Genomic DNA, 57671 nt, shown 5'->3' with positions numbered 1-57671 from the left:
CGCGGTTATCTCCGTGCGGTTCAGGGTGGTGGTACGGAAATCCTGTCATCGACCGGGATCGACATGGACACGGCGATGACCGATCTGGTGCGCGATTCGATCAACAATCTGCGCGATCTGCAGGAAATCCGCTGTACGCTTGAAACATGGGCTGCCCGCCGTGCTGCCATCAATGCCAGTGATGAAGATATCAAATTGCTGCGTCTGGCCTTCCGACAGGCGCATGATCCGCGGCGTGCCGCCAAATACCGTGCAGATGACGATCATCGCCTGCATATGATGATTGGCCGCGCCACCGGATCGATCATTTATTATCATGTGATGAAGATGCTTCACGACGTGCTGCAAGCAGCACTGACTGAAATCCGGTTTAACTCCATGAGCGGCCCGTCCTTCGACCGCATGGTACAGGATCACCACCGCGACATTATCGAAGCAATTGCAGCCCGCGACCCGGATGCGGCGGAAAAGGCAATGTCCAACCACCTTCAGGCGGTACTTGATTTCTTTAAAACGGCCTCGGACAAGCAATCAACCTGATCGCAAAAAACAACAGGGCCGATAACAAAACAAATCCATTCAGGGGAAAACCGACATGACGACCTCGCGCGAGAAACTTCTGGCTTTGATGGATGCCGCACTCAAGGCAGCTGATCCGGGCGTTCAGATCCCGCTCAACATGCCATCACCGCCAAAGGGGAAAACCATTGTCATCGGTGCCGGCAAGGCATCAGCGAACATGGCGCGCGCGTTTGAACAGGCATCGAAAGGTGATCTCGAAGGGCTGGTCGTGACCCGTTATGGCCATGCTGTTCCATGCGAGAAAATTGAAATTGTCGAGGCATCCCATCCGGTACCGGATGCCGCAGGCGAAGAAGCCGCAAAACGCATCCTCGAAATTGTCAAATCCGCTGGCCCGGATGATTTGGTTGTCTGCATGATTTCGGGCGGTGGATCGGCATTGCTTGCCCTGCCCGGCCCCGGACTGACACTGGATGACAAGCAATCCATCAACAAGGCATTGCTGCGCAGTGGCGCAACCATTTCGGAAATGAACTGCGTGCGCAAACACCTTTCGGCGATCAAGGGCGGACGTCTAGCCAAGGTGGCGGCACCGGCACGCATGGTGACATATCTGGTGTCAGATGTTCCCGGTGATGACCCGGCGATTATTGCATCCGGCCCGACCGTTGCAGACCCGACCACGGGTCAGGACGCGCTTGATATCATTCGCCACTATCAGATCGACATTCCCGAAACCGCCGAAGCGCTTCTTCGCAGTGCTGCTGATGAAACCGTCAAACCCGATGATCGGTGCTTTGACGGGCATGAGACAATCATGCTGTCGCGCCCGCAAGACAGTCTTGAGGCCGCCGCATCGGTTGCCCGCGACATGGGGCTGAACCCGGTGATCCTTGGCGATGCCATCGAAGGGGAATCTCGCGAAGTCGCCATCATGCATGCCGGTATCGCCCATCAGGTTTCCAATCACGGACAACCCGCCGCGAAACCCTGTGTTCTGCTTTCTGGTGGAGAAACCACCGTGACAGTCCGAAGCAAAGGCGGCCGTGGCGGCCGCAACAGCGAGTTTTTGCTGTCACTTCTGATTCAGCTGCGCGATCAGCCGGGGTTCAGCGCCATTGCCATTGACACAGATGGCATTGATGGCAGCGAAGACAATGCCGGTGCGATCATGGATGGGACTAGCTGGAAAAAGGCACAAGAGCTTGGCATCGACCTTCGTGAATATCTTGCCAATAATGATGCCTATAGCGCCTTTGCCCGGATCGATGATCTGATCATTACCGGCCCGACCCTGACCAATGTGAATGACTTTCGCGCCATTCTGATCGAATAGGCTCAGGCATCAGGCTTTGGCATCCATGGCCGGACCCAGCCAAGCCCGTCTTCGGTTCTGCCATGCGGTTTGTATTCACAGCCGATCCAGCCGTCATAGCCAATGCGATCAAGCATATAAAACAGGAATGGATAGTTCAGCTCGCCACTGTCGGGTTCATGACGCCCCGGTGCCCCGGCCACCTGAATATGGGCAATTTGGTCAAGATGCTTGTCCAGACGGGCGGCAATATTCCCGCCAACAATCTGTGCATGATAAATATCAAACTGAAGCTTAAGCCGCGGATGGGCAAGCTGCTCTAGGATAACCGCTGCCTGCTCGACCGAGTTTAAAAGATAACCCGGCATATCAAGCGGATTGATCGGCTCGATCAGGATATCTATTCCCGCCTGATCGGCAAGATCGGCAGCATAGAGCAGATTGTCACAATAAAGACGGGCCAGCTCGCCGGAATTCTCGTTCTGTCCCATCACACCGGCCATACAATGAAGCATCTTGCAGTCGGTTGCCGCCGCGTAATCAAGCGCCTTGATCACGGAATCCCGAAATTCGTCCTCGCGCCCCGGTCGACAGGCAAGACCCCGGTCACCGGCCTCCCAGTTACCAGCCGGAAGATTAAACAGCACCTGTTCCAGCCCGTTATCCTTTAGAAGCGATTTGACCGTTGAGAGCGGCATGTCATAGGCACCGATATATTCGACACCGACAAACCCCGCCTCAGCCGCAGCAGCAAACCGTTTCTCGAATGGAAGATCGGCAAACAGAAATGAAAGATTGGCGGCAAAGCGTGGCATATCGCACCTGACGGGTGAGTGAAAATTATCCGGTATGGTTTCCCATGCGCCACACAAGGTCAATCATCAATCAGTGAATTCTCAAGATGCAGTTGTGATTTTTTGACTTCGTCCAAAAGCCAGTCCCCGAACATCTCGACCTCCCCCCGGTTATTGCCGCGCCCGGTATGGACGAAGTGATAATTGTGACCTTCAAGATACAGATCAAAGGGCATGGTCAACAGACCGGCATTGATCTCCTCGCGGGCCATGGCGGGACTGGCAAGAACCACACCCTGCCCGGCAATAGCGGCCTGAATGGCATGCGTATCATCAGAAAAGCTGATCCCGCCCGATGTTCCAAGCCCCTTCACCCCGTTGACCTCAGCCCAGCGTTCCCAGGTCGGGGTAACGTCATCAGGATTTAACCAGTCAAGATGCAGCAAGGTTGCCTTGGACAGATCATCAAAGCCCTGAATACCCAACGCCGGACTGCAAAGCGGTGCGAAGGTTTCGCGAAACATCGTTTGAACCACAAGCCCGTGATGCGGGCCACGGCCATACCGGATCGCTGCGTCAACCGTCCCGCTTGCAAGGTCAACCACCTCTGCCGAGGTATGAAGATGCAGGTGAATGTCAGGATGACGTTTTTGAAAATCCGGCAAACGGCGCAACAGCCATTTGGCGGCAAAGGACGGAAGAACCGAGACGGTCAAACCGCGCGATGTCTTGCGGCGACGAACACGATCAATTGCATTTGCAAAGGACACAAACCCGTCGCGAAGCACCGGGTAAAGTTCCTGTCCGGCCTGGGTCAACACCACCTGTCTTGGTTTGCGATCAAACAGGCGCACACCAAGAGTTTCCTCAAGAAGGCGCACCTGATGACTGATTGCTGTTGGTGTCACGGCAATTTCGGCCGCTGCTTTTTTAAAGCTTTGATGGCGGGCGGCGGCTTCGAACGCACGCAAGGCAGCAAGGGGCGGCAAAGACATATGGATGAATTTAACTCATCTGATACGTGAAGAATTCGATTTTGCACTAACCTGAAAAACAAGACAAGTCTTGGTCATCACCCAATCAAAGATGAATTAGAATCATCAGATGGAGCCCCAAAATGACCAAAATTCTTCACATCGACAGCAGCGCCCGTCCCGGTCGTTCCGATCAGAAACCTCACGGATCCCACAGCCGCCGCCTGTCGGCCAAATTCATCGAACACTGGCGCGCCCTTCGCCCGGATGATGAGATTATCTATCGTGATGTCGGTGCCAATCCGCCAGCACCCGTCACCGGTGACTGGGTCCATGCTGCATTTACCAAACCCGATGATCGCGAAGACTGGATGCATGACGTCCTTCGTGAAAGTGATCTTCTGGTTGATGAACTTTTGTCGGCTGATGTCATTGTCACCGGTGTCCCGATGTATAATTTCGGCATGCCCGCCCAGATGAAGGCATGGGTCGACAACATTGTCCGCGTCGGGAAAACATTCGGCTTTGACCGCTCACGCGATGGTGTTCCCTATTGGCCGATGATAACCGATGACAAATCAGTTGTCGTTTTGTCTTCTCGCGGGGACTACGGCTATGACCCCGGCGGACGGGTCGCACATTTGAACTTTGTCGAAGGCAGCCTTTTTGCACCGCTTGAATATCTCGGCATTACGGACAGCTATGGGGCAGCAATTGAATATGATGAATTCGGCGATGATCGCACCGAACGATCAATTGCCATGGCAGAGGCAGAAACAATCGAAATTGCAAACAAGCTGATCAGGAAACACAGCACAAGAAACGCTGCATGAAATCATACGACCGGGCAAGGATTCTGTCCCGGCCCGGTCGTGTCCCTGATCAGATGCCACCAACCGGACATGCTGATAAATTCGGTTTTCTCATGATATCGGCCAGACCTTTGCTTGCGATCTTCGAATGCGCACGCAACCCAAGACAAGCCCGCACCTTGTCGCTATAACAACGGTCTATTGTGATCATGATAGAGGCCCCAAGCATGAACAACGCCTTTGCCCTTCATCCCCAACTTGCCGCTGACACGACCCTTGTGACCGATGGTCCGTTGTCGCATGTTCTGCTGATGAATGATGCGCGTTATCCCTGGCTGATCCTTGTGCCCAAACGTCCCGATCTTGTTGATTATGATGACCTGAGCACCGAGGATCGCATCACCCTTGGCAACGAGGTCGCGGCAGTTTCGAAAGTGATCAAGCGCCGTTTTGAAGCCTACAAAACCAATGTTGCCATGCTGGGCAATATGGTTCCGCAGCTTCATTGCCATGTCGTTGGCCGTTTCAAGAACGATCCGGCATGGCCCGGCCCGATCTGGGGCGTTGGAACGGCTCAGCCATATGCAGAAGATGCCGGTCGTGATCGTCTTGCCACCCTGCGGGCCGATCTGATTTCCGCTTTCAAGCATCTCTAGATATTCAGGCAACCCTGCTTGACGCACATCAAGGCACCCCAGATTGGAATAATGCAAAAGACGGATAGAACGAATTAACCGGGATATCCGTCATGCAGCTTGCACTTTACGAAAAATACGATCTGCGACTGCCACGTTATACCAGCTATCCGACCGCCCCCCATTTCCATGCTGGCGTAAATGGTGACGTATTTGAAGGATGGCTTGGTGACCTTGATCCCGACCAGCCGCTTTCCCTTTATCTGCATGTCCCCTATTGTCAGGAAATGTGCTGGTTTTGCGGCTGCAACACCAAGATCACAAAACACTACAAGCCGGTCGCCGGGTATGTCGACGCACTGGTTGGCGAAATCCAAAGCACGCTGAGCAAGCTTCCCGAAGGCAAGAAATTCAGCGTTTCACATATCCATTTTGGCGGTGGCAGCCCAACCATCATGAAAGCCGATGATTTGCGTGCAATCATGACAACCATTCGGGCCCGGCTTGATATTCTTGACGATGCCGAAATTGCTGTTGAGATGGACCCGCGGACAGCCAAAATCGATTTCATGGATGCCATGATCGAGTTCGGCTTCAACCGCGCAAGCATCGGTATTCAGGACTTTAATGAAACTGTGCAACGGGCCGTCAACCGCATCCAGAGCATGGAACTGGTCAGCGATGTGATTACCAATCTGCGCGATCGCGGCATTACCGGTATCAATGTCGATCTGATGTACGGCTTGCCGTTTCAGACTCTTGAAACATTGCGCGAAACGGTTGATCAAACCGTCTCATTGCGCCCTGACCGCTTGTCTGTATTTGGCTATGCCCATGTTCCCTGGATGAAAAAACATCAGCAACTGATCCCGACAGAAGCCCTGCCAAACACGCAGGAACGCTGGGCCCAGTATGAGGAAATCCAGAACCGCCTTGCCATGCACGGATATGTTGCCATCGGGCTTGATCACTTTTCCCATGAAGCCGACAGCATGGCGATTGCCCTGAAAAACGGGAAACTTCACCGCAACTTTCAGGGTTACACCACCGATCGCGCAGAAGCGCTTATCGGCTTTGGCCCTTCGGCGATTTCATCCCTGCCGCAAGGATATGCGCAAAATGATCCGGCCCTTGCGCGCTGGCAACGCAATGTCGAAGACGGCAAATGCGCCATCGAAAAAGGTGTCGCCCTTTCAGCCAGCGACAAGCTGCGCCGCGAAATCATTAATGAATTGATGTGCAACCTGACCGTTGATCTTGATGTCGTCTGCGCACAGTTTGGCACATCGGCGGACCGGTTTGCGCCCGAACTTGAACGCATCAGCGCCATGAGCGCCGATAACATCGTCGAAGTTAACGGCAATAACATATCCCTGACCGAAACGGGACGTCCTTTGGTACGTGCTGTCTGTGCAGCGTTTGATACTTACCTTGATCCCGCACATGGTCGACACTCCCAGGCAGTTTGATCCTTTGAATAATCCAACAAAAGGGGCCAATTGGCCCCTTTTTTCATTGATCGAACGGAGTTGAAAAGATCAGTCCCACTGCGGCGCCAGCCCATCGGGACTGACGATGCGGCCATTTGCATCAGCAAGATCGTGAATGACCGTCATTTGCGCGCTCGACAGTTCAAAGTCAAAGATATCGAAGTTTTCCTTCAACCGGTGCTCGTTAACAGTTTTGGACAGGGCAACCACACTGTTTTGCTGGATCAACCAGCGGAGAACTATCTGCGCAACCGATTTTCCGTGATCGGCGGCTAATTCTTTCAGAGTGTCATTTTCGAATACCTTACCATCGGCCATGGCAAAGTAACTGGTCAGAGACATCCCGAACCTGTTTGCCGCATCCATCACAACGGATTGGTCAAGGAACGGATGATATTCGACCTGATTGGTTACAATCGGAGCATCTGAAAGCGATACCGTCTCGGCCATCAGAGCGGTACTGAAGTTGCTCACCCCGATATGGCGGACCTTCCCGGCCTTGTGAACGGCATTAAGTGCGCCGATCTGTTCAGCCAGCGGCACATCATTGTTCGGCCAGTGCAAAAGCAAAAGGTCAACATAGTCTGTACGCAACTTGCCAAGACTTTCGTCAACAGACGCAATGAAATCATCATGACGGTAATTGCTGACCCATACCTTGGTGGTCAGGAATATGTCTTTGCGCGGGATACCTGACATTTCGATGGCTTCGCCCACTGCGGCCTCATTCTCATAAATCTGCGCGGTATCGATATGACGAAATCCGGTTTTCAGAGCCTGCGGGACGATGCGTTTCACATCATCTTCGGCGATGCGAAACGTCCCAAATCCAAGCGCAGGAATGCGCGCGCCATTTGCGGTTACATCAAACATTTTCAATCCTCGTTTTATTGCGTTTTGATGGCAAACATCCATTTGATGTTTGCGTTTCAAACTGTGGAATATTTCGTAGGCGGGAATGCGTTTACCGGGCAGGCTGAAGACTGATCTCGTGACGTCGATCAAGCGATCCACTCAACACAGTCAAACCAAGTGCAACAACAACCAGAATGGCACCAATCCAGGGCGTCGCGACCAATCCCAGACTTGATGCGACAATCTGCCCACCAATCCAGGCGCCAAGAGCAATGCCAAGATTGAACGCCGCGATATTGAGTGCAGAAGCGACATCCACACCATTCGGGCGATGTTGTTTGGCCAGTTTCACGACATAAAGCTGCAGTCCCGGCACATTAGCAAATTGCAGGAACCCAAGCGCCCCCAAGGTCGCAATCGTCGCAATCGGCGAAATGACAGCAAAGCTGAACAGAACAAGGACTGCCGCCTGCAAGATAAACAATCCAGTCAGGGCACGAATGGGATTGCGGTTGGCAAGCTTCCCACCCGCAAGATTACCAATGGCAATCGCGACACCGTAAAAGATCAGGATCAGACTGACCGATGATTCGGTAAAGCCGGTGATTTCCTGCAAGATCGCTGACAAATAGGTAAAGGCAACGAATGTCCCGCCATAGCCGAGTGCCGTCATGCCATAGACAATCAACAAACGCCCACTGCCCAGAACACGGAGCTGATCGCCAAGCCCTGCCGCTTCGCCACGCTTGAGATTCGCGGGCAGCAATGCCGCAATCCCGGCAAAGGAAACAACCCCCAGAAGGGCAACTCCCCAGAATGTCGCGCGCCAGCCGAACATCTGACCAATGAATGTTCCCAACGGAACACCGGTGACAATTGCAACCGTCAGCCCCATGAACATCATGGCAATGGCCGATGCCCGACGATCTTCCGGAACAAGGTCCGCTGCAATCGTCGCCCCGACCGAGAAAAACACACCATGTGCAAAGGCGGAAATCACCCTTGCGACCAACAGCAGCTCGTAACTCGGACTTAGTGCTGCAATCGCATTCCCGATAATGAACAACCCCATCAATCCCAACATCAGGGATTTGCGGTTCATCCCACCGGTAAGCGCGGTCAGGATCGGTGCACCAAAAGTAACACCAAGAGCATAGACACTGACGATCAGGCCCGCCATCGGCAAGGTCACGGCAAGATCCGTTGCAACCGTCGGCAACAGGCCGACGATCACAAATTCTGTTGTCCCGATCGCATAGGCTGCGATGGTCAACGCAAACAAGGCAAGTGGCATCCAAATTCTCCTTCCGCAGATGATGCGGATAATTGTGTTTCATCGGGATTTCCCGGAATTTGGTGTGACTATGCCAAGCAAAACCTTGCGCGATAATCTGGATTGCGCGACAACCATATATGAATTCAATTCAAAGATGAGGCACAATTGGACAATCGCGCAGGTGAAATGGAGACCTTTGTCAGAGTCATCGAGCATGGTAGCTTTTCCCAGGCAGCACGGGATTTGCACATGTCTCCGTCCGCCGTCAGCAAACTGGTCACGCGCATTGAGGACCGCCTTGGCACAAGATTGCTTGTCCGATCCACCCGCCAGCTGCAACTGACACCTGAAGGCGAAATGTATTTGCGCCGTGCCCGGACCATTCTTGATCAGATTGATGAAACCGACCGATTGATCGGCGGCGGCGGTCAGGTTGCACCACGTGGCAAGCTTAGCGTTAATGCATCTGTCGCCTTTGCACAGGTTTTCATTGTGCCCAACCTGCCGCGTTTTCTGCGTCAATATCCCGACATCGAGCTTGAACTGACCCAGACCGATGGCATTGTTGATTTACTGGAAGAACGTGCTGATATCGCCATTCGTTCAGGCTTGTTACCGGACTCCAACCTGATGGCGCGCAAGCTTCTTGAAACGAAGCGCAAAATCGTCGCATCCCCGGACTATTTGGCAGACCATGGCATCCCGCAAACACCGGCCGACCTCGCCCATCATAAATGCCTGCGCTTCAGTTTCATCAAGGGTCGGAATTTCTGGCCATTTACCGATCCACAAACCAATCGACGCTTTGAACAAACCATCAATGGTGATTTTCTGGGAAACAACGGCCCGCTGGTCAAGTCTATGTGTCTGGCAGGTATCGGCATAGCCCGGATTGGCAATTTTCATGTTCAGGATGCAATCGACCGTGGTGAGCTGATCGAAATTCTTAAAGACTGGACTGCGGATGACGTGGAAACGGTGCATGCTGTCTGGGCGGGTCACGATCATCTTGCCACCCGTGTTCGCGCCTTTATCGACTTTGTCGCAAACTGCGTCAAAGAAGCCTGAAATCAAGGCCCCGGACTATGCAGACTTGCGCAAAGTCAGAATGACAATGCCACTGACAACAATCAGGCCGCCAACCATCTGGATAGGGCTGATCATCTGGTCAAGCACCACCCAGCCAAACAGCAGGGTCGCAATCGGCTCGACATTCATCACCGGCGCATTGCGCGCCATATCCAGTCGCGGCACGGTGATGAACAGAACGGAAAACGCACTGCCATAAAGCGTGACCAGAACGGCAAGTCCGATCCAGCCCGGCAAGGCTTGCGGTGTTGCCATGCCACCGGGCAGTACATCACCGATTCCGGCCATGATCATGGCGATAAAGACTACTACCATCGTAAACATGGACCGAACAGAACCATTCAAAGCAGCAAGCTTGTGATCGGTCACCCAGAACGCCACCGACAGGGCGGTTGCGGCCATCAGGGCAAAGACAATGCCAAGCCACCATTCATCAGTTACAGCAATACCGCCCCCCAGGATCCCCGGCAGATCAAGCGCCAGGACAAGCCCCGAAAGAATGAACAGCATCAGAGCAGCTGATTTCAGTGTCGGGCGCGCACCACCCAGCCCCCATGTCAAAAGGGCCAGAATGATCGGAAACGTATTGGCCGTCAGCAAGGCCAGCGCCACAGGTACACGCGCGACCGCAGAATAGAGGCACAGGCTCTGGATCGTGATCATCAGACCAAGTAGTAATTGCCACCGTCCCAATCGCCTGGGAAGGCGAATGGAATGACGCTGCATGGTGATGATCGAAATCAGGATCAGCAACGCCACACCTGATCGGCACAGAACCGCCAGCAGCAACCCGGTGCCATTTTCAAATGCAAGCCGTGCGGCGACATGGTTGCCCGCAAAGCTGCAGGCGACAAGCGCCAAAGTCATCACAGCAATCTGGCGGGGAAACAGTGCGGGGGCAGCATTCGGGTTTACCGGGGACGGATCGTGACGGGCGGCGGACATTCAGTTTAATCCTGACTGGTTGGGGCGCACCGAATAGACCTTATACCCCTTGAACAATCAAGGCGTTATATGGAGTCCTGAAGTTCCGCAGCACTTAGAAGTTCAAGACATCTCTGTGCAACCAGACGTGCGGGCTGCAAAGACGGATGATGAAACGGCACAAGCTCGGTCCCGGTTTGCATCGGCCGGGCATAGCCCCCTTCATAGAGCGACTGTTGAAACCGTCGGTGACGTTCCGAGGACAATCCATCGGGCGCATAGATATAAACCCCACCGGACGCGGCCGCTGCTTCACAACACATCGAAACGGAATCACCGGTTACAATCACCACATCGGCAAGTGCGAGATATCCGAAATAGGGATTTTCGTTCTGCGATGTCCAGTCGTGATAGTGATAGGCAAGCCCCGATGCTTCCAGACGACTTGCGATCAGGGCTTCATTCTCAGATCCCGTGCGTCGGCTTGTCGTGACCATCAGGCTGCCATCGACAGCCTGGGCGGCCTCGATTGCCTTTGAGATCAGCTCGTCGGCCATCACACTTGTAAATGTTGTCTTCTTGGTATTGCCCCCGACAATGACGGCAAAACGCGGTGACGGCAGCCCCTTGAAAACAGGGCGCCATTGATCGGCCTCGATCAAAAGACGCGTCTCGGTGACCCGATGCGGGGCACCAGGAATTTCGACAATATTTTCGCGGATCGTGATCTGGTCATGCGCAGGAACCGCAATCAGATCAAACGCACCTTCGCCACCATCCGGACGCATGATCTGGCAGATGCGGCTGTGACCCCGGCTTTGCTTTTTGATCCATCTGGCGATCGGCGCAGTCCTGCGACCGGCAGAAATCACAAGGTCTGGCCAAGGTGCGGTCAATCTGGTGCGCGAAGACATATCAACACCGATCAAACTTGATCCACGGATGAAGTTTGGCAGACGCGCCCATTTGGTATAACCGATATCGATACGCTTGAAGGGTTGCGCCAATGCCTCGGCGACACCGATTGCCTGATTGACATTTCCGGCCCGATCATCGGCCAGAACCCATATCAGATGCGTGTCTTGCTCGGTCATTCAGGGAAACTTTCCTGATTTGATTATTGTTTTTCGACGATGGCACAAAACAGATTATCGTTTTTGCCTGTCCGGGTCGATGGATGCTGATCTGATAGGTACAGTCAGATTATGGGTTTATCAAGCATCCACGCAAAGTCATGAAATTGGCGCTGGGCAATGAAACATTTTTGTAATTTAATCATTCGCCCCTACCTATTCTTTAGGATGGGAAACTTATTACTCAGGCGCAGGCAGAATGCTCGGCTCATCGGTATCGGTCAAAAGAACTTCAAGAACTGTCCTGTGCATCCTGCTTGCCTTGCTGCCGGTCACTGTATGGATGGTGACCGAATTCTGGCGCGAAACCAAACTTGTCGACATCAGCGAGGATGGCCGGAACAAGCTTGAACTTTATCGCTCCAACCTGCAGGGCGCGATCAAGGAACATGAATATCTTCCGATCACGCTGGCCTCGGACAAACGCATCATTGATCTCGCTCTCGGGGCCGATCCGGCGACCGCAGCGGCGGTTAATGTCTATCTTGAACGGCTTACGGCAGACAGTGGCGCATCTGATATCTATTTCATGGATGAGAGTGGTGCGACTATTGCCGCTAGCAACTGGAACAGCCAGGCATCCTTTATCGGGCGCAACTTTTCATTCCGCCCCTATTTCCAGCAAGCCCGCATGGGCATGACCGGTCATTATTTTGCGTTTGGTATCACATCGAATGTTCCGGGTTACTATATCTCCCATCCGGTCCGCCCGGACGGCACGACCTTTCAGGGGGCTATGGTGGTCAAAACCCATCTTGAGGCCCTTGTGCAACGCTGGGCAAGGGGCAGTGAAAGCGTTCTTGTCACCGACGAAAACGGTATCGTCATTATTGCGTCTCATCCTGAATGGCGGTTCCGCGATCTTGACGGATTGCCGACAAAGGAGCGACCGCGGATCATTGCTTCACGCAAATATGGTGACCATTCACTTGATCCGATGCCATTGATTTCCGGTGACTGGCCAAAAGGCAATGACCTTGGGACCCTTACACTTGGCGGAACACCACGCAATGCGGGCGATCAAGACATCTCCCCCGCGCCCGAAACCGGTCAGCTCCGCACCGAAAAAGCCAAACCCGAACTGGCGAAAACCACCTATCTTGTGACGGGCAGCACCCTGCCAACACAAGGGTGGCGGATGTATTTGCTGACCGACAAATCATCACTGGATCGTTCGATCATCAGTGCCGGTTTGATGGGCGGTGCTGCGCATATCATTTTCACCGGTCTGGTGTTTATCATCTTGCAGCGCCGACGCGCGATGCTTGAACAACTTGAAATTCGTGACTGGTCACAGCGCGAGCTCGAACGTCAGGTTCGCCTTCGTACCGCCGATCTGATGAGCACCAACCTGCGTCTTGCCCAGGAAATCAATGAACGGTCCCGTACCGAAGATGCCTTGCGATCAGCACAGGCAGAACTGGTCCAGACCAGCAAACTCGCAGCCCTTGGTCAGATGTCAGCGGGCATTGCCCACGAAATCAACCAGCCGCTAACCGCCATTCGAAGCTATGCCGAAAACGCCCTTAAATTCATTGCGCGCGGCAATGAAGAAACGGCAAGCCGCAATCTGCAACGCATCTCGGAACTGACCGACCGAATGGGGCGGATCACGAACAACCTCAAGACATTTTCGCGCCGTCCCGAACAGGACAATCACCCGGTTGACGTCCCCAAACAGATGCAAACGGCGATTGATCTTGTTCATGAAACCGGTCGTGCCGGCATGGCCGAGATTGTTATGACCCACGATGAAAATATTCGCCCCGTCATCGCAGAGGCCAACCAGCTGACACAGGTCTTTACCAATCTGATCAGCAATGCCGCAGATGCCTGCAACAGTATCGAAAACGCCAAAATCGAGATTTCGATTATCGAGCGTGAAGACCGTGTCCTTGTTAAGGTCAAGGATAACGGGCATGGCATCCTGCCCGAAAACCTGCCGAAACTTTTCGACCCGTTCTTTACCACCAAACCCTTTGGCGACGGTTTGGGACTGGGTCTTTCAATCTGTTATGGCATCATTCGAAGCTTTGGCGGCACCATCCGTGCGGAAAACCGCCCAACTGGCGGATCATCCTTTATCATCGAGCTTCGCCATGATGGTGTTGGCGAGGAGAGCCGGGAAAACAGTGTCTCGACGGGAAATGCAGGGCCTGATAAAAACCAGAATCAAATCGCATCTGCTCTTGATGTGCATGGGGATCAGGCCTGACCGCAAACCGGCTTTCTGATCCGGTATCAGGATCAAAGGATACGCCAGTGCCCGCCACCGCCGAATGTGTTCTGTTTGTTGATGACGACGCCGATGTGCGTGAAGCCGCACAACAAACACTTGAGCTCGCAGACATCCCGGTCGAACTTTTTGCCGATGCCACATCCGCCCTTGCCCGCCTGCGCAAAGGATGGCCCGGTGTGGTCGTCTCTGACATTCGCATGCCGAAAATGGACGGGCTGGAATTCCTGACCGAGGTCAAAAAAATCGACCCCGACATGCCGGTGATTATGGTTACCGGGCATGGCGACGTCGCAACCGCGGTAAAGGCCATGCAAAACGGGGCATTCGATTTTATCGAAAAACCCTATGCCCCGGACATGTTCGTGGATGCGACCAGGCGAGCAATGGCACATCGCAGCCTGATCCTTGAAAACAGAACACTGCGCATCGAGCTCGCCAAACATACGAAAAATGCGTCTGACTTCATCGGCCGCAATCCGGCAATGGAAAAATTGCGCACCCTGATTGCCAATATTGCCAGCACCAATGCCCATGTCCTGATCAATGGTGAAACCGGATCAGGCAAGGAAGTCATTGCGCGCAATTTGCATGAAATGTCGGGGCGTAGCGGCCCGTTCGTTGCGGTCAATTGCGGCGGCATGCCAGAAAACCTGATTGAATCCGAACTGTTTGGTCATGAGGCCGGTGCATTCACCGGTGCCGATCACAAACGCATCGGTAAATTCGAGTTTGCCGACAAGGGTACGATCTTCCTTGATGAGATCGAAAGCATGCCGCTTTCCCTGCAAATCAAGCTGTTGCGTGTCTTGCAGGAACGCGCCCTTGAACGGCTTGGGTCAAACCGGGTGCAACCGATTGATCTGCGTGTGGTTGCCGCCACCAAAACCGATCTTCGGGCAGCATCATCACGCGGGGAATTCCGCGAAGATCTGTATTACCGGCTAAATGTCGTGCAGCTTCACATCCCGCCGCTGCGCGACCGCAAGGATGACATCCCGCTTCTGTTCGAACATTTCACCCGGGATGCGGCCAAACGGTTCGACCGCTCGGTAAAACTGGTAACACCTGCTGAAATGGCGCAATTCACGGCCTATGACTGGCCGGGAAATGTCCGCGAATTACGCAACGCTGCCGAACGTCGTGTTCTTGGTCTTGATCCTTTGGCAAGCGACAATGACGCGGCACCGCAAAGCGGATTGACGCTGCCCCAGCAGGTCGAGGCCTTTGAAAAAAGCCTGATCACCGAGGCCCTTCGCGAGCATCGCGGTAACGTGACCACAACCGTCAGCGCGTTGGGCGTCCCGCGCAAGACATTCTATGACAAGCTGACCAAATACGACATCACCCCCTCCGAATTCAGAAAAACCCGCAGCAACAGCAATGAAGAGCCCGCCAGCTAGGCGGGCTTTTTGCTTGAGACGATGCCGCATCCAACTTGTGTGGATATCCACACAAACAGCAAGTAATCATGTGCGAGATAACTCACAAATCAACAAAATATACCGCACCGCAATAGCATCAGATTCAGCTTAATAAGCTGATTTAAAATAATAATTTTTAATACCCCCAAACTGGCCCGTCCCTTGCTGATTACGGCGCAGCGCCAAAAGGCGTTCCAAAACGACGCCACAAAAGGCGCGCTAACGGGAAAACGCATAAGCCAGTCAAAGGGAGACAATCGAATGCGTCCTATCACCAAACATATCCTCGCAGCAGGCGTTGCCGCCGCAGCACTCATGGGTGTCAATGCAGCCTCCGCACAGGAAGTTATCAAGTTTGCGCACGTTGTTGCGCCGAACACCCCGAAAGGTCAGGGTGCGGAATTTTTCAAAAAGCGCGCAGAAGAAATTCTGGGTGACAAAGTAAAAATCGAAATCTATCCGAACTCCCAGCTTTTTGACGACGACAAGGTTCTGCCGGCCATCCTGCGTGGTGACGTACAGTTCGGTGCACCGTCACTGGCGAAATTCGGCAAATGGACCAAAAAACTGCAGGTCTATGATCTTCCGTTCCTGTTCAAGGACATGGATGCCGTTTCCTGCTTCCAGAATGGCGAAAAAGGTCAGGAACTCCTGAACTCCATGTCGGGCAAGGGCCTGACCGGTGTTGGCTACTGGCATAACGGCCTGAAACAGCTTTCGGCCAACAAGCCGCTGCGCGCACCCGAAGATGCCGCAGGCCTGAAATTCCGTATCCAGTCATCTGACGTGATTGCTGCACAATTCGAAGCAATCGATGCAGTTCCGCAGAAAATGGCATTCTCCGAGACCTACTCTGCCCTTCAGACCGGCGTTGTTGATGGTCAGGAAAACACCTGGTCGAACATCTATTCGAAGAAATTCTTCGAAGTTCAGGATTACATCACTGAATCCAACCATGGTCTTCTCGACTATATGGTCGTCACCTCGACCAAGTGGTGGGACGGTCTGGATCCGGAAATCCGCGCGGGCCTGACCCAGGCAATGAACGAAGCATCCGATTACGCAAACGGCCTGTCGGCCAATCTGACCGCTGAACAGCGTCAGGCAGTGATCGATTCCGGCGAAACCGAAATCCTTTCCGTTTCAGCAGATGACTTTGCCAAATGGCAGACAGCAATGAAGCCGGTTTGGGATGAGTTCTCTGGCGATATCGGTCAGGACATCATCGACGCCGCTGCTGCGTGTAACTGATCCTAGCTTTTTCCCCACTTTATCGGAAAAGGGCCGTTTACGATGATCTCGACGGTCGTTACCCGGCTGGAGGAGGGCATTATTGCCCTCCTGCTTGCCGCCATGACATCGCTTACCTTTGTAAACGTCGTCATGCGTTACGTTTTCAACTCCGGTCTCACCTGGGCCTTGGAAATCACCGAATTCCTGTTTGCCTGGCTGATCCTGTTTGGCATGTCCTATGGGGTCAAGGTCGGTTCCCACATTGGTGTGGACGCACTTGTCCGTCTGTTCCCGGATCGGGTACAGCGCGTGATTGGCCTGATCGTTGTCGCAACAGGCATCCTGTATTCGAGCTGGTTGATCATTGGTGGCTGGGAACTGGTCAGCTTCAACCACATGCTTGAAATGGAAGCGGAAGACAGCCCGCTGATGCTGTGGTTCGTTTATCTGATCATGCCCGTTGGTGCAGCTTTGCTGGCATTCCGTCTGGCACAGGTTGGCTGGCGCATCATCACCGGCAAACAGGTTGGCTTTAATCTGGCAGACGAAGCACGCGAAGCGATTGATCAGCTTAATCATGCTGGCAATTCAGCTGCAAACGGCGACAAGTCCGCCGACGCATCAAAGCCAAATGCGTAAGCCGCGCGGGGGACATTTTTCATGACAATTGCATTTCTGTTTATCCTGCTGTTCGGCTTGATGGCCATGGGCGCACCGATCGCCATTTCGCTTGGCGTATCTTCGCTTGCGACCATTTTGATGTTTGGTGATGACAGCCTTGCCACGCTGGCCGAAAAGCTGTTTGGCGGGATGGAACATTACACCCTTCTTGCCATCCCGTATTTCATTCTGGCCTCGGCATTTCTTTCGACCGGTGGTGTTGCCCGCCGTCTGATCCGCTTTGCCATTGACACTGTGGGCTGGTTCCCCGGCGGTCTTGCCATGGCATCGGTTCTGGCTTGCATGCTGTTTGCGGCCGTATCCGGATCAAGCCCGGCCACGGTCGTCGCCATCGGCTCCATCGTGATTGCCGGTATGGTCCGCGCGGGTTACCCGCAAAGCTTTGCGGCCGGTGTGATCTGTAATGCCGGGACGCTTGGCATTCTGATCCCGCCATCCATCGTCATGGTGGTTTATGCAGCCGCGACCGAGGTTTCGGTTGGCCGCATGTTCCTTGGCGGGGTCATCCCGGGTATCATGGTTGGCCTGCTTTTGATGATTGCCATCTATATCGTTGCACGCATCAAGAAACTGCCTAGCCAGCCACGTCCAAGCATCGGAGAATGGGGCGGAGCACTGTTTTCAGCATCCGGTGGCCTGTTGCTGGTTCTCCTGATCATGGGCGGCATTTATGGCGGTGTCTTTACCCCGACCGAAGCCGCCGCAGTAGCAGCCTTCTATGCCATGTTTGTTGCTGTGCTATTTTACCGTGACATGGGCCCGATCAAGAACCTTTCATGGGTTCCGGAAAACGGCAATACCGGCTTTGGCAGCCTGATTGCCCATAATATTCCGAAGATGGGCAAGGCTTTGGCACTGCTACCGTTTGACAAGGAAGTGCGTCACGTTCTGCTGGATGCGGGCAAAGTCACCATCATGCTGATGTTCATCATCGCCAATGCGATGCTGTTTGCCCATGTTCTGACATCCGAACGCATTCCGCATACCATTGCCGAAACCATCATCGGCTGGGGACTTCCGGCATGGGGCTTCCTGATTGTGGTCAATATCGTTCTGTTGATCGCCGGAAACTTCATGGAGCCAAGCGCGATCCTTCTGATCATGGCACCGATCCTGTTCCCGATTGCCATGCAGCTGGGCATTGATCCGATCCATCTTGGCATCATCATGGTGGTCAATATGGAGATCGGCATGATCACACCGCCGGTGGGGCTCAACCTGTTTGTGACTTCGGGAATCACGGGGATGCCGCTTCTCAAGGTCGTCAAGGCAGCCCTGCCCTGGTTGATGATCCTTCTGGGCTTCCTTGTGCTCATCACCTATGTCCCGGCCATCTCAACATGGCTTCCGACAACCCTGATGGGACCGGAACGGATCATGACCCACTAGACGGCTCTGATTTTCCGGAAACAAACCTGAAAAGGGCGGTGTTCGACGTGACACCGCCCTTTTCATTTGGCCGCATAGCAGCCATTCCAGCGGATCGGATTGAGGGACTTGGAAAAAACAGCGATCTTGTGGATAATGGGATTTCTTCAATTGTTTCAGGTTTCTGTCCCTGAAGGTGTGGCATGTGTCGCACAAGCGCGGACGCAGAATTGACGCCACCCCGTTTGCCTTATCCCGTTAAAACCGCGTTCGATATCGTGCGCGGATTTACGCCCCGACTTGGCAAATAATTGTCAGCATGCCCGGAACGCTGAAGAATTTAACCCCACTTGCCACTGCATGAAACGGAAAGCAGACCAAATGGCACAAAGCACGCCCGATACAAGGCCCGATCCCAAACGTCTGGCTTTGCTGCTTGCAGCCCTGATTGCAACGGCCCCCTTTGCAATCGACACCTACCTGCCAGCGATCCCGGCGATGGCCGCCGACTTTGGTACTGCAACCCACGCGGTTGAAATTTCGATCAGTACATTTCTGATCGGATTTGCCCTTGGGCAACTGATTGGCGGCCCGTTATCTGATCGTATCGGGCGGCGTCCGGTCGCGTTGACCGGGCTGGTTATCTATATCATCACCAGCGCGCTTATCACGGGCGTTGAAAGTGCTGCGGCACTAAATGTCATGCGCTTTATTCAGGCAATTGGTGGCGGCTTTGCACTGGTTGTTGTCGGCGCGTCCGTTCGTGATCTTTATGAAGGCAAGGAAGCGGCAAAGATGTTTGCGCTGATTGCCGTGATCATGATGATCGCGCCACTGGTGGCACCAACAGTGGGATCAGCACTTCTGGTCTGGTTTGACTGGCAGGCGATCTTTGTTCTTCTGATCATCTATGGCAGCCTGATGCTGTGTGTCGTCTGGTTCAGGATGCCCGAAACCACCAAATACCGTCCGCATTATGCCGGACCAACCCGGCGTGTCTGGTGGACCTATCTTGAGGTCCTGCGCACGCGCAAGGCCGTTGGCTTCATGCTGACCCATACGGGTGCGAGTGCCGTCATGTTCAGCTTTCTGACCGACAGCCCGTTCATGTATATCGACTTTTTCGGTTTTACCCCGGCACAGTTCCCCTATCTGTTCGGGGCCAATGTTGTGGTCATCGTGCTGTGCAACCGCTTGAACAATCCATTGCTACGCCGGATGGAGCTTCATCAGATTCTTAAATACGGAACAGGCATTCAGTTTGCGGCTGTGATCGGACTGTTTCTGGCGATCAATGTGTTTGAGCCAAGCCTGTATAGTGTTGTGCCTCTGGTCATGATTTCGGTCGGAATGATCGGGCTGACCGCGCCAAATGCAACGGCATCTTTCATGCAATATTTCCCCCATATCGGCGGAACCGCGACCGCATTGATGGGAACCATCCAGTTCGCAACCGGGGCACTTGCCGGCATGATCATTGGCCATTTTCATGATGGCACGCTTTTGCCTGTCACGCTTTCGATGCTGATCTTCGGGTTATTTGCCAATGTGATGGTTCATTTCGTCGCAGAAGCAAAACCGACCGACGTCACCGCAAATTTACGAGAAACATCCGCGACAGATGCCGCAGAATAAAAGATTGAACAGGAGAACCACCGATCATGGCAAAGATGAATTTCAATGATTACGGTCGTTGCATGGCGACCTATAACAGCTGGCAGAATGGGGTGCTGTTTGATCTTTGTGCGCAAATTGGCGACGAAGAACGCCGCCGTGACAGGAACATGTTTTTTGGCTCAATCCACAACACGCTGAACCATCTTCTTTATATTGATCTGCGCATTTTGGGCATTCTGAAAACCGGTCAGGCCGGAACCTATGATGCGTGCACCATCGTTGCAGATGACTTTGAAGATCTCAGGGAACAACGTATTGCGATGGACAAGGAAATCAGTGCCTTTGTCGATGCAACAGATCATGCATGGCAAGATGATTACCGTGAATTGATGGGGCTGGACGGGGTCACAAGAAAGCTTCCCCGCCAGTTATTCCTGATGCAGCTTTTCAACCATCAGACCCATCACAGATCGCAAATCACCAGTGAATTGCACAAGATGGGTCTTGATTACGGCATCACGGATGTACCGCTCACCCCCGATTTGCCGCTGTAAGGTCGGGATTATTTCCCGGTAAAGACCGCTTTGCGCTTTTCAAGGAAGGCGGTGTAGCCTTCCTTGAAATCCGCACTGTCAAAGGCGCGATAACCTTCGTCGAATTCGCGCGCGTCAATCGCACCGCCCTGACGGAGACGGTTGATCATTTTCTTGTGCAGGCGCTGGGTAATTGGTGCACCACCGGCAATGCGGTGCGCCGTTTTGTCGATCTCGGTATCAAAGTCGGCAATCGGCACATGACGGGCAACAAAGCCGATCTCACGCGCGCGCTCGGCATCAAAGACCTGCCCTTCAAGCAGGATTTCAAACAAGGTTGCCTCGCCCAGAAGATCAAGCATGATCTCAAGCTCCGGATAACCCAGCGTCGCACCAAGCTTCATTGGCGGAACTGCAAATTTTGCATTATCCGCCGCAATGCGCAGATCACAGGCCGATGCCAGAACGAAAGACGCCCCCATGCAAGGCCCATCAATGGCCGCAATCACCGGATGGGTGCAGTTCTGGATCGCTTGCAGGGCTTCTGCATGCAAAAGCCCGTAATCACGGGCCTTTTCAAATCCGGCCCGTTCACGCACGAATTCATGAATATCTGCGCCAGCACCGAAACCGGCCCCCTCACCACCGCGAATAACGACACAGCGCAAATCCAGATCACCGGAAAGTTCCTGTGCGATATTGGCAAGCGTGCCCCACATCGGCTTTGTCAGGGCGTTTTTGCGGTCGGGCTGACAAATGGTGACAGTCGCAATGCCATCTGCAATGGCGACATTCAATCCGGTCTGGTCGGTCATGACATTTCCTTTGGGGCTTGCTGTGTGGACACAGCTTAATTCGGCATAACTATACCGAATAAACCGAAACAGCGGTCTTGCCAATAAAAGACAAGCAGTTTCCGGTCACTAGAACATCAGACACCATGACTTTCTGTCGTCACAGATGCCGTTTCCCGTGATTTGTTCAGCCTTTTGTCCAGCCATGCCACCGCCTCATCGATATCAGCCTCGTAATGGACTGCTGGCGGCTTCATGCCATGCACGAACAGATCGCGGCGGATGTCGTGTTTTGTTCCGCAAAAAACGATCTGCCCGCCACGCCCGCGCACCTTTTGCACAAGTCCGGCCAATGTATTTGCCGCCGTTGAATCCAGAAATGGCACAGCCGAGAAATCAACAACCAGAGCACGACGTGTATCGCCTATACGATCAAGTACCGAGCCGAATGCGGCTGTCGCCCCGAAGAAAAAGACACCCGAAATCCGAAACACAACAACATCGGGATCGCCAGCCGACACCGCATCGCTATTGGGCGCAACCAGCGTGCTGTCTGCCAGATCTTCTGCAACAAACGGGGTGTGGCTTTCGACATCTGCCATGCGAGACATCCGGCGAATAAACAAAACCGACCCAAGCGCAAAACCGACAATGATGGCTTCGAGCAGATCGCGAAAAACGGTGAGCAACAACGTCGTCAATAAAACCGCCGCATCGCCGCGCGATGACCGCAGCAATGTAAAAATCGCGTGTTTTTCGATCATGTTCCAGGCCACAACGGCCAACACACCGGCAAGACATGCCAAGGGAATGAAACTTGCCAGCGGAGCCGCAACCAGAATGAACACCAATAGGAAAAACCCGTGCAGGATACCGGCCACCGGTCCATGCGCCTTGGAACGCACATTGGTTGCCGTACGCGCAATCGTGCCGGTCACACAAATCCCGCCAAACAATCCCGATGCAACATTCGCGACCCCCTGTGCCACCAGTTCACAATTTGACCGGTGTCTGCGCCCCGTCATGCCGTCCGCGACAACCGCAGACAACAGGGATTCAATCGCCCCCAAAAGCGCAAATGCAATCGCATTGGGCAAAACGGCCTGCATCTTGGCAAAGCTGATCTCCGGGAGCGACGGCACAGGCAAACTGTCGGGAATTCCACCAAAGACACTACCAATGGTTGAGACCGGCAGATTGAAGAGTGCCGTTGCCGCAGCCGCGCAAACAACCGCAACCAGCATACCGGGCCAATGGGGCCGAACATGTTTCAATCCGACAATGATCAGAATGGTCAATCCGGAAAGAATGACCGTTGTCGCATCCGTTCCCGGCAAGGCGTTCCAGATAACCGGGATCTTGTCCAAAAGCGGTCCGGGCTCTTTCCCTTCAAGGGTCAGTCCCAGAAGGTCCTTGATCTGGCTGGCAAAGATGATGACAGCAATCCCGGCCGTAAAGCCGACCGTCACCGGATAGGGAATGAACTTGATATAGGTCCCCAGACGCAACAACCCGATCAGGACAAGGATGATCCCGGCAAGGATCGTGGCCAGAAGCAAGCCATCCATCCTGTGTTCCTGAACCGTTGCCGCGACAAGCACGATAAAGGCCCCTGCCGGCCCCCCGATCTGAAACCGGCTGCCCCCCAGAAGGGATACCAGAATACCGCCGATGATCGCGGTATAAAGACCCTGTGCGGGCGTAGCCCCCGATGCAATTGCAATCGCCATCGACAGGGGCAACGCAACGATTGCCACGGTCAGCCCAGCAATGGCATCGGCGCGCAAATGCGCAAGCCCATAGCCTTCGCGAAGAACGGTTACAAGCTTCGGCGTAAACAGGTCGACAAAACCCGGCTTGCGATGCCGTTCGTTTGTAGATGTTGCTGTCTTCATTTCCCGTTGCAACCTTGTGGATATTGATTGCACAAAACCAATGCCCTATCGGGCACCCGCATTTCCCGTTTGGCAGAACATGTTCACCATGCCTTCTGCACCGGATAAAATCCCGAAACCGAAGCTAGTCGTCGCCCGATGACCGGATGACCGGTTCTTTCAGTCGCACGCCCCGACCAGTAGCAAGACTTGGGGCCTGCTCCCCGATCAATTCAACCCCCGCACGATCAAGGGCCTCGATCACCTTGGACAAGGTATCGACGACTCCGCGAACATTTCCGTTACTGGCTTCCATCCGCTGAATGGTCGGAACAGAGACCCCTGACATTTCCGCCAGCATTTTCTGATCAATCCCCAAAAGGGCCCGCGCCGCGCGCATCTGTCCGGCTGAAATCATCAAGGTCCCTTTCCCAAAGGCAGGCCATCATTCTTTAGGGGGCAAATCTAGCACCTGAGAAATGATATTTCAAAGTAAATAAGTGATGTTTTAAACATCAACACTGCCATATTTTATAAACATGGTTCTTTTCATCCCGCCGTCCACACCCGCCCCGGATTGTCAAACACAGGACAGCCAGCAAACCTGACCAAACGGTCAGCGGCTTTTCTTTGCGCTTTTGGACAGAAAGCGTTAAGAGGTCGGCAAATATTCGATCCGAGAAGGGTATATCCGCCATGACCAACGAAAAACCGACCGCGCATTGCACCTATGCTGCGAAGACCGTCGCCAAGATTTTGCTTGATATTGGTGCGGTAAACTTCCGCCCGGAAGAGGCCTATATCCTGACATCCGGCTGGGCCAGCCCCGTCTATATCGATTGCCGCAAACTGATTTCCTTCCCGCGCGCACGTCGCAAGGTCATTGAACTCGCCGCCCGTCAGGTATCCGATGCGGCTGGCTACGAGGCCTTTGATGCGGTTGCTGGCGGTGAAACGGCTGGTATCCCCTATTCCGCATGGCTTGCCGATGCGCTTGACCTGCCAATGCAGTATGTCCGCAAAAAACCCAAGGGCTTTGGCCGCAAGGCGCGTATCGAAGGTGACATCCACGAAGGACAGCGCGTTCTTCTGGTCGAAGACCTTGCCACCGACGGCGCATCGAAAGTCAATTTCGTCAATGCCATCCGCGAAGCCGGTGCCGAGTGCAAACACGCCTTTGTCGTCTTCTTCTATGACATCTTCGAAGGTGCGCTTGACGAACTGCGCAAGGACGACATCGAAATGCATTACCTTGCAACCTGGGCCGATGTTCTGGCCGTTGCCGAAGAAGGTGAATATTTCAGCAAGGAAGCCATCGAAGGCGTGCGTTCGTTCCTGAATGATCCGATTGGCTGGTCCAAAGCCAATGGCGGCAAGCACGACTAAGCTGCAACAAGCCCAAAAGACAAAACGCCCGCGGGTTCAACCAAGCGGGCGTTTTTTTATTGCCTTTATTGCGCATCACAACGCAATCACATCATCAGCTTGGTGGCGCAAGCACGATGTTGTCTTGTGGTATCATGCGTAAACGGTTTGCCAGATATCCGTCCTTGCACGCGATGAATTCGTGCAGTTCCCGATAATAGGTGGCGGGCACTGCGTTTCGGACCGTCTCGTGCTTGGCCAAATCGCTTGCCCAGCCACGCAACCCGGGAAAACCGGCAAACAGATCCCGGTTCAGCCCGACCGCGACCAGCGCAAAAGGCCGAAAAACCGTCGCAAAAACGATATCGAGCATCGAAAGCTCTTTGCCCGAGTCCAGGGCCTGTGGCAGCACAAGACCGGACACAATCGACATCTGTTTGTGGATCTGATGCATCGTTGCATCGACGCTGTTTTCAGACAGATCGCGATAAATCAGATCTGCGGTGAGGGATAATAACTTATCCCCAATCGCAACCACCGCCTGCGCCAAGGCAAGGTCATAGGCATCTGTCCCACACGGTTTTTTCCCCGTTATTGCCTCAAGGTATTGGCAGATGGCGGCGGCCTCAAACAAGGTCCGCCCATCATCAACCACCAGAACAGGAACATTTCCGGTCGGGCTTAGTGCCAGAAACCAGTCCGGCTTGGCATCAAGGGGAATGTCTGTGCGTTTGTGGGCAATGCCATTTTGCGCCAGAACCATCGCGACACGCTGGACATAGGGGCAAAGCCGGTGACCGATCAAATGATACGATGTCATCAGTTCATTTCCCGCAGCATCACAACCAGTCATCGCCCTAGCCCATATGATGGATGTTGAGTTTGTTACCATCCAGATCGCGGAAGTAGGCCGCGTAAAACCCGTTTTCGTGGCGTTGCCCCGGCTCACCTTCCGACATCGCACCAAGCAAGACCGCCTTCTTGTAAAGCGCATCGACCTGATCACGCGACGCTGCTGAAAGTGCGATCATCGTGCCATTTCCAACGGTTGCCGCATTCCCGTCAAACGGAACATGCACCGAAAATGCCGGGCTGTTTTCGCCAGCACTCCAAACGATAAAGTCCGGCTGCTCAAAGACGCGCTGCGCACCAAAATCGGCAAGCAATGCGTCATAGAACGCGCCCGAACGGGATAAATCATTGGTGCCGAGTGATGTGTATCCGATCATGTTTTCTTTCCTGACATATGAAGGTGAATTCCGTATGCCGACCACCGTAGGTAATTTCAATTTTGCAATACATAGGCAGTTTTGTAGTATTTGATTGCAAATTTGAAATGAGGCATTCGGTGGATTGGAACTACATCAAGTCATTCCTTGCCATTGTCGAAACGGGAAATCTCGAACAGGCAGCACAGAAAATCCGGGTAAGCACCACCACGGTATTTCGCCATATCCACGCCCTGGAGGAGCAAACCGGAAGCCGGTTGTTTGATCGAATACGCGGTCAGTATCACTTGACCGACACGGGAAATGAAATGCTCGTTCCCGCCCGTCAGATCATGAATAGTTTCGATACCATCAGCACCCATGTTGCCGGTGCCGATACTGACCTTGGCGGGCTGGTCCGATTAACCGCCCCGACCAGTTTTTCATATTTTCTCTTGCCAGATTGCATCGCCAAACTTCATCAACGCTGGCCCGAAATTCAGGTGGAATTGCTCGCCAGCAATCTGGAATTCAATATGACACAGCGATATGCAGATATCGCCATTCGCGTTGCGGCAAACCCGCCAGACCATCTCGTTGGCACCGAAGTCCGGAAAATTGAATGGGGCATATACGGCGCAACAGGAAAATACACACCGGACGGGCTAGACACGATGTTCGATCACACGTTCATCGGTGGTGCAGGAAACCTTGTGGGTCACGCGACGTTCAAGTGGCTCGATCAACATATTCGCAAACCATACAAACAGCGAACAGATGATCTGATTGCCATGGCGCGACTTGCACATGCGGGATGTGGCCTTGCCTGTTTGCCAGCTGATCTTGCCCGGCCCGGTTTGCAATTGCTGGCAAAGCTGCCTGATGTTCCTGCAAACAGGCTTTGGGTTTTGACCCATCCTGATCTGCGCCATATTTCGCGCATCCGCGAAACCATGCGCTGGATCAGCAAGTCCTTGAAAAATGATCCTCGGCTGAATCTTGCACAGACTTAGGTGTTTGGCGCACCGAACATCGCAATGATGGATTGTTCATCCTCGCAGACTGGACAGCGTGAACAACCACGTTCAATATGTTCCCAAGTAAAAGCAAAGCCATAGACCGAACTATGGCAGATATCCGGGACAATACACAGACGCGATCAGGGCAAGATTACCCGACGGTCAAAGGAGCAACCCATGTCGATGCACAAGACGGCCAAATGCCTGACCATGATTGCAATGGGCTTTGCCTTGTCTGGCTGTTTGCTTGACGCCAAGGAACCGGTCACGGTTGCCAATGAGTCCCAGACGCTGGTCACGCCCTGGGGCGCACCATCATCAACACGCAGTACCGCAACGAGCAGCAACGACAGCAATCTGGTGATGATGGAAGACGCCAACCGCAAGGCACTTGACCAGATTCAGCAAAAACAGATCGACGAGGCGCGAATTGCCCTCGGCATCCTTGACCGCATGGCAAAGCGTTGCGTTCAGGATGGCGATGCTGCGGCCTGCGCGACACTTCAGACCAATTGGGCACCCCTGTCGCAACAGTTGCATAAAACCCTGTCGATGATGGCCGGGGACAGCATGCAGATACCGATGACCGATCCTTCAAATGATCCATCGATGATGCCCGCAAATGACAGTCCGCCAAGGCCTCCGGCTCCGGCTCCGGCTCCGGCTCCGGCAACGAGTGCGCCTGCAGGCGATAGCGACACCCCGACAATGGAAAAGATCATTCCCATGAGCAGTTCGGGCTCGGACGGCTGAAGACCTTTTCAACTCAATGAGCTGCACTTTGAGATAGAACAAAGAAAACTTCCGGTTACTTCGATATCGTGCTTGGCATGACGTTTAGACCTGTAGGGTTTGGCACCGTTCCGGTCTGCGCCACGTCTTTTATGCAACGGAGATCAACCTATGTATCGGGATATTCTTGTTCACATCGACACCTCGCCAGCGTGCAAGGAACGTCTTTCGGTCGCATTGAAAATCGCAAAGGCACAGAACGCCCATCTGACGGGTCTGTATCTTTTGCCATACCCCGAAATTCCGCGTTTCATGGAAGTTCAGATCACCGAGGAAATCATCTCCCAGCAGCGCGCAGCCATGGCGGAAACCGGCAACGTTGCACGCAAGGAGTTCGAAAGCACCTGTGAGGCAGCAGGCATTTCGTTCAGTTGGCAGCAGACTTCCTGCCCGGCATCCGAAATTGCCGAAACCACCGCCATGTATGCCCGCCACCACGATTTGACTGTCCTGGGGCAGCGCGACCCGGAAAGCTCCGATCCGTGCTCGGTCTCTGAAATGCCTGACAAGGTTATCCTGACATCTGGCGCACCGGTGCTTGTCGTTCCCTATGTCGGGCGTTTTGACGCCATTGGCGAACGCGTCATGGTCGCATGGAAGCCTTATCGCGAGGCCGTTCGTGCGGTAAATGACGGTATGCCGTTCCTTGAGAATGCCAAATCTGCGCTGGTGCTGTGTGCGGATCCGAACAAGGGTGCGCGCGATACCATGCCGGTGCCGGGCACCAATGTAACCGCACGCCTTGAACGCCATGGCATCAAGGTTCGCCGTGAAACCATGAATGCAACCGGGATCAGCGTTGGAGATCTGTTGCTGTCGCGTGCGGCGGATGAAAGCATCGATCTGATCATTTGTGGTGCCTATGGCCGCCCGCGCCTGCGCGAATTGATGATGGGTGGTGTCACCCAGCATCTGCTGCGCCACATGACGGTTCCCGTTCTGATGTCTCATTGATCCCTTTTGATCAGTCTGCACAATCGCAAAGCTGTAAAACCGGTCAGGAAACTGGCCGGTTTTATGCTTTTAAAGTCGATTTCCGGATCAAAGATCAGACACGGCACAGGAAAGAGTTGCGCCGCAAAACGGTAGGCTTAAAGTGCAATAAACTGCTTTCGGGTTTCAGGGACCCATATCAAAATACAGAGGTTCGAAATGACCATCGACGCCACCAACGTCAATCCGACCATCCCGGGCAATTCCGATGCCAGCCGCGATGTCGCAAGCTATCTGCATCCCTATACCAATCTGGTCACGCACGAAAAAACCGGCCCGCATATCATCACGGGCGGGAATGGTATCTATGTGACCGATGACAGTGGTCGCAACCTGATCGAAGGCATGGCCGGCCTGTGGTGTGCGTCCCTTGGCTTTAGCGAAAAGCGTCTGGTTGACGCCGCGACCAAGCAGCTCAGCACCCTGCCCTATTACCATACCTTTGCGTCCAAAAGCACAAACCCGGCGATTGATCTGGCAGAGAAGCTGCTTGAACTGGTTCCGGTCCCGATGTCGAAGGTCTTCTTTGCCAATAGTGGCTCGGAAGCAACGGATTCTGCGGTCAAGATGGTTTGGTACTATCACAACGCCATCGGTCAGCCTGAAAAGAAAAAGATCATTTCGCGCAAGAAAGGCTATCACGGTGTCACCGTTGCAGCTGCGTCAATGACCGGTCTTCCGGGCAACCACAAACTGTTTGATCTGCCGATTGATCGTATCCTTCATACCGACACCCCGCATTACTGGCGCGAAGCGCAGCCGGGCGAAGAGGAAGAAGATTTCGCAACCCGCCTTGCCGAACAGCTTGAAGACCTTATTCAGGCCGAAGGCCCCGAAACCGTCGGTGCCTTTATTGCCGAACCGATCATGGGGGCCGGTGGCGTGATTGTTCCGCCACGCACCTATTTCGAGAAAATCCAGGAAGTCCTCAAACGCTATGACATCCTGTTCATTGCCGATGAAGTGATTTGCGGCTTTGGCCGTACCGGGCGGATGTTTGCGACCGAGACCTTTAACCTCAAACCGGACATGATCACGGTCGCCAAACAGCTGTCATCGGCTTATCAGCCGATTTCAGCCCTGTTCATCAATGACACGATTTATCAGGCGGTCAAAAAGGGCTCCAACGAGGTTGGCACCTTTGGCCATGGCTTTACCTATTCCGGCCATCCGGTTGCGGCAGCAGTTGCCCTTGAGACTCTTAAAATCTATGAAGAAGACGGCATTATCGAGCATGTCCGCAATGTCATGTCGCCGTTCCAGAAACGCCTGAAAGACCTGAACAAGTTTGATCATGTTGGCGAAACCCGTGGTCGTGGCCTGATCGGGGCGTTTGAACTGGTTGCAGACAAATGCGCAAAAACCCCGTTCGAGCCTTATGGCGCTGCGGGCAAGGCCGTTGCCGAGGCCTGCCTTGAACAGGGCGTGATCCTGCGTGCATTGGGTGACACGGTCGCCTTCTGCCCGCCGCTGATCATTACCGAAGACCAGATCAATGACATGTTTGATAAGGTCGAAGCCGGTCTGGCGGCTTGGCATGCAACCCGGTAGGCAATCACTTTTTCCGGTGTGAGTCACACTTGACGCTTACATCCCGTGCAATCAAACCGGTTGCACGGGATTTTCCATTTTACGTCATTTGCAATGAAGAGCGCCGAAAAAATAGAAAACACGGCACCGACAACCAACAGTCAATTGATTTTTCCTATAACTAAAATCAATATAATTGTGACGGCAAAGGCGTTCAAATCCTTGCCAAATGAAGCCAATAGGCCCAAATTGAAAACTGTATTGAGATGGGGTGAGCCCGCATATCCCGCGATGGCGCGCCTCTTGGGAAAAGATCGACAAACGAGAGACGGAACACCTTCTCTGTTCGAACGGTTCCAAACTAAACTGGAATCGCTTTAATTTTTGACAAGGGTCAATGCCGGATCGGTCGCCATGTCCGATAAGGGAATAATCAAGCCCCGGTCAAAACAGACAGATATGTTCTGATCAGGTTCCTGATCCGGGCGCTGACAGAGCTTTGTGACCAACCAGTCTGGTCACACAGAGACAGGCGAAAGAACCAAAGATGAATTATAACAACTTCTTCAAAGACGCATTGTCCGGCCTGAAAGCAGAAGGCCGTTATCGCGTGTTCGCCAACCTTGAACGTATTGTCGGCAAATTCCCGAAGGCCATGTATCATCCCGGCAACGGCGAAGCCCCGCGTGAAATTACTGTTTGGTGTTCTAATGACTATCTTGGCATGGGACAGCATCCGAAAGTAATTGAAGCGATGCAGAATGCCATTACCGGCCAGGGTGGTGGCGCAGGCGGTACGCGCAATATTTCCGGTTCCAACCATCTGCATGTCGCGCTTGAGCAAGAGCTCGCCGATCTGCATGGCAAGGAGGCCGCCCTTTTGATGACGTCGGGCTATGTCGCAAACTGGACGACGCTTTCGACCCTTGGCTCCAAACTTCCTGATTGTGTGATTATCTCGGACTCGCAGAACCATAATTCCATGATCGAAGGCATGCGTCATTCCAAGGCCGAACGCCGTATCTGGGAACATAATGACGTCGAAAATCTTGAAGCGATCCTTAAGGATATCGGGCCCGAGCGCGCCAAGATTGTCGCTTTTGAATCCGTTTATTCGATGGATGGCGATATCGCCCCGATCGGTCAGATCCTCGATCTTTGCGAAAAATACAATGCGATTTCATATCTGGACGAAGTCCATGCGGTCGGTATGTATGGTCCGCACGGCGGCGGTGTTGCCGAACGTGACGGTGTCATGGACCGCGTTGACATCATTCAGGGCACCCTTGCCAAGGCGTTCGGTGTGATTGGTGGTTATATCGCGGCCAAGCCGGAAATCGTCGATTTCGTTCGCAGCTTTGGCAACGGCTTCATCTTTACCAGTTCCCACCCGCCAAGCATTGCAGCTGGTGCATTGGCATCCGTCCGTCATCTCAAGAAAAGCAACGAAGAACGCCTTGCCCAGAAGGAACGCGCAGAAACCCTGCGTGAACGCATGCGGGCTGCGGGTCTTCCGGTAATGGATGCGCCAAGCCATATCGTGCCCTTGATGGTTGGCGATGCCGCCATGTGCAAGGAAGCAAGTGACCGGCTTCTGTTCGAACATGATATCTATGTTCAGCCGATCAACTATCCGACGGTGCCGCGTGGCACGGAACGTCTGCGCTTTACCCCCGGCCCGCTTCATGACGACGCGCTGATTGATCACCTGATCGACTCGCTTCTGACCGTTTGGGGACAGCTGGGAATTTCCAAGGCAGCCTGACGCCAAAAGCAAATGACAGATCAAAGGCCGGTGGCATATGCCCCGGCCTTTTTTCGTGATCCGGGTGAATTGCGACACCGTAAGTCAGATCATTGACGTCTGACATTTGCTTTCGCGACGGGGCGCTCTATATTGAGGGTCCGCAAACCGATCACCCGGCCATAACTGGCAAGATCGAACTTGCAATTAAGAACCGTTCGCGTTAACGTCGGACCTGTGATCAATCAGGGACCGCATCATGTATTCGGATAGAACCTTGCTTCCCAAAGAATGTCTGCGACTTTGTGCGCTTGGCACCCTTGCCCTTTCCGACAAACCGATCAGCTATGCTGATCTGGCCAATTCGGTGCGCCATTTCATGTCCCACATCATGGGACCATCGCTTGATATGATGGGAAGCTCCCTTCAGCTTCTGAAACTTGAAGGTCTGGTCAAGGAAGACACATCCAACGGATCCTTTTCCGATGCACAACTGAGCCTGACACCGGCTGGCCATGAGAAATTCATCGAACTGATGCAAGGTAACCTGCGTGACACGTCGGGTGAACTTTCGCGTCTGATCATGGCGCTTAAAATGCGGTTCCTGCATCTGCTTGATGATGACATTCGCGCCGAACAGGTCGAGATCCTCCATGATGTCTGCGAGCTTGATCTGGACCGTGTTCTTGCCCTGCGCGAAGAACATGCCAGCGAAGCCGGAAACTTTGCCGGATGGCTCGAAATGGAAGTAAAACGTCTCGAACAAAAGCGCGACTGGCTCAAAAGCCTGTTGGCCTGACGCATTTTCCCGTTATAGTCGTGATTGAAGGCTAGCAGGAAGCAGGTCTAACGTCACAGGCAGGGACGGAAAATGTTGATACGTGAAGAAACCGAAGACGACTTCGCGGCAATTAATGCGCTGTTGGCCAGTGCATTTGAAACGGCCCCTCACAGCCAGCAAACCGAACATCTGATTGTGGATGCTCTCAGACAAAGCGGTAAATTGACGCTTTCGCTAATTGCCGAAGAAGACAATGAGCTTGTCGGTTGCATTGCCTTTTCACCTGTCCTGATCAATGGCAAGAAATCCGACTGGTACGGGCTTGGCCCGGTTGCCGTCACCCCGGATCGTCAGGGTATGGGCATCGGATCGGAACTGATCCAAAGTGGCATTCGCCATCTGCGCGCCAATGACGCGCGTGGCTGTGTGGTCCTTGGAGAGCCGAACTACTACAGCCGGTTCGGCTTTGCCACCCTGCCCGATCTGAAACTTGATGGCGTGCCCGACGAATATTTCATGGCGCGACCACTGGTCGATGAGATCCCCCAAGGGATGGTGGAGTACGACCCGGCATTTGCAATTGCACCCAAAACATAAGGCAGCCACACCGGGCTGCCTTTCGCATTTGGCCGGATATCGGTGACATCATCAGTAAAGATGCTGCCCGCCAGTCACAAAAATCTCGGTCCCGGTGACATAGCTGCTGTCATCGCCGACCAGATAATGAACCGCTGCCGCCACATCTTCGGGCGTGCCCATGCGGTTCATCGGGATACGTGGCACCAGTGCCTCATATTCCGGGGAAATCATATCGGTCTTGATCTCGCCCGGTGCCACCGCGTTGACGCGCACCCCAAGCTCGGCAAATTCTACAGCCATTTCGCGCGTCAGCCCGGAAAGTGCCGCCTTTGATGTTGAATAGGCAGAGCCGGCAAACGGATGCACATAATGGCCTGCGATCGATGTGATGTTGCAAATCGCCCCTTTGCCGCGATGAAGTGCTGCGGCAAATCCACGCGACAGGGTCAGCGGGGTAAAGAAGTTCAGCTCAAACACATCTCGCCAGGCTGCAATATCTCCATTCAAACAGCCCAGCCGTTCCTTGTAGGGCGTTTTGGGTGACACGCCGGCATTATTGACCAGTGCATGCAGCGGATCGTCACCAAGCACTTCATTGGCCTGCGCAATAAAAGTTTCGACATCTTCGGGTTTGGAAAGATCGGCACGGATATGAATACCCTGTGCCGGATCACGCGGACAGCTGGGCGGCGGCGCTTCGCGTGAACAACAAATCACCCGCCAGCCACGTTTGGCAAAATATCCAACAGTGACATGGCCGATGCCACGGCTGGCACCAGTCAGAACGACAGTTTTCGGGGCGCTAGTGGTCATTTATCCTGCTCACTTCCAAGCTTGGGCATGCATCCATGCTTTTGATTGCCCTCTTATAGCATTCCGTTGCCAAACCCTTGAAGAAAAAGCCCGAAATCCGTCATTTTTTTGGCTGCATCAATTGCAAACCGAAACCATGCCTGTTTGGCATGTCTGGTGAAAATCGCTATGATCCGGGGATAATGCGAACAAGGGACTCAAATGTGCAGCCGATTTGATCTCAACAGTGATATCCGGGCATTTCAGGTTCAGCTTGCGCTGGATATGGAAAATATCCGTCGCATGGCAATGGACGAGAATAATAACGCACTCTATGAGCAGGACAACGCATCAGACGATCTTGAAACCGCGTTCGACAGCCTGACCGGCACAAGACGACCAACCGACCCGATTGCGGTTATCCTGCCAGATCGCACGATAGCCATTCGGTCATGGGGGTTAAGTGTACCCGGTCTGAAGGCGCCGATGATCAATGCCCGATCTGAGACACTTGCCGAAAAACCGACTTTCCGCCCTCTTCTGGAACGGCGGTGCCTGATTCCGGCAACCGGCTGGTATGAATGGCGCAAGGACGGCTCATCAAAACACAAGAACCGGATCACCCTGCCCGATCATCAGCCGTTTTTGTTTGCCGGGCTGGAAAACGGGCATGAGGCCACCATCATCACCTGCGCCCCGTCTGCATCAATTGCGCATATTCATAACCGCATGCCTGCGGTTATTGGCCCCAGCCACCTTGCCCATTGGCTTGATCCGGCGATTGCATTTCGCGACCTGCACCACATGCTGGCCCCGTTGCCAGATCATGTCTTGTCCTGGCACGAAGAAACAGCGCGTCCCGACAATGCCGATCAGGATCAGAACCAGATTGATCTGTTTTCAAAATAGGATGGACTGAATCAGTTCGAGCGATCCGGTCGACGAAAGGTTTTAGTCCAGATCGACATCGTTGGCGGCACAGGGTGTTGCACCGCATCCACGAACAGTGCTGCCATATCCCGTGTTCCCGGCAACGACCGCGCCAAGATCAGGAAGCCCGATTTTGGGGTTATTGAGCTCTTGCGCCAGATCCTCGGACATGGCTGCGAAATCAATGATATCGCGCAATGACAACATGGGAGTTCCCCTGCCAGACGTTTCTTTTCCTCGGTGCGAAACGCCTCGTTTATCGGGGTTCCGTCTTTGTAAGATTTCCGTAACCCTGTCGTGAATTGTTCGCGAGTGCAACAAAAAAAGGCGCATTTTCATGCGCCTTTCCCTGTTTGCCTGTGCAAACCGATAATTTAAATTCGTGATTTCAGGCAGTTATCATCACCAAAACGTCAGTGCATTATCCAAAGGGGCAATGTGCATCTTCCCAGCATATCCTGCGTAACACCGCCAAGGATCATCTCCTTGAAACGCGAATGGCTGTAGGCACCAAGAACAATGGTATCTGCCCCGCATTTTTCCGCCTCGGAAATCAAGGCATTAGCAACGTTCGACGTTTCAGTGTTATCGACAACCACGGCTTCGACTCCGTGCCAGCGGAACTGTTCGGCCAGTGCCTTGCCACAAGCCCGGCCATAGGGCACATCCCCGATGCTGACAATCGTGACTTCCTTGGCACTGCGCAGAAGCGGCATCGCCGAGGTGACGGCACGTGCGGCCTCTACACCGCCATTCCAGGCAATCATGACCTTCTCGCCAACCGTCGCAGGCGACTTTTCCGGCGCAACAAGGATCGGGCGGCCCGTTTCCATAAGTGCGGCATCAAAGGTCAGGGATGCAGACGCTTCCTTGGGATCGCGTCCGATCACGACAAGATCAAACAGCCGACCTCGACGGGCAACAGTTTCATCCTCGCGACCGCTATCCTTGCGCCATGCACAGGTCGGTTTGGCATCGCTGGACGGCACGTCGGTCGCTTCAACCCCCGAGGCTTTCACAGCGGCCTCAAAGGATGCCTTGCCACTGATTTCGCGCTTTTCGGTTTCGTTTTCGGCCGCACGGATCATTTCTTCGATGATCAGTCCGGACATGCCTTCGCCAACAATCGGAATTGCGTCCTGCGGTTCGGCTGCGACGAACAACGCTTCAAGGTGGGCGTCAAACCGTTTGGCCATCCGAAAAGCCGTTTCCATTACTCTTTCATCAATGGCCGTCCCAGCCACTGGAGCCAGAATTGTTCGTATTGCCATTTCTCACACTCCCGCCAATCCGTTTGATAACCGCGCAGCCCGGAAACCGGGTCGGGTTCATTTCAAGCCAGTGTTAAGTCTGCAATTTTTCAGTGCCATTTTCTTTGTTCAAGATCAAATCCCGGCAAACATCATGAACATTCATTCAAATACCGTACATTTGATCAGATTTAGTGAAGCCTAACACACAAAATGATTGTATCATCTATGGTTGTGATTACGATGGCGGTTTCAATATCAAACCAAAATTTTCGCCCTTCAAAAAACCGCAAATTTATGACAATGGGCGAAGTGAAACATTGAACTTAGAATGGGTCGTCTGCCGAATGGATTATGAAGCACTCCATGAGAATGCCCGCGAAGCAGCGGAATTTCTCAAAACCTTGGGCAATGAGTGGCGCCTGATGATCCTGTGTTCGCTCGGGGATCTGGAAAAGTCTGTCGGCACGCTGGAAAACGAGCTGGGCATCAAACAGTCTGCCCTGTCCCAGCATCTGGCACGGTTGCGCCGCGAAGGACTGGTCAAAACACGCCGTGATGCTCAGACAATCTATTACTCCCTTGCCAATCCCGACATCATGAAGATCATTGCCGTCTTGCAGGAAACCTTCTGCCCGCCGGAAGAAAACGCTTAAAGGCTGTTTCCCCTCTGACAAAAACAAAAACGCACAAAGTCCCCCGACCTTGTGCGTTTTGTTTTTCAACTACCGACCGTTTCGAACTCACGGGAACAATTTATCGATGTTCCACCCGGCGTCATCAGAATCGCGGGTATAGAGTTTTCGGTCATGCAGGCGGAATTTGCCCTCGGACCAGAATTCGATACGATCAGGTACTAAACGGAACCCGCCCCAGTGATCTGGCCGTGGCACTTTGCCAAGACCAAACTTTGCGGTGAATTCGGCAACACGTTTTTCCAGATCAAACCGGCCACTCATCGGGCGGGACTGGATTGAAGCCCATGCGCCAAGCTGACTGCCACGCGGGCGCGTTGCGAAATATTCATCTGACTCAGCGGCGTCGACCTTTGATACCTTGCCTTCGATACGAACGCATTTTTCCAGCGTTTTCCAGTGGAAGCAAAGGGCGGCATAGCCATTCTCGCCAAGCTGCTCCCCCTTGCGGCTTTCATAGTTGGTATAGAAAACGAAGCCCCGCGGATCAAATTCCTTAAGAAGAACAATCCTGGCCGACGGGCGACCTTGCGCATCGGCAGTCGCCAGTGTCATTGCGTCCGGATAGGCCTTTTCGGCAGCTTTGGCTTCATCAAACCATTTCTGGAACACTTCGTAAGGGGCGTCGTGGGGTTCGTGCCCAAATTTTGGCGTATTTTTTTCGTCCATTGGGAAAAGATTTCCTTTGGCTGATTGAAATTAGTCGCCGTGCGGTTCAACTAATTTGGAACATTGGTGGCAGACACGTCGTTTGCTTCTCATATATATACGCAAAGAATATCGGTTGGGACTGTAAAGACAAGATGGGCAAAACAAACATGAAATTCCGTCATATCGTAATTCCGGTCATCATGACCGCCTTCATCGCTGGCTGCGCCCAGGATCAGGGTCAGAAACAAACCGCTGGCACCTTGCTTGGTGCGGTTGGTGGTGCGGTTGCTGGCGCACAATTTGGCAAAGGCAGCGGCCAGCTCGTTGGCGTTGCGCTTGGCACGCTCGCCGGTGCCTTTATCGGTAGCGAAGTCGGACGTTCTCTGGACAATGCAGACCGTGCAATCATGGCGCAAAGCACCCAGCGCACGCTTGAAGCGACCCCGACAGGTCAGACATCCACCTGGCAGAACCCGGATACCGGTGTTCAGGGTACGGTTACACCGACCCGCACCTATCAGGAACCCAAGACCCAGGAATATTGCCGCGAGTACCAGCAGACCGTCATGATCGGTGGTCAGGAAGAAACCGCCTATGGTACTGCGTGCCGCAAGCCTGATGGCAGTTGGCAGGTCGTTAATTGATCGATAACAGCCAACACAGGCTGTGAAAACTATCAAGGGCGGTGCAATCCATGTGGTTGTCACCGCCTTTTCATTATCGCAACCAGACAAGATGGTCGTTCTCCCACCTTGCTGATCGCAATTAAGGTTCATATTTGACCGATCATGCTCTAATAATGAACCTACGTGCTTTTAGTTTTTACAACCGGTCAGTACATGCAGGATCCCTATAAGATACTTGGTGTTTCCAAGGGTGCCAGTCAGGAAGAAATCAAGAAAGCCTATCGTAAACTGGCGCGTGAACTCCATCCCGACGTAAATCCCGGCGACGCGAAAATCGAGGAACGCTTCAAGAAGGTTTCAAGCGCCTATCACCTGCTTGGTGATGCCGAACGCCGCAAGAAATTCGACAATGGCGAAATCGATGCCGACGGCCGTGAAACCAGCCCCTTTGCGCGTGGTGGCGGACGCGCGGGCGGGTTTGGTGGCGGCAATGGTGATCCCTTTGGATTCTCGGGGGCGAATGCCGAAGACATCTTTGACGAGATTTTCGGCAAGGGGCGTGGCCGGTCCGGTGGTGGCTTTGGCGGTTTTGGCGGTGAACGCAAACCGCAAAAAGTCAAAGGCCCGAATATCTCCTATGAGCTGAGCCTTGATTTCAGTGAGGCGATCCTTGGCGCGACCAAACGTATCAATCTTGCCAGCGGCAAAAGCCTTGAAGTCCGTATCCCGCCCGGAAGCGAAAATGAACAGACCCTTCGCCTGAAGGGGCAGGGCATGGCGGGCATGAATGGCGGCGAGGCTGGCGATGCACTGATCAAGCTTCATGTTCATCCCGACAAGACATTCCGTCGCGAAGGCAATGATATCCATTGCGATCTTGCGATCAGCCTGCCCGAGGCCCTTCTTGGCGGGTCGATCGAAGTACCGATCGTCGATGGCAAGGTGAATATGAAGATCCCGGCCAATGCCAATAGCGGCACCAAATTGCGCCTGCGCGGTAAGGGTGCCCCCTATGATCGCGGCACCAAACGTGGTGACCAGTATGTTCACCTGACGGTCAAGCTTCCTGATGAACGCGATGATGAACTGATCGACTTCATCAAGGAATGGTCTGAAAAACATCCCTACAAAACGCGCTAGGCCACGGCCCTGCCCGTGGCTTGACAGGACTCAAGACTCGGTCGGGCGCAAACACGTATTTTCCCTTTGGAGTATTTCACCGCACAAAGGGAAAAACCATGCGCCCGATTTCATTTGTTCCCATTCTCGCTGGCATTGCCCTTTTGGGGCTGACTGCATTTGTCGGCACTGCACGCCCGACAATTGAACTATCCTATTCGGCCAACTGCAAGAATGTCGACGGCTGGAAAGAAAGCCTTATGGCAGAAGGGTTTGACATTGAACTTTCCCCTGTCAACGAGCTTACCCTTTCCGAGCAACAGGCGATGATGTCGCTTCCCGAACCAATGCGTGACTGCAAGATTGCAAGCGTTGCGGGCTATCACGTGATTGGTGATGTGGCCTCTGGTGATATCGTAACCCTTCTTCGGCGCAAACCGCTTGATGTTGTCGCCCTTGCTCAAGACAAAGCAACCCTTGAAACTGTTGCCCTTCACTATGACGGCACAGTCGAACGCCGGAAGGCCCAGTGATGAAATTCGTATCGCCCTTGCGACTGGCTTTTACCGCAATAGGGATTGGAGCCATCGGCCTTCTTTGGGGAAGTGCTGCAATCGTCTGGTTGTTGCTGCCCGGGGGCTCTCCGAATTTCCTGCCACCTGACAGCCTGTTTCCGGCCCTGATCCTGAGCCTGGTTATTTTCGGCGGATTGGGCTTTGGCGCAGCCATTCTCACTGAAAGCTGGGAAGACGAAGCCCGCCAGAGACGCCACCAGATCAAATAAAGTCAGTCCTATCTGACTTTATGGCACCTGAAAAAACCGGTTCTTGTTCCCATATGGTGTGAAGGGCAAAACAGACCATCAGGGGATAATGGAACAATTTACCAATCCGGATCAGTACGTTCTGTGGGTTGAACAGGCGATAGACTGGCTTTCGGCCAATGTGTTGCTGATCCCGATCCTGATACAAATTCTGGTCTGTGTGGTTGTTGCTATTCCCGCGTTCCTGTTGCGCGGCAGACTTGAAACATTGCTGTCGCGTCTGCAAAACTGGAAGCCGCTTTTGCAATATGCCGGGTTCCGTCGCTTTGCCACGGTCCTACCCGGTTTGGCCTTCCCGCTTCTTCTTGTCATCCTTGTCTGGCTGCTTGATGCCGTCGCTGTTCAGGCGGGGTATCGCCACAATGTCATTCGACTGGTTGCAAGCCTTTTGAATGCATGGATCGTCATTCGGCTGGCAGCAGCCATCGTCAACGACCCGGTATGGTCACGTACGATTGCAACCGTGGCCTGGGGGCTTGCCGCCCTTAATATTGTTGGCTGGCTTGAACCAACCATCGAGATCCTTGACAGCCTTGCCATGCAGGTCGGCGATTTCCGGGTGTCGGTCTATGGCATTCTCAAAGCCGTATTATCACTTGCGGTTTTGTTGTGGGTTGCATCCTTTGCTTCCCGCCTGTTTGAACAACGCATTCAAAAGGTCCACCGCCTGACCCCGTCGGTTCAGGTCCTGATGGCAAAGCTTTTGAAACTTGTCCTGCTGTCAGTTGCTGTTCTGTTTGCGCTATCGACGATTGGCGTTGATCTGACGGCCCTTGCGGTATTTGGTGGCGCGGTTGGCGTTGGTATCGGCCTTGGCTTGCAACGGATCGTCGCCAACCTGATCAGCGGAGTCATTCTGCTTCTGGATCGGTCGATCAAACCCGGTGACGTCATTGCCATCGGCGAGACATTTGGCTGGATCCAGTCTCTAGGGGCGCGATATACCGCCGTTCGCACCCGTGACGGCACCGAATTCCTGATCCCGAACGAAGACCTTATTACCACGCAGGTCGAAAACTGGAGCCATTCGGACGTCAAACTGCGCCTGAAAATTCCGGTCGGCATTGCCTATAGCTGTGATCCGCATTTTGCGATCAAGCTTTGCAACGAAGCGGCAGCAAAATGCCAAAGGGTTCTGGAAAATCCCGGCCCAAATACATTGCTGCGCGGATTTGGGGACAACTCTGTTGATCTTGAAATCCGTTTCTGGATTGATGATCCGCAGAACGGGCGCGGCAATATCATCAGCGAAATTCTGCTCAATGTCTGGGATGCCTTCAAGGAACACAATATTGAAATTCCGTTCCCGCAACGCGACCTGCACCTGCGTAGCGGCGATGCGCCCATTCGCGTCGAGATGACCTTGCCAACAAACTAGGCAGACAAACAGCATCAAACCTTTTTGTGATCTGGATCACATATTCAGGTTGCTGTCAGGTAGGCGCGCCAAACTGCGACCTTAACGCAGTCAAAGGCGCCCGAAATGCTTCTGTTGAATTACAATGAGAATGGAAATCCTGCGGCACGATTAAGCCTGCAGAAGAATGGTTTTCTGGCTCGCGTGCAAATGCGCGCCTGTGCGATCTCCATTCTGACCAGCCTTGCGACCGAACGGGCCGAGGTGGAGGATTTCATCGCCGCGACCTATGCCAACGCCTATGACGCGTCGATCCGGGTGCAATATGACACGCTGATGAGTGTGCGTGATGAGAGCGGCAAGATTGTCGCAGCCCTTGGCTTTCGCTCTGCCAGTCACGGACCACTTTTCCTTGAACAATATCTGCCCTGCCCGATTGACAACATCCTTGGCATTTCTCGCCATCAGATTGTCGAAATCGGCAATCTGGCTTCGTCCGGTGGTGGCGGAACGTCGTTCCTGTTCACCGCACTTTCGGCCTATCTGTATCACAAAGCCTATAAGCAGGCAGTCGTCACCGGTACCGACAATATCGAAAAGCGTCTGCGCAAGATGGGTTTGAACCCGGTGCGTCACGCCATGGCCGATCCATCGCATCTGGCCGAAAAGGACACCGATTGGGGCCGCTATTACGAGCGCTGCCCGCATGTTCTGTCCGGATCGGTCGCTTATGGCTACCGTCAGCTGCAATCGCTTTATGGCGCTGAATATCTGCATATGCGCCCGCGTCTTTATCCCCACTTCCAGCATAATGGCGAGATTTGATCATGCTGTTTGAACGTATCCGCAATCATCCTGGTCATCGTCCAGCCCTGCGCACAGGTACCGCCGAAATTAACTATGGCGACCTGATCCGTCATGTTGAGGAACGCAGCATCCAGTTGCAGGATGTTGATGTTCTGGGCATCGCACTTGATAACGGCATTGACTGGCTGCTCTGGGATCTTGCGGCCCTGCATACCGGGATCATCTGCATCCCGTTACCGCCCTTTTTCACCAAGGATCAAATTGACCACAGCATTGCGACTGGCGGGATCACGCACATGGTCACACCGGGCGGGCTTGTTGCAACCGGCTTTGATCGTTCGCCATTGATCCCCGAACGAACGGCAAAAATCACCTTCACCTCCGGCTCGACAGGCACCCCAAAGGGCGTTTGTCTGTCGGAGACCGCGATGTTCAATGTCGCACATGCCATCCACGCGGTTCTCGGCGATGACTTTGTCGGAACACATGCCTGTGTCCTTCCACTTGCCGTTCTTCTGGAAAATGTCGCCGGGGTCTATGCCGGTCTGATGGCCGGATGCACAATCCATCTGACAGGGTTGCAGGAATTCGGATCGCAATATCTCAATCTGTACGATGTCCTGAAACAGGCCCGCGCAAATTCAGTCATTCTGGTCCCGGAAATCTTGCGTGCCCTGATGATGCAGGTCCATGCCAAAGGCCCGCTTCCTGATTTGAAATTCATCGCTGTTGGTGGTGCACGCGTTGCCCCGCGCCTGATCGCCACGGCGCGCCAGCTTGGTCTTCCTGTCTATGAGGGCTATGGCCTGTCGGAATGTGCGTCGGTTCTTTCGATGAATATCCCGGGCAAGGACAAACCTGGCACGGCTGGCACATTGCTTCCCCACGTAAAGGCAGAAATTCGGGATGGCGAAATCTATGTCCACCGCCCGGGTTTCCTTGGCTATATCGGAGCAACAGACCAGTCGGACGGCACCGTTGCCCAGTGGTTTGCCACTGGCGATATCGGCGACATCGATGCGGACGGATTTGTTCACGTTACCGGCCGCAAGAAGAATGTGCTGATAACCTCGCATGGCCGCAACATATCGCCTGAATGGCCGGAGTCCGTTCTGTTGGCGCAACCGGAAATCTATCAGGCAATCGTCTATGGCGATGACCAGCCACATCTGAGCGCCCTGATCGTTCCAAGCAATGCGACCGCCAATATCGCAGCCGCGATTGAGACAACCAACACCGTTCTCCCCGACTATGCGCAGATACGCGATTTCCGGATCGTCCCGCCTTTTAGCGTCGAAAATGGCTGCCTGACCGGCAATGGTCGGCCCAAACGCGACGCAATTTCAGCCCGCTACCTTTCTCCTCAACTTACCCCGGAGCCTTCCATGAACTTTTATGATCGTCTTGTTGCAGAAACCGCAGAAGCACGTGCAAGCCTTTATCATGTCCCGCAGCTGGTGGACGGACTGCAGGGTAATATTTCACGCTCGACCTATGTTGCCTATCTGACCGAGGCCTATCACCACGTCAAACACACCGTCCCTTTCCTGATGGCGATGGGATCGCGCCTGCCTGAGGACAAACGCTGGTTGCACAAGGCGATCATTGAATATCTTGAAGAGGAAGAAGGCCACGAAGAATGGATTCTCAATGACATCGAGGCCGCTGGCGGCAATCGCGAAAAAGCGCACAACGCAACGCCGAACCTCGAAACCCAGGTCATGGTTGCCTACAACTATGACTATATCGCGCGCAAAAACCCGGTCGGGTTCTTTGGCATGGTCTTTATGCTTGAAAGCACCTCGACCCAGATCGCAAGTCAGGGTGCTGATGCCGTCATGAACGGCCTTGATCTTCCGAAATCGGCATTCAGCTATCTGTTCTCGCACGGGTCGCTTGATATCGAGCATATGAAATTCTTCGAACAGACCGTCAACAAGATCACCGACCCCGATGATCAGGCAGCGATCATTGAAGTGGCCCAAAACACCTTCCGTCTGTTTGCAAACCTGTTTGCTGCCATTCCGCATGAAGGACAGAGAAAACATGTTGCTTGATGGAAAAAGCGTCTTTCTGACCGGGGCGACGGGCGGCATTGGCAGGCCGCTTGCCGCCCTGCTCAGGGGACGCGGTGCTCATGTCACAACCTATGACCGGGCCCAGCAGGGTAATCTGATGGAAAATATCGATACCACCTGCAAGGTCCTGCGCGAAAACACGCCTGACATTCTGGTCAATCTGGCCGGAATCAACGAGTTCGACCTTGCCGAAAAGCAGGATTACGACGCGCTTCTGACCTTGAACCTGCTGGTGCCGATGCGCTTGTGTCAGGCGGTCTTGCCGACCATGCGCACACGCCGTTCCGGGCAGATCGTCAATATCGGATCGATGGCGGGATTGATCCCCCTGCCGCACATGACCGGTTACGTCGCGGCCAAATCCGGGCTTAAGGGATTTAGCGACGCCCTTCGACGCGAAATGGCAGATTGCGGCGTCAAGGTTTCCCACATTGCACCACGTGCTGTTCACACCGAAATGAATGCCGGCAAACTTGGTTTGCTGAACAAGCGGACCCATACGACCGAAGACCGCCCGCGTGACGTGGCAAACCGTATCATCAACGCCATTGAACGCAATGAATCCGATGTTCGGATCGGCTGGCCCGAACGCCTGTTTGCGCAACTTAACGCCCTGTGTCCTTCCCTGATCGACAAGGGTCTTCGCAAGAACACTGCCATTGGCGTTGATATCCTCAATTCCGAACAGGAGGATAGCGCCGAGCTACAACCTCTTGCCGCCCCAAACTGTGACGCCCAGCGGAGGAACATTGCATGAAGCTCAAACCCCTTATTCTTTTCTGTGCCCTAGCGGTATTGCTGCCCATGATTGGGCATGCAGAAACCACCAACGGTGCGGTGATGGATGGCGTATCACATCTTCAGACCGAATGGGCGCGGATCAAATACGACCTGTCGGACAAGGACCAGCAAGTAGAAGCCCTGCATCAGCTTGAAGCTGATGGCGCAGAATTGCTTGTCCGGTTCCCCGAAAGCCCGGAACTGCAGATCTGGCAGGGAATTTTGCTGTCGACCGATGCCGGAATTGATCGCGGTATTTCCGCACTTGGCAAGGTCCGCGATGCCCGCGAGATGTTTGAAAAGGCGATCAAAACCAATCCCGACGCACTTGACGGTTCAGCCTATACCTCGCTTGGGTCATTATACTATCAGGTCCCGTCATGGCCGCTTGCCTTTGGTAGCGACACCAAGGCCGAGGAATTCCTGAAAAAGGCGCTGGCCGTTAACCCCGACGGCATCGACCCGAACTACTTTTACGGTGACTTCCTGCTGCAGCAGGATCGCAGCAGCGAAGCTCGCACCTATTTCGAAAAGGCCCTGAAGGCACCGGACCGTCCCAGCCGTCCACGGGCGGACGCCGGACGTCGTGCAGAAATCGCCAGGGCCCTGAATGAGATTGCCCGCAAGTCCGCCAAATAGCGGATTGAACCATTCGCAGCAGCACATATGAAAAGGCCGGAACAACTGTCCCGGCCTTTTTGGTTCATTTCTCGGGTCGCGATCTAGCTGATGATATCGGTCATGTCTTTTTGTTCGACCTGATTGGCCTTGAGATGATGAGGATCAGCTTCGACCTGTTCGGGTATTTTGTTTTCCGGTCTTGGCGTATCGAGCAATGCCCCTACCGGCACAGCAAGAACAGACTGGCGCTTTTTCTCAAGCTCGACCAGACGTTCGCGCATGACAATCGGCCAGCCACCATCGGTTTGCACCAGCAGCAACCGGTCATAATCCAGAAACAGTCCCATCCGCGTCATCAGTTCCGTCAGGGTAATGCGCGACAGGTCCCCGGAAAGCAACCAGCGATGATCTTCGGACCGATCAATCAGTTTCTCGCGGCGAAGAGCGGCCAGCGCCCAGTTGAGATCACGTCCGCCAAGTTTGAGCTCGCGCATCATCTTGCGATAGGTCGGCGGTTTTGCCGCGTCATGGAACCGCGCCTGCAGATATTCCAGCACCCGCAGCACGGCAATAATCCGCTCCATATGCCCGGGCACGGCACCGCGCGGGTCGGGAATAAGACCCGCAGCCCGTGCAGCACGCCATTCAGATTGTGCGGCGGCCACCTGAGCGCCGAGCAAGATCACAATCCATGTCAGGTACATCCACAACAGGAAGATCGGAACAATCGCCACCGCACCATAAATGGTCTGATAGGTCGGAAAGTTGGTGACATAGAACCCGAAACCCTTTTTCAGGGCTTCGAACAGCATGGCGGCAACAAAACCGCCAACGAGTCCGTCAATGATTGCAACCGAACGGTTGGGCATTCCGATGAACAACAGCGAAAATGCGGCTGTAGACAACAGGAACGGTGCAATGAATGTCAATTGACCGATCTGCTGGCCAAGCGCCTCGCCCCCAACCAGATGACGCATTGCAAAGATATAGGATGCAAGCGACAGGCTTAACCCCAGCAACATCGGACCGACAGTCAGAAGTGTCCAGAACACGACAAGTCGTGCCAATAACTTGCGCGGACTCGTAACGCGAAAGACATCATTCATCGCCCCTTCTATCGCGCCAAGCAGCATGACAGCAGTCAACCCCAGTACCATGGTACCGATCGCTGTCATCTGTCCGGTATTTTGCAGGAAGTTGCCTAGATAGTCGCTTACCTGCTCCCCGGTTTCGGGCAGAAAGTTGTTCAGAACGACATCCATGATCTGATCTTTGAACTGATCAAATACGGGAAAAGCAGACAAAACTGTCAGGGCCACAGCCAGAAACGGCACCATTGCCAGAAGCGTCGTATAGGAGAGTCCCGCTGCACGCTGGACCGATTTATCGTGAATAAACCGCATAATTGCATAGCGCCAAAATGCCGTTCGGTCCGCGATCATTTTCTGAATTTCGACCATTAAACGCTTATCCCCACGCATTTTCCGGTTATACTGCATGTGATCAACAAGATAGCGCGCCGATACATGATATGACAGGCCAGATTGACCTTGGCCTAGCTTTGTGTAGGATGCGCCGAATGTCTAATGCCTTCTGTGCCGGTCGCGGCTTTATTTGAATGCTTCTACCTGCCAGAAAATGAGATCGTGGGAACGAGAGGAAAAATGAGCCTGTCCACCGAAAACATTTCGGGCCTGATGGCCGGTAAGCGCGGCCTGATTATGGGCGTCGCCAACGATAAATCCATCGCATGGGGTATCGCGCGCGCCGCTGCTGCCGCGGGTGCCGAGGTTGCTTTTACTTTCCAGGGCGAGGCACTTGAAAAGCGCGTACGCCCGCTTGCGGAGTCTGTCGGCAGCGATATCGTCTTGCCATGTGACGTCACCGATGCCGCAAGCATCGACGCTGTTTTTGACACGCTCAAGGAAAAATGGGGCAAGCTGGACTTTGTCGTCCATGCCATCGGTTTTTCCGACAAGAACGAACTGCGCGGTCGCTATGTCGACACCTCGCCGGAAAACTTCGCGCTTTCAATGAACATCTCGGTCTATTCTTTCACCGCTGTTGCCCAGCGCGCGGAAAAACTGATGACCGATGGTGGCTCGCTTCTGACCCTGTCCTATTACGGTGCAGAAAAAGTCATGCCGCACTACAACGTCATGGGCGTTGCCAAGGCAGCACTGGAAGCAAGCGTGAAATATCTGGCCAATGACCTTGGCCCGGACCGCATCCGTGTCAACGCAATTTCGGCCGGTCCGATGAAAACCCTTGCCGCTTCAGGTATCGGCGACTTTCGCTATATCCTGAAATGGAACGAATATAACTCGCCGATGCGCCGTAACGTCACGCTTGATGACGTTGGCGGTTCGGGGCTGTACTTCCTGTCGGATCTTTCGACCGGTGTCACGGGTGAAACCCATCATGTCGATTGCGGTTACCATACCGTTGGCATGAAGCAGGCAGACGCACCTGACATCAATGTTCAGAAATCCTGATCTGAACATGATATGATTTTGCGGGCTGCCCTTATGGGCGGCCCGTTTTGTCTCTTTAATATTTGAATTCTGGAATTCGGTTATGGCTGGCAACAGTTTTGGAACGCTCTTTCGCTTTACCACCTTTGGCGAAAGCCACGGCCCGGCAATCGGCTGTGTTGTAGATGGTGTGCCTCCTCTTCTTGAGCTGACCGAGGCCGATATCCAGGAATTCCTTGAAAAACGCAAACCCGGTCAATCGCGCTTTACCACCCAGCGTCGCGAACCTGATCAGGTCAAAATTCTTTCGGGCGTGTTCGAAGGCAAAACCACCGGCACCCCGATCGGGCTTCTGATCGAAAATGTCGATCAGCGATCCAAGGATTATGGTGAGATTAAAAACCAGTTCCGCCCGGGCCATGCCGATTACACCTATTGGGAAAAATACGGCACGCGCGATTATCGTGGCGGCGGCCGTTCATCGGCCCGCGAAACAGCAATGCGTGTTGCGGCCGGTGCCATTGCCCGCAAGGTTCTTGGCGATGACATCAAAATCCGTGGCGCACTGGTCAAGATGGGCACCAAGGAAATCAATCGCGATAACTGGGACTGGAACGAAGTTGATAACAACCCGTTCTTCTGCCCCGATCCCGAAGCCGTTCCGGTGTTCGAGGAATATCTTGATGGCCTGCGCAAGGACGGATCATCGGTTGGTGCAGTGATCGAAATTGTCTGTTCGGGCGTTCCGGTTGGTCTTGGCGATCCGGTTTATGACAAGCTTGATGCCGATCTGGCCAAGGCGATGATGACCATCAACGCGGTCAAGGGTGTCGAAATCGGCAACGGCTTTGAAGCCGCCGAACTGACCGGCATCGAGAATGCCGATGAAATGCGCTTGGGCAACGACGGCAAACCCGTCTTTGGTTCGAACCATGCCGGTGGCATTCTGGGTGGTATTTCGTCCGGTCAGGATGTTGTCGTTCGCTTTGCGGTCAAACCGACCAGCTCGATCCTGACCCCGCGCAAAAGCATCGATATTTATGGCAAGGAAGTCGACGTTGTCACCAAGGGCCGTCACGACCCGTGCGTTGGCATTCGCGGCGTTCCGGTCGGCGAAGCCATGGCGGCCATTGTGCTTGCCGACCACCTTCTGCGCCATCGCGCGCAATGCGAAGGCTGGAACACCAACAAGCATTTCCCGAGCTGATCCCTTAAGCAGATAATTCCTGTCACAATCGGGTTGATGCCACGTCTTGATGGCATGAACCCGATATTGCTCAAAACCCTGATCTCGCTTGCTGCATCAAACAACAAGTCCGCCAAAGGCGGATCGCTTGGCACTGATGCACAATTGCGCAACCGCACGATCCTTTACCCGGACGAGGCGCTTGACCTGCCGGAATGGGGAATTGCCGGAATGCCCGGCATGATCCTGGGAGCGGCCCCGCAAACCTGCCTGTTTGTCAGCGATCTTGAAATGTCTGGCTCAGATAACGCCAGTACAGGTGAAAGTTCCGACACGGATCAGGATACCGAGGCCGAGCCTACCAAAACCTCAGACGGATCATCCGCCGGGATTGTCTCCTTCAGTCTGACCCTGAAATGCAATCCCGACCCCCAAAGCAATTTGAAGTCCTGCACCATTGTCTGGAAGCTCTCGCTTCCGATTGCAGGATATCGGGATATTCAAACCAGCAGCAGCAGCGAAAGCGTGCGCGCCCCTGTCATCCATACCCGTATGAAAATTCGTGGTATCGAACGCGACGTTGAAATCGGGCTTCTGGAAATGACCGGTCTCGAACAACCGCTTCTGATCGGGCAGGATACGCTGGGCGACAAGTTCCTGATCCGCCCGGATCGCGACAAAAAAGACTTACAAACACCAACGCCTTCCGTTGACCTGAACCCCACGGAATCGTCTGATCCGTCTGAGACGCCTGCGCCGTCAAAGCCGGGCGCCGCGCAGATCAAAACAGACACTATGTCCGAACAAACCAGTTCGCCCGAACAGACCAAGTCTGATGATCTCCCCCATAAAGACGCGGACACGACGGGCACGAAGGACACAACACCGGAATCTCCGCCGGAGTCAGCCTCAAACAACCAGGACGGTTCAGACGACGCCGCAATGCCTGCAACACCGAATGCAGATGCGTCAAATCCTTCAAATACAGTGAGCCCAGAGGATCAGTCAGCAGACAGCCAAAATCCTGCGGTGCCGGTGACACCACCACAAAACGAGCAATCCCCAACAGACGCAGCAAACACACCATCAGAAGACGTACAGCCAGAACAGCCCAAAGCGGATGCCGCTGAAACCAATCCGGCAAGCGCACCACAAGCCCCGGCAACCGGGGATGACAGCACCAATACGGCACAGGCACAGACACAAACGCCGGGACCATCGGATGATCCAAAACCGGCAACTGATCCTGCCTGATCCCCTCTATTCTTCGGATAACCTCCTGAACGTACTGCACCGCTTCTTCCAGAAGCGGTGCTTTTTTAAGTCCGAACAAAGGACAGCCTTGTTTTACTGGCATATTTTGTCGGTTCGAGATCAGTTTAGCCTTGAAATACCAGATATCATTCGATAATGTTAACTCAGTTAACATAAGAAAATCGAGATACGAGCTAATGGGGAAATACCATCACGGTGACGTCCGCAATGTTCTTTTGCAAAAAGCCGAAACCATCCTGACCGAAGAAGGCCCGACCGGTCTTTCGCTGCGACGTCTGGCGCGCATGACCGGTGTTTCAGAAGCCGCTCCCTATCGTCATTTTGACGGAAAGGATGGCATTTTGGCGGCAGTGGCCATATCGGCCTTTGAACGTTTTGCCGAACAACTCGAAGCCGTTGCCGCAAATGTTGAACATCACGAAGAGCGCATCATGCATCTTGGCGCGGCCTATGTCGGGTTTGCGGTTGAAAATCCGCAGCATTTCCGCCTGATCTTTGGCCGGGAACGCCCGCCACTTGATCAATATCCGGAACTGCGCGAAGCCGCCGACAATGCCTTTGATGTTTTGCAGCGCGCTGTCACGTCCGTTGATCGCAAGGCCGAAATGACCCTGACCGAGGCCGCCACGGCCTATAACCGTGCCCTTGCCGCCTGGAGCCGGGCACACGGGATCGCGATGCTGGTAATTGACGGCATGATTGTTCCGCCTGCTGATCAGAACCTTGGCAGCTTTGTACTTGGCCTTCTGGCCGAAGATTTAAACGCCCCCACAGGCATGTAACGCGCATTCCCGCCCATTGTCCCCTGCCAACCGGATTCTCCGATGGAATATTTCACCGTTAAATTTATCCACGTGATTGGTGTCGTGCTTTTTCTGGGCAACATCATTGTCTCTGCCCTTTGGAAAACGCAGGCTGACCGGACACAGAACCCGGTCGTCATCGCCTTTGCCTGTCGGCTGGTGAATATGACCGACCTGTTCTTTACCGCGTTCGGGGCTGCGTTGATTACAATTGGCGGGATCGGATTGTTTCACGCAACAGGCATCGCAATTTCCGATGCCCCGCACCTGACCATCGGCATCGGCCTGTTTGGAATGGCTGCGATGCTCTGGCTGACAGGGTTGCTGCCTCTTCAGATCTACATGTCAAAGATTGCCGCCAAAACCGTTCAGGCCGGGGAAAGCACCATGCCAGCGGCCTATGAAAAAAGCCGCAAGCTTTGGAACATCATTGGCGGGATTGCTGTCTTGCTGCCGCTGGGCACGCTTTACTTCATGATTTTCCGCTAAAACCTGATTGTCCTTACGCGGGTCTGCGACGGGCCCGCGTGGCAATCAGCAAGGCAAACACCACCGCAATATTGCCCAGCATGTGCCAGCCATTCAAAACTTCGCCAAGCACCAATGCACCAAGCAAGGTCGCGACAAACGGCTGGACCAGAAGGACCATCGACCCCGTCGCCTCATCGACCGATTTAAGCCCGACAGACACCATCCCCTGTCCAAGGGCATGAACCAGTATGCCAAGGGCGGCCAGCGCCAACCAGCCAGTCATATCTGTTGGCGCAACCAGATCACCCTTGATCACGGCAAATACGCCAATGACAATCGCAGTGACAACGGTCGTGCCGCTCATGGTAACAGCGGCACCGATATGCCGCCGCAATCTTCCGATCACGATCAGATAGCCCGCATAGAAAACAGCGGCCAATAGCCCAAAGGCATCCCCGGCCATGCTCCCGGTTCCGGCATCACTTGCCCGAAACAGGCACCAGGCCCCAAAACCGGCAAATGGCAATCCGAACCAGAACATCCTGCCCGGACGTCGCGCAAGCCCGACAAGTCCAAGCAGACCGATGATAACCGGGGCCAGATTGGCAAGCAGGATCGCATTGCCTGCGGTCGTGAGCTCAATCGCGACGTGGCATGCAATCAGGTCTGCAGCAAAAAAGACACCGGCCAGAACCATCCAGCCCGCAATCACGGCTTTCCCGACTCTTGTCGGGCTTGCCGGATCGGGGCGTGCCGGTCTGGCCGGTACAAGGAATGCGGTTGCGCATAACAAAGGGGCGGCAAGCGCAACGCGCCAGAACGCAGACGCATCAGCCGAAACACCACTGAATCGCACAAGAATTGGCGACATTCCAAGCAACCCGCCCGCAAACAGCAACAGGCCGATTGCCCAAAGCGGATTAACATGACTATCACCAGCCTTAATCGCGCCTGCATCCACGCATTTGGTGGCGGAGGGAGTACAAACAGAACTTCCGGCATGGGACATGGCGCTTGCTTTCAGGTGGCATCGCAGTTGGTTGTGCAAATGACCGGTGAAAGATCATCTGATGCGTCTGCGGCTGGACACAGGATGGTTGATTGCGCTATCGAAGTGAAATTGCTTCGGCTTATAGTGCAAATAACGGGCGCTTATGACCCTTCTCAATGTTGACATCGATCTGTTGCGAACTTTCCTGACGGTGCTTGAAACGCAAAGTTTCACCCGCACTGCAGAACGGCTATTGCGCACACAACCGGCCATCAGCCAGCAGATCAGAAAGCTTGAGGAAACCGTCGGCACGCCCCTGATCACCCGGGACCGCAAGGCCATCACACCAACCACCACGGGTCTGGTCGTCAAATCCTATGCCGAGGGGATTATAGGCCTTAATGACCGTATGCTGGCCGATCTTGTCGATGCCGCACCGTCGAGAATTCGCGTCGGTGTGCCAGATGATTACGCCGCAGTCTATCTGCCCCAACTTTTTCGGGTTGCGGCACGGCGGCTTCCCGACACCGAAATCACCTGTCACGCCGATCTTTCACGCAATCTTTCAAAGCGTGTGGCAAATGGCGACCTTGATCTCGCAATTCTGACGGCCGATCCTGATACACCATCCCTGCATGTGGTTTCCGAACCGTTGGTCTGGGTTGCGCATCCTGATTTCGATCTGTCACAGCGCCCCTTGCCGCTGGTGTTGTTTGAAGACGGGTGTGTCATCCGTGATGCGGCAACATCCGCACTTAAGAAGGCGGGCACTCCCCATCGCATCAGCCACAGCAGCGACGCCAATACCATGATCATTACCGTCATTAATGGCGGTCACGCGGTAGGGGCAATGCCGCGTTGTACGGCGGAACATGCGGGATTGCACCAGCTTTCTGATGATCTTCTGCCACCCTTGCCGTCAGTTGATATCAGCCTGATGGTGCGTGATCGTGCCAACCCGGCAGTGCGCGAGCTTGCCCTTGGTGCGATTGCAGCCCTTTCCCCCGATGACGTAACACCGGACGCAGTTCCAGCCTGATTGGCGGGCCCCATTCTTCCACCATGTGAAAAGACGTTTTATGTGATTGATCGGCTTTTGCCCGACCACATAAGATGCGCCAGCTTATATCCTGAACACCGGAGACATCCCATGCTGACCATCAAACGCCTGTCAATCGAAGACGCCTATATCCTGATTGAAGGTGCGCGCAACCGTGCCAATGAAATTGGTGTTCCGATGTGCATTGCCATCACCGATGAATCCGGTGTTCTCATCGCCTTTGAACGCATGGATGGCGGCAAGGTCACCAGTGCCACGATTGCCCAGGATAAATCATTCACTGCCTCGGGCGCGCGCAAAGGCACCCACGAATACGCCGCCGCCGCCCAGCCGGGCAAACCGGCCTATGGCATTGATTCCGAAATCGGCGGGCGCCTGTCGATTGTTGCGGGTGGTCTTCCGGTCTTTGTCGATGGCGAATGCGTTGGCGGCATCGGTGTGAGTTCCGGCACGCCCCCGCAGGATCAGGACTGCGCCCAAGCCGGGATTGATTTCTTCATGAAGAAAATCGGCAAGTAATCAAAATTCGCGCGATGGAAATCGGCCTGTGATCAGGCTGTTTTCCGTCCACAGATCAAAAACTCGACATTACCTTCGGGCCCGGTGATCGGACTTGTGGTAATGCCCAGAACTTCCCAGCCCGGCAAATTCGACAGCCAGTCAGAAATGGTGTCACACACCTCCTGATGCAGCTCGGGCTCGCGCACGACGCCCTTTTTACCGACGCGCTCCTTGCCGACTTCAAATTGCGGCTTGATCAGTGCAATCAGATGCCCGCCCGGTTTAAGGCGCTCCATACTGGCCGGAAGAACGGTGCGCAGGCCAATGAAGCTGGCATCACACACGACGATATCGACCAGATCAGGGATTTGTTCTTCAGTGATGTGGCGCGCATTGGTTTTTTCCATGACAACCACCCGGTCGTCATTGCGTAATTTCCAGTCAAGCTGCCCCTGCCCGACATCCACGGCATAGATCTTTGCCGCACCGTTTTGCAGCAAAACATCGGTAAAGCCGCCTGTGGAGGCCCCAACATCAATCCCGATAAAGCCGGTCACATCAATGTTGAATTCGGCAAGCCCCTTTTCCAGCTTTAACCCGCCGCGCGAAACCCATGGATGGGGCTGTCCGCGCAAGGTGATCGCCATATCTTCCTTGCACTGCATGCCCGGTTTATCAAGGCGCTGCTCGCCGCTAAAGACGTTGCCCGCCATAATGAAAGCCTGCGCCTTGGACCGGCTTTCCACCAATCCGCGTTCGACAAGCATCTGATCTAAACGTTTCTTTGCCATAAGCGCGTTTTAGCGCACCCATGAAAAAAGGTCACGCCCAATAACGGTAATTTCACTGTGATCGGAACAGATCGCCTAACTCGCCAACGGTTCAAGATATCCGCGCGGGACAATGGCGAGAAGGTCGTTAAGGGCTTCGCCCTGAACAGCGACATGTTGCTGCATCAGCTTGCCGGCGACATCGGCCTCGCCGTTTGAAATGGCGCTCAGGATCTCGGCATGTTCATTGTTTGATTTTTTAACACGGCCCGGACGATGAAGCTGCAACCGACGATAGGGCGCCAACCGATTGCGGACATTTTTGGTCTGGCGTTCCAGAAAACTGTTCCGGCAACCGGCATAGATTGCTTCGTGGAAACGCACATTGGCCTCATAATAGGCATCTGCATCCGCATGCCCCTGAAGCGCGCTGCACTCTTCAGACAGTGCAATCAGGTTTTCAATATCAGCACGCGGCATCCGGCGGGCGGCGAGACGTGCGCACATGGCCTCAAGCTCGGCCATGACTTCAAACATCTCGATCAGTTCGGCGACTGTGATTGACGCAACAATCGTTCCGCGGCGGGGCATGGTTGCCACAAGACCGGAACCGGCAAGAGTCTGCAGAGCCTCCCGGACCGGTGTACGCGAAACGCCGAACCGTTCACTCAGCGAACGTTCGTCAAGCTTGTCGCCGGGCTTAAGAATGCCGGTCACAATATCGCGTTCAAGTTTCTGTACCAGATCCGCAGCAAGCTTACCGTTTTGCGCCATAAAACGCCCTCATCCATATTCGGTTACTGGTATACCAGAACACATAAAATGGTACTAATCAAAGCCTTTTCTCTGCTGCTTTGCAGAGTTTCAATATTGCATCGCAAAAGTTACATGCCGATTTCCGCCAGTTTGCAGGCAAATACTCAAGCGCGGGTTTGTGGCACTGCAAAACGCATTCCTGGTATACAAAATTGCATAGACAGAATGCCAGAAATCTGTAACGCTTTCGACTAATGCGAAAACCGCATCAATAATAAGACGCGCAAAAAGCCGTCAAAATGCATCCAGAACGCATGCTTCATCCGGGAGGAAAAGATGAAGATTTTCAAGAAGACCCTTTCGGCGTCTGTCGCCGCCATTACTCTGTCTGTTGCCGCTTTTGGCATGTCCGCATCCGCCAATGCAGAAACGCTGAAACTGTCACATCAGTGGTCGACCAGCGATATCCGCCACAAGGTTGCCGAGATCATTGCCAACGAAGTCAAAGCCGCCAATGTTGATCTGGAAATCCAGATCTTCCCGTCCGGTTCCCTGTTCAAGGCAAAGGAACAGTGGACTCCGATGACGCGTGGCCAGCTTGACATGATTGTTTATCCGCTGGCCTATGCCGGTGGTCGTGTCCCGGCTGCCAACCTGACCCTGATGCCTGCACTGGTCAAAAACCATGACCACGCAAACCGCATCAATACCTCCCCGTTCATGGACAAGATTGAAGGTCTGCTGAACGAAGATGGTGTTGTTACGGTTGCCAAGGGCTGGCTTGCCGGTGGCTTTGCATCGACCAAGGGCTGCATCCAAAAGCCGGAAGACGTAAAAGGCCTGCAGATTCGTGCAGCTGGTAAATCGTTCGAGCAGATGCTTGAAGGTGCCGGTGCTTCAATCGCTGCGATGCCAAGCTCGGAAATCTATCCGGCGATGCAGACCGGCGTTCTTGATGCCACCAACACCAGCTCGTCGAGCTTCGTTTCCTATCGCATCTATGAGCAGGTCAAATGCTATACCCCGGCAGCAGGCAATGCGCTGTGGTTCATGTATCAGCCGGTTCTGATGTCGAAGAAAAGCTATGACAAGCTGAATGATGCTCAGAAAGATGCCCTTGCCGCTGCGGCAAAGAAAGCGGAAGAATATTACACCACCGAAGGCCGCAAGCAGGATTCTGACAGCATCGATGTCTTCAAGAATGCCGGTGTGGAAATCGCAGAACTCACCGATGAGGATTTCGCAGAATGGCAGAAACTTGCCAT

Annotated in this window: 59 protein-coding genes (2 of these 59 cut by a window edge); 40 read left to right on the top strand and 19 right to left on the bottom strand. The window is 53.9% G+C overall.

Features of this window, described 5'->3' with window-relative positions; genetic code table 11:
• Both WA318_RS08130 and WA318_RS08125 read left to right on the top strand, forming a co-directional pair.
• Window positions 1-540: the 3' portion of a FadR/GntR family transcriptional regulator gene (locus WA318_RS08130; protein WP_114098716.1), read on the top strand. It extends 210 nt beyond the left edge of the window; the window shows 540 of its 750 coding nt (coding positions 211-750); its start codon lies off the left edge, out of view; the stop codon is at window positions 538-540.
• Between the two features lie 55 nt (window positions 541-595).
• Window positions 596-1858, top strand: a complete 1263-nt coding sequence (locus WA318_RS08125; protein WP_336080540.1) for a glycerate kinase type-2 family protein — start codon at window positions 596-598, stop codon at window positions 1856-1858.
• Window positions 1859-1860: 2 nt separating this feature from the next.
• Here the strand turns inward: WA318_RS08125 and otnI are convergent, their stop codons facing one another.
• Window positions 1861-2652, bottom strand: a complete 792-nt coding sequence (gene otnI, locus WA318_RS08120) for a 2-oxo-tetronate isomerase (protein WP_336080539.1) — start codon at window positions 2650-2652, stop codon at window positions 1861-1863.
• A gap of 59 nt (window positions 2653-2711) precedes the next feature.
• A complete protein-coding gene (gcvA, locus tag WA318_RS08115; protein ID WP_336080538.1) occupies window positions 2712-3626 on the bottom strand; it encodes a transcriptional regulator GcvA in 915 nt (304 codons plus the stop codon).
• A gap of 122 nt (window positions 3627-3748) precedes the next feature.
• Between gcvA and WA318_RS08110 the strand changes: the two genes are divergently transcribed.
• The 3 genes from WA318_RS08110 (at window position 3749) to hemN (ending at window position 6521) form a co-directional block, all read left to right on the top strand.
• The gene (locus WA318_RS08110; RefSeq protein ID WP_336080537.1) at window positions 3749-4438 is read left to right on the top strand and encodes an FMN-dependent NADH-azoreductase; all 690 of its coding nucleotides are present in this window, start codon (window positions 3749-3751) and stop codon (window positions 4436-4438) included.
• Between the two features lie 206 nt (window positions 4439-4644).
• On the top strand, window positions 4645-5073 hold the full coding sequence (locus tag WA318_RS08105) for an HIT domain-containing protein (protein ID WP_114098722.1): 429 nt from the start codon (window positions 4645-4647) through the stop codon (window positions 5071-5073).
• Window positions 5074-5165: 92 nt separating this feature from the next.
• A complete protein-coding gene (gene hemN, locus WA318_RS08100) occupies window positions 5166-6521 on the top strand; it encodes an oxygen-independent coproporphyrinogen III oxidase (RefSeq protein ID WP_336080536.1) in 1356 nt (451 codons plus the stop codon).
• A 69-nt stretch (window positions 6522-6590) separates the two neighbouring features.
• On the opposite strand, the gene WA318_RS08095 is transcribed toward hemN, so the two are convergent.
• Window positions 6591-7415, bottom strand: a complete 825-nt coding sequence (locus tag WA318_RS08095) for an aldo/keto reductase (protein WP_336080535.1) — start codon at window positions 7413-7415, stop codon at window positions 6591-6593.
• A 91-nt stretch (window positions 7416-7506) separates the two neighbouring features.
• Complete coding sequence (locus tag WA318_RS08090; RefSeq protein WP_114098725.1) at window positions 7507-8691, bottom strand: MFS transporter; 1185 nt, start codon at window positions 8689-8691, stop codon at window positions 7507-7509.
• Between the two features lie 168 nt (window positions 8692-8859).
• Between WA318_RS08090 and WA318_RS08085 the strand changes: the two genes are divergently transcribed.
• Window positions 8860-9741, top strand: a complete 882-nt coding sequence (locus tag WA318_RS08085) for a LysR family transcriptional regulator (protein ID WP_258548738.1) — start codon at window positions 8860-8862, stop codon at window positions 9739-9741.
• Window positions 9742-9756: 15 nt separating this feature from the next.
• Here the strand turns inward: WA318_RS08085 and WA318_RS08080 are convergent, their stop codons facing one another.
• Both WA318_RS08080 and WA318_RS08075 read right to left on the bottom strand, forming a co-directional pair.
• Window positions 9757-10707 carry an EamA family transporter gene (locus WA318_RS08080; protein WP_336080534.1) on the bottom strand — a complete coding sequence of 317 codons (951 nt, stop codon included), beginning with the start codon at window positions 10705-10707 and terminating at the stop codon, window positions 9757-9759.
• Window positions 10708-10772: 65 nt separating this feature from the next.
• The gene (locus tag WA318_RS08075; RefSeq protein WP_336080533.1) at window positions 10773-11780 is read right to left on the bottom strand and encodes a mitochondrial fission ELM1 family protein; all 1008 of its coding nucleotides are present in this window, start codon (window positions 11778-11780) and stop codon (window positions 10773-10775) included.
• Between the two features lie 238 nt (window positions 11781-12018).
• On the opposite strand from WA318_RS08075, the gene WA318_RS08070 reads away from it, so the two are divergent.
• From WA318_RS08070 to WA318_RS08040, 7 genes are all read left to right on the top strand, one after another.
• Entirely contained in the window at window positions 12019-14034 is a 2016-nt protein-coding gene (locus WA318_RS08070) for a sensor histidine kinase (RefSeq protein ID WP_336080532.1), read from the top strand.
• 47 nt (window positions 14035-14081) lie between these two features.
• Complete coding sequence (locus WA318_RS08065; protein WP_336080531.1) at window positions 14082-15458, top strand: sigma-54-dependent transcriptional regulator; 1377 nt, start codon at window positions 14082-14084, stop codon at window positions 15456-15458.
• 282 nt (window positions 15459-15740) lie between these two features.
• Window positions 15741-16730, top strand: a complete 990-nt coding sequence (locus WA318_RS08060) for a TRAP transporter substrate-binding protein (protein WP_114098731.1) — start codon at window positions 15741-15743, stop codon at window positions 16728-16730.
• A gap of 42 nt (window positions 16731-16772) precedes the next feature.
• Window positions 16773-17351 (top strand): TRAP transporter small permease, encoded by a 579-nt coding sequence (locus WA318_RS08055; RefSeq protein ID WP_258548731.1) that lies wholly within the window; start codon window positions 16773-16775, stop codon window positions 17349-17351.
• A 21-nt stretch (window positions 17352-17372) separates the two neighbouring features.
• Window positions 17373-18782, top strand: a complete 1410-nt coding sequence (locus tag WA318_RS08050) for a TRAP transporter large permease (RefSeq protein ID WP_114098732.1) — start codon at window positions 17373-17375, stop codon at window positions 18780-18782.
• 360 nt (window positions 18783-19142) lie between these two features.
• Complete coding sequence (locus WA318_RS08045; RefSeq protein ID WP_336080530.1) at window positions 19143-20396, top strand: multidrug effflux MFS transporter; 1254 nt, start codon at window positions 19143-19145, stop codon at window positions 20394-20396.
• A gap of 26 nt (window positions 20397-20422) precedes the next feature.
• Window positions 20423-20932 carry a DinB family protein gene (locus tag WA318_RS08040; protein ID WP_336080529.1) on the top strand — a complete coding sequence of 170 codons (510 nt, stop codon included), beginning with the start codon at window positions 20423-20425 and terminating at the stop codon, window positions 20930-20932.
• An 8-nt stretch (window positions 20933-20940) separates the two neighbouring features.
• On the opposite strand, the gene WA318_RS08035 is transcribed toward WA318_RS08040, so the two are convergent.
• From WA318_RS08035 to WA318_RS08025, 3 genes are all read right to left on the bottom strand, one after another.
• Entirely contained in the window at window positions 20941-21726 is a 786-nt protein-coding gene (locus WA318_RS08035; protein WP_336080528.1) for an enoyl-CoA hydratase/isomerase family protein, read from the bottom strand.
• Window positions 21727-21842: 116 nt separating this feature from the next.
• Window positions 21843-23600, bottom strand: coding sequence for a SulP family inorganic anion transporter (locus WA318_RS08030; RefSeq protein WP_336080527.1), 1758 nt, complete (start codon window positions 23598-23600; stop codon window positions 21843-21845).
• A gap of 124 nt (window positions 23601-23724) precedes the next feature.
• Window positions 23725-23997, bottom strand: coding sequence for a helix-turn-helix domain-containing protein (locus WA318_RS08025; protein ID WP_114098737.1), 273 nt, complete (start codon window positions 23995-23997; stop codon window positions 23725-23727).
• Between the two features lie 278 nt (window positions 23998-24275).
• Between WA318_RS08025 and WA318_RS08020 the strand changes: the two genes are divergently transcribed.
• On the top strand, window positions 24276-24965 hold the full coding sequence (locus WA318_RS08020; RefSeq protein WP_114098739.1) for an orotate phosphoribosyltransferase: 690 nt from the start codon (window positions 24276-24278) through the stop codon (window positions 24963-24965).
• 94 nt (window positions 24966-25059) lie between these two features.
• Here WA318_RS08020 and WA318_RS08015 read toward each other — a convergent pair whose 3' ends face one another.
• Window positions 25060-25764, bottom strand: coding sequence for a glutathione S-transferase family protein (locus WA318_RS08015; RefSeq protein ID WP_336080526.1), 705 nt, complete (start codon window positions 25762-25764; stop codon window positions 25060-25062).
• A gap of 37 nt (window positions 25765-25801) precedes the next feature.
• Window positions 25802-26173 carry a VOC family protein gene (locus WA318_RS08010; RefSeq protein WP_336080525.1) on the bottom strand — a complete coding sequence of 124 codons (372 nt, stop codon included), beginning with the start codon at window positions 26171-26173 and terminating at the stop codon, window positions 25802-25804.
• Window positions 26174-26292: 119 nt separating this feature from the next.
• Here WA318_RS08010 and WA318_RS08005 point away from each other — a divergent pair, with 119 nt between their 5' ends.
• The 7 genes from WA318_RS08005 (at window position 26293) to WA318_RS07975 (ending at window position 33608) form a co-directional block, all read left to right on the top strand.
• Window positions 26293-27165 (top strand): LysR family transcriptional regulator, encoded by an 873-nt coding sequence (locus WA318_RS08005; protein ID WP_336080524.1) that lies wholly within the window; start codon window positions 26293-26295, stop codon window positions 27163-27165.
• 183 nt (window positions 27166-27348) lie between these two features.
• Window positions 27349-27924 (top strand): hypothetical protein, encoded by a 576-nt coding sequence (locus tag WA318_RS08000; RefSeq protein ID WP_336080523.1) that lies wholly within the window; start codon window positions 27349-27351, stop codon window positions 27922-27924.
• A gap of 150 nt (window positions 27925-28074) precedes the next feature.
• A complete protein-coding gene (locus WA318_RS07995; protein WP_114098743.1) occupies window positions 28075-28917 on the top strand; it encodes a universal stress protein in 843 nt (280 codons plus the stop codon).
• A gap of 198 nt (window positions 28918-29115) precedes the next feature.
• Window positions 29116-30507 (top strand): aspartate aminotransferase family protein, encoded by a 1392-nt coding sequence (locus tag WA318_RS07990; RefSeq protein WP_336080522.1) that lies wholly within the window; start codon window positions 29116-29118, stop codon window positions 30505-30507.
• A gap of 526 nt (window positions 30508-31033) precedes the next feature.
• Window positions 31034-32251 carry a 5-aminolevulinate synthase gene (gene hemA, locus WA318_RS07985; RefSeq protein WP_336080521.1) on the top strand — a complete coding sequence of 406 codons (1218 nt, stop codon included), beginning with the start codon at window positions 31034-31036 and terminating at the stop codon, window positions 32249-32251.
• 238 nt (window positions 32252-32489) lie between these two features.
• The gene (locus tag WA318_RS07980) at window positions 32490-33029 is read left to right on the top strand and encodes a hypothetical protein (RefSeq protein WP_114098746.1); all 540 of its coding nucleotides are present in this window, start codon (window positions 32490-32492) and stop codon (window positions 33027-33029) included.
• A 72-nt stretch (window positions 33030-33101) separates the two neighbouring features.
• Window positions 33102-33608 (top strand): GNAT family N-acetyltransferase, encoded by a 507-nt coding sequence (locus WA318_RS07975; RefSeq protein WP_336080520.1) that lies wholly within the window; start codon window positions 33102-33104, stop codon window positions 33606-33608.
• Between the two features lie 51 nt (window positions 33609-33659).
• Here the strand turns inward: WA318_RS07975 and WA318_RS07970 are convergent, their stop codons facing one another.
• On the bottom strand, window positions 33660-34403 hold the full coding sequence (locus WA318_RS07970) for an SDR family NAD(P)-dependent oxidoreductase (RefSeq protein ID WP_114098748.1): 744 nt from the start codon (window positions 34401-34403) through the stop codon (window positions 33660-33662).
• 201 nt (window positions 34404-34604) lie between these two features.
• Between WA318_RS07970 and WA318_RS07965 the strand changes: the two genes are divergently transcribed.
• Entirely contained in the window at window positions 34605-35291 is a 687-nt protein-coding gene (locus tag WA318_RS07965; protein ID WP_336080519.1) for an SOS response-associated peptidase, read from the top strand.
• A gap of 42 nt (window positions 35292-35333) precedes the next feature.
• Here WA318_RS07965 and WA318_RS07960 read toward each other — a convergent pair whose 3' ends face one another.
• A complete protein-coding gene (locus WA318_RS07960; RefSeq protein ID WP_114098750.1) occupies window positions 35334-35519 on the bottom strand; it encodes a hypothetical protein in 186 nt (61 codons plus the stop codon).
• Window positions 35520-35725: 206 nt separating this feature from the next.
• A complete protein-coding gene (locus WA318_RS07955) occupies window positions 35726-36526 on the bottom strand; it encodes a universal stress protein (protein WP_336080518.1) in 801 nt (266 codons plus the stop codon).
• 383 nt (window positions 36527-36909) lie between these two features.
• Between WA318_RS07955 and WA318_RS07950 the strand changes: the two genes are divergently transcribed.
• Window positions 36910-37218: an ArsR/SmtB family transcription factor gene (locus tag WA318_RS07950; RefSeq protein WP_336080517.1), complete on the top strand. Its 309-nt coding sequence runs from the start codon at window positions 36910-36912 to the stop codon at window positions 37216-37218.
• An 87-nt stretch (window positions 37219-37305) separates the two neighbouring features.
• Here WA318_RS07950 and pdxH read toward each other — a convergent pair whose 3' ends face one another.
• Entirely contained in the window at window positions 37306-37926 is a 621-nt protein-coding gene (gene pdxH / locus WA318_RS07945) for a pyridoxamine 5'-phosphate oxidase (RefSeq protein ID WP_336080516.1), read from the bottom strand.
• A 134-nt stretch (window positions 37927-38060) separates the two neighbouring features.
• On the opposite strand from pdxH, the gene WA318_RS07940 reads away from it, so the two are divergent.
• From WA318_RS07940 to WA318_RS07900, 9 genes are all read left to right on the top strand, one after another.
• A complete protein-coding gene (locus WA318_RS07940; RefSeq protein ID WP_336080515.1) occupies window positions 38061-38552 on the top strand; it encodes an RT0821/Lpp0805 family surface protein in 492 nt (163 codons plus the stop codon).
• A gap of 195 nt (window positions 38553-38747) precedes the next feature.
• Window positions 38748-39674: a J domain-containing protein gene (locus tag WA318_RS07935; protein ID WP_336080514.1), complete on the top strand. Its 927-nt coding sequence runs from the start codon at window positions 38748-38750 to the stop codon at window positions 39672-39674.
• 98 nt (window positions 39675-39772) lie between these two features.
• Window positions 39773-40186 (top strand): hypothetical protein, encoded by a 414-nt coding sequence (locus WA318_RS07930; RefSeq protein ID WP_336080513.1) that lies wholly within the window; start codon window positions 39773-39775, stop codon window positions 40184-40186.
• Entirely contained in the window at window positions 40186-40437 is a 252-nt protein-coding gene (locus WA318_RS07925; protein WP_114098755.1) for a hypothetical protein, read from the top strand. The genes WA318_RS07930 and WA318_RS07925 overlap by 1 nt, the downstream gene beginning before the upstream one ends.
• Before the next feature lie 88 nt (window positions 40438-40525).
• On the top strand, window positions 40526-41854 hold the full coding sequence (locus WA318_RS07920) for a mechanosensitive ion channel family protein (RefSeq protein ID WP_336080512.1): 1329 nt from the start codon (window positions 40526-40528) through the stop codon (window positions 41852-41854).
• 105 nt (window positions 41855-41959) lie between these two features.
• Window positions 41960-42658, top strand: a complete 699-nt coding sequence (locus WA318_RS07915) for a thermostable hemolysin (protein ID WP_336080511.1) — start codon at window positions 41960-41962, stop codon at window positions 42656-42658.
• Between the two features lie 2 nt (window positions 42659-42660).
• Complete coding sequence (locus WA318_RS07910) at window positions 42661-44697, top strand: AMP-binding protein (RefSeq protein WP_336080510.1); 2037 nt, start codon at window positions 42661-42663, stop codon at window positions 44695-44697.
• Window positions 44687-45475 (top strand): SDR family NAD(P)-dependent oxidoreductase, encoded by a 789-nt coding sequence (locus WA318_RS07905; protein ID WP_336080509.1) that lies wholly within the window; start codon window positions 44687-44689, stop codon window positions 45473-45475. The genes WA318_RS07910 and WA318_RS07905 overlap by 11 nt, the downstream gene beginning before the upstream one ends.
• Window positions 45472-46137, top strand: coding sequence for a tetratricopeptide repeat protein (locus WA318_RS07900; RefSeq protein WP_336080508.1), 666 nt, complete (start codon window positions 45472-45474; stop codon window positions 46135-46137). Before WA318_RS07905 ends, WA318_RS07900 begins: the two co-directional genes overlap by 4 nt.
• Before the next feature lie 83 nt (window positions 46138-46220).
• Here the strand turns inward: WA318_RS07900 and WA318_RS07895 are convergent, their stop codons facing one another.
• Window positions 46221-47579, bottom strand: coding sequence for a YihY family inner membrane protein (locus tag WA318_RS07895; RefSeq protein ID WP_336080507.1), 1359 nt, complete (start codon window positions 47577-47579; stop codon window positions 46221-46223).
• A gap of 204 nt (window positions 47580-47783) precedes the next feature.
• Here WA318_RS07895 and fabI point away from each other — a divergent pair, with 204 nt between their 5' ends.
• The 5 genes from fabI to WA318_RS07870 all read left to right on the top strand — a co-directional run bounded on the left by fabI (window position 47784) and on the right by WA318_RS07870 (window position 52346).
• A complete protein-coding gene (gene fabI / locus WA318_RS07890; RefSeq protein WP_114098762.1) occupies window positions 47784-48614 on the top strand; it encodes an enoyl-ACP reductase FabI in 831 nt (276 codons plus the stop codon).
• A gap of 82 nt (window positions 48615-48696) precedes the next feature.
• Window positions 48697-49800: a chorismate synthase gene (gene aroC / locus WA318_RS07885; protein WP_336080506.1), complete on the top strand. Its 1104-nt coding sequence runs from the start codon at window positions 48697-48699 to the stop codon at window positions 49798-49800.
• 36 nt (window positions 49801-49836) lie between these two features.
• Window positions 49837-51033 (top strand): hypothetical protein, encoded by a 1197-nt coding sequence (locus tag WA318_RS07880; protein WP_336080505.1) that lies wholly within the window; start codon window positions 49837-49839, stop codon window positions 51031-51033.
• Between the two features lie 197 nt (window positions 51034-51230).
• The gene (locus WA318_RS07875; protein ID WP_114098765.1) at window positions 51231-51836 is read left to right on the top strand and encodes a TetR/AcrR family transcriptional regulator; all 606 of its coding nucleotides are present in this window, start codon (window positions 51231-51233) and stop codon (window positions 51834-51836) included.
• Between the two features lie 42 nt (window positions 51837-51878).
• On the top strand, window positions 51879-52346 hold the full coding sequence (locus tag WA318_RS07870; protein WP_336080504.1) for a DUF2269 family protein: 468 nt from the start codon (window positions 51879-51881) through the stop codon (window positions 52344-52346).
• 13 nt (window positions 52347-52359) lie between these two features.
• Here WA318_RS07870 and WA318_RS07865 read toward each other — a convergent pair whose 3' ends face one another.
• Window positions 52360-53337 (bottom strand): DMT family transporter, encoded by a 978-nt coding sequence (locus WA318_RS07865; RefSeq protein WP_336080503.1) that lies wholly within the window; start codon window positions 53335-53337, stop codon window positions 52360-52362.
• A gap of 145 nt (window positions 53338-53482) precedes the next feature.
• Between WA318_RS07865 and WA318_RS07860 the strand changes: the two genes are divergently transcribed.
• Complete coding sequence (locus WA318_RS07860) at window positions 53483-54358, top strand: LysR family transcriptional regulator (protein WP_336080502.1); 876 nt, start codon at window positions 53483-53485, stop codon at window positions 54356-54358.
• 111 nt (window positions 54359-54469) lie between these two features.
• On the top strand, window positions 54470-54898 hold the full coding sequence (locus WA318_RS07855; RefSeq protein ID WP_167721798.1) for a GlcG/HbpS family heme-binding protein: 429 nt from the start codon (window positions 54470-54472) through the stop codon (window positions 54896-54898).
• A gap of 32 nt (window positions 54899-54930) precedes the next feature.
• Here the strand turns inward: WA318_RS07855 and WA318_RS07850 are convergent, their stop codons facing one another.
• Both WA318_RS07850 and WA318_RS07845 read right to left on the bottom strand, forming a co-directional pair.
• Window positions 54931-55671: a TlyA family RNA methyltransferase gene (locus WA318_RS07850; RefSeq protein WP_336080501.1), complete on the bottom strand. Its 741-nt coding sequence runs from the start codon at window positions 55669-55671 to the stop codon at window positions 54931-54933.
• A gap of 75 nt (window positions 55672-55746) precedes the next feature.
• On the bottom strand, window positions 55747-56424 hold the full coding sequence (locus WA318_RS07845) for a GntR family transcriptional regulator (protein WP_114098770.1): 678 nt from the start codon (window positions 56422-56424) through the stop codon (window positions 55747-55749).
• A 318-nt stretch (window positions 56425-56742) separates the two neighbouring features.
• Here WA318_RS07845 and dctP point away from each other — a divergent pair, with 318 nt between their 5' ends.
• Window positions 56743-57671, top strand: the 5' portion of a protein-coding gene (gene dctP / locus WA318_RS07840) for a TRAP transporter substrate-binding protein DctP (protein WP_114098771.1). 79 nt of this gene lie beyond the right edge of the window; 929 of the gene's 1008 nt are visible here — the first part of the coding sequence; the start codon lies at window positions 56743-56745; its stop codon lies off the right edge, out of view.

The organism is Thalassospira sp. CH_XMU1448-2 (assembly GCF_037027285.1).
Lineage (GTDB): Bacteria > Pseudomonadota > Alphaproteobacteria > Rhodospirillales > Thalassospiraceae > Thalassospira > Thalassospira profundimaris_C.
The sequence above is the reverse complement of the archived record's forward strand: the minus strand, read 5'-3'. Positions and strand labels throughout refer to the sequence as shown.

Bases quoted from the DNA above. Each gene is read 5' to 3' on its own strand.
- WA318_RS08125 (WP_336080540.1), top strand. From the start codon at position 596: ATGACGACCTCGCGCGAGAAACTTCTGGCTTTGATGGATGCCGCACTC.
- otnI (WP_336080539.1), bottom strand. From the start codon at position 2,652: ATGCCACGCTTTGCCGCCAATCTTTCATTTCTGTTTGCCGATCTTCCA.
- gcvA (WP_336080538.1), bottom strand. From the start codon at position 3,626: ATGTCTTTGCCGCCCCTTGCTGCCTTGCGTGCGTTCGAAGCCGCCGCC.
- WA318_RS08110 (WP_336080537.1), top strand. From the start codon at position 3,749: ATGACCAAAATTCTTCACATCGACAGCAGCGCCCGTCCCGGTCGTTCC.
- WA318_RS08105 (WP_114098722.1), top strand. From the start codon at position 4,645: ATGAACAACGCCTTTGCCCTTCATCCCCAACTTGCCGCTGACACGACC.
- hemN (WP_336080536.1), top strand. From the start codon at position 5,166: ATGCAGCTTGCACTTTACGAAAAATACGATCTGCGACTGCCACGTTAT.
- WA318_RS08095 (WP_336080535.1), bottom strand. From the start codon at position 7,415: ATGTTTGATGTAACCGCAAATGGCGCGCGCATTCCTGCGCTTGGATTT.
- WA318_RS08090 (WP_114098725.1), bottom strand. From the start codon at position 8,691: ATGCCACTTGCCTTGTTTGCGTTGACCATCGCAGCCTATGCGATCGGG.
- WA318_RS08085 (WP_258548738.1), top strand. From the start codon at position 8,860: ATGGAGACCTTTGTCAGAGTCATCGAGCATGGTAGCTTTTCCCAGGCA.
- WA318_RS08080 (WP_336080534.1), bottom strand. From the start codon at position 10,707: ATGTCCGCCGCCCGTCACGATCCGTCCCCGGTAAACCCGAATGCTGCC.
- WA318_RS08075 (WP_336080533.1), bottom strand. From the start codon at position 11,780: ATGACCGAGCAAGACACGCATCTGATATGGGTTCTGGCCGATGATCGG.
- WA318_RS08070 (WP_336080532.1), top strand. From the start codon at position 12,019: ATGCTCGGCTCATCGGTATCGGTCAAAAGAACTTCAAGAACTGTCCTG.
- WA318_RS08060 (WP_114098731.1), top strand. From the start codon at position 15,741: ATGCGTCCTATCACCAAACATATCCTCGCAGCAGGCGTTGCCGCCGCA.
- WA318_RS08055 (WP_258548731.1), top strand. From the start codon at position 16,773: ATGATCTCGACGGTCGTTACCCGGCTGGAGGAGGGCATTATTGCCCTC.
- WA318_RS08050 (WP_114098732.1), top strand. From the start codon at position 17,373: ATGACAATTGCATTTCTGTTTATCCTGCTGTTCGGCTTGATGGCCATG.
- WA318_RS08045 (WP_336080530.1), top strand. From the start codon at position 19,143: ATGGCACAAAGCACGCCCGATACAAGGCCCGATCCCAAACGTCTGGCT.
- WA318_RS08040 (WP_336080529.1), top strand. From the start codon at position 20,423: ATGGCAAAGATGAATTTCAATGATTACGGTCGTTGCATGGCGACCTAT.
- WA318_RS08035 (WP_336080528.1), bottom strand. From the start codon at position 21,726: ATGACCGACCAGACCGGATTGAATGTCGCCATTGCAGATGGCATTGCG.
- WA318_RS08030 (WP_336080527.1), bottom strand. From the start codon at position 23,600: ATGAAGACAGCAACATCTACAAACGAACGGCATCGCAAGCCGGGTTTT.
- WA318_RS08025 (WP_114098737.1), bottom strand. From the start codon at position 23,997: ATGATTTCAGCCGGACAGATGCGCGCGGCGCGGGCCCTTTTGGGGATT.
- WA318_RS08020 (WP_114098739.1), top strand. From the start codon at position 24,276: ATGACCAACGAAAAACCGACCGCGCATTGCACCTATGCTGCGAAGACC.
- WA318_RS08015 (WP_336080526.1), bottom strand. From the start codon at position 25,764: ATGACATCGTATCATTTGATCGGTCACCGGCTTTGCCCCTATGTCCAG.
- WA318_RS08010 (WP_336080525.1), bottom strand. From the start codon at position 26,173: ATGATCGGATACACATCACTCGGCACCAATGATTTATCCCGTTCGGGC.
- WA318_RS08000 (WP_336080523.1), top strand. From the start codon at position 27,349: ATGTCGATGCACAAGACGGCCAAATGCCTGACCATGATTGCAATGGGC.
- WA318_RS07995 (WP_114098743.1), top strand. From the start codon at position 28,075: ATGTATCGGGATATTCTTGTTCACATCGACACCTCGCCAGCGTGCAAG.
- WA318_RS07990 (WP_336080522.1), top strand. From the start codon at position 29,116: ATGACCATCGACGCCACCAACGTCAATCCGACCATCCCGGGCAATTCC.
- hemA (WP_336080521.1), top strand. From the start codon at position 31,034: ATGAATTATAACAACTTCTTCAAAGACGCATTGTCCGGCCTGAAAGCA.
- WA318_RS07980 (WP_114098746.1), top strand. From the start codon at position 32,490: ATGTATTCGGATAGAACCTTGCTTCCCAAAGAATGTCTGCGACTTTGT.
- WA318_RS07975 (WP_336080520.1), top strand. From the start codon at position 33,102: ATGTTGATACGTGAAGAAACCGAAGACGACTTCGCGGCAATTAATGCG.
- WA318_RS07970 (WP_114098748.1), bottom strand. From the start codon at position 34,403: ATGACCACTAGCGCCCCGAAAACTGTCGTTCTGACTGGTGCCAGCCGT.
- WA318_RS07965 (WP_336080519.1), top strand. From the start codon at position 34,605: ATGTGCAGCCGATTTGATCTCAACAGTGATATCCGGGCATTTCAGGTT.
- WA318_RS07960 (WP_114098750.1), bottom strand. From the start codon at position 35,519: ATGTTGTCATTGCGCGATATCATTGATTTCGCAGCCATGTCCGAGGAT.
- WA318_RS07955 (WP_336080518.1), bottom strand. From the start codon at position 36,526: ATGGAAACGGCTTTTCGGATGGCCAAACGGTTTGACGCCCACCTTGAA.
- WA318_RS07950 (WP_336080517.1), top strand. From the start codon at position 36,910: ATGGATTATGAAGCACTCCATGAGAATGCCCGCGAAGCAGCGGAATTT.
- pdxH (WP_336080516.1), bottom strand. From the start codon at position 37,926: ATGGACGAAAAAAATACGCCAAAATTTGGGCACGAACCCCACGACGCC.
- WA318_RS07940 (WP_336080515.1), top strand. From the start codon at position 38,061: ATGGGCAAAACAAACATGAAATTCCGTCATATCGTAATTCCGGTCATC.
- WA318_RS07935 (WP_336080514.1), top strand. From the start codon at position 38,748: ATGCAGGATCCCTATAAGATACTTGGTGTTTCCAAGGGTGCCAGTCAG.
- WA318_RS07930 (WP_336080513.1), top strand. From the start codon at position 39,773: ATGCGCCCGATTTCATTTGTTCCCATTCTCGCTGGCATTGCCCTTTTG.
- WA318_RS07925 (WP_114098755.1), top strand. From the start codon at position 40,186: ATGAAATTCGTATCGCCCTTGCGACTGGCTTTTACCGCAATAGGGATT.
- WA318_RS07920 (WP_336080512.1), top strand. From the start codon at position 40,526: ATGGAACAATTTACCAATCCGGATCAGTACGTTCTGTGGGTTGAACAG.
- WA318_RS07915 (WP_336080511.1), top strand. From the start codon at position 41,960: ATGCTTCTGTTGAATTACAATGAGAATGGAAATCCTGCGGCACGATTA.
- WA318_RS07910 (WP_336080510.1), top strand. From the start codon at position 42,661: ATGCTGTTTGAACGTATCCGCAATCATCCTGGTCATCGTCCAGCCCTG.
- WA318_RS07905 (WP_336080509.1), top strand. From the start codon at position 44,687: ATGTTGCTTGATGGAAAAAGCGTCTTTCTGACCGGGGCGACGGGCGGC.
- WA318_RS07900 (WP_336080508.1), top strand. From the start codon at position 45,472: ATGAAGCTCAAACCCCTTATTCTTTTCTGTGCCCTAGCGGTATTGCTG.
- WA318_RS07895 (WP_336080507.1), bottom strand. From the start codon at position 47,579: ATGGTCGAAATTCAGAAAATGATCGCGGACCGAACGGCATTTTGGCGC.
- fabI (WP_114098762.1), top strand. From the start codon at position 47,784: ATGAGCCTGTCCACCGAAAACATTTCGGGCCTGATGGCCGGTAAGCGC.
- aroC (WP_336080506.1), top strand. From the start codon at position 48,697: ATGGCTGGCAACAGTTTTGGAACGCTCTTTCGCTTTACCACCTTTGGC.
- WA318_RS07880 (WP_336080505.1), top strand. From the start codon at position 49,837: ATGCCACGTCTTGATGGCATGAACCCGATATTGCTCAAAACCCTGATC.
- WA318_RS07875 (WP_114098765.1), top strand. From the start codon at position 51,231: ATGGGGAAATACCATCACGGTGACGTCCGCAATGTTCTTTTGCAAAAA.
- WA318_RS07870 (WP_336080504.1), top strand. From the start codon at position 51,879: ATGGAATATTTCACCGTTAAATTTATCCACGTGATTGGTGTCGTGCTT.
- WA318_RS07865 (WP_336080503.1), bottom strand. From the start codon at position 53,337: ATGTCCCATGCCGGAAGTTCTGTTTGTACTCCCTCCGCCACCAAATGC.
- WA318_RS07860 (WP_336080502.1), top strand. From the start codon at position 53,483: ATGACCCTTCTCAATGTTGACATCGATCTGTTGCGAACTTTCCTGACG.
- WA318_RS07855 (WP_167721798.1), top strand. From the start codon at position 54,470: ATGCTGACCATCAAACGCCTGTCAATCGAAGACGCCTATATCCTGATT.
- WA318_RS07850 (WP_336080501.1), bottom strand. From the start codon at position 55,671: ATGGCAAAGAAACGTTTAGATCAGATGCTTGTCGAACGCGGATTGGTG.
- WA318_RS07845 (WP_114098770.1), bottom strand. From the start codon at position 56,424: ATGGCGCAAAACGGTAAGCTTGCTGCGGATCTGGTACAGAAACTTGAA.